This window comes from Clostridium arbusti SL206 (assembly GCF_000246895.1).
Taxonomy (GTDB): Bacteria; Bacillota; Clostridia; order Clostridiales; family Clostridiaceae; genus Clostridium_I; species Clostridium_I arbusti.
Map to the genome: position 1 here is coordinate 57,672 of NZ_BAEV01000002.1, position 46,976 is coordinate 104,647.

Consider the following 46,976-nt stretch of genomic DNA (forward strand, 5'->3'; position numbering starts at 1 on the left):
TCATTATGAAATATCATACTAAAGGGAGATGGTTTTAAGTGAGTGAAATAATTAGCTCTCCTATTTTTTCTGTTATGATCTCATTAATAGCTTTTGAATTAGGTTGTGTTATATACAAGAAGACTAAGTTTCCATTATTTAATCCTATAATTATTGCTATAGTATTGGTAATAATTATAATCAAATTGCTAAATATAAGCGTTGATACATACAATAAAGGTGGAAATTTAATTAGCTTCTTCTTGACTCCAGCTACAGTTATATTAGCCGTACCACTATATAAAAAGTTACAACTTTTAAAGGAAAATGTAGTTCCAATAATAGTAGGAATAACAGCAGGATCTTTAAGTGGAATGTGCTCCATAGTATTATTATGTCACCTATTACTTGTTCCAAAACAATTAACTCTATCTATGATACCAAAATCTGTCACCGTACCAATAGGTATAGCTATTTCAGAACAAATCGGTGGAATTCCTGCAATAACAATGTTTGCTATTATGGTCACTGGAACTATTGGTATTGTAGTATATCCAGTAGTATTTAAGATTTTAAAAATTGAAGATCCCATAGCAAAAGGAGTTGCTATGGGTACAACAGCTCATGCAATTGGAACCTCAAAAGCCATAGAAATGGGTGAAGTAGAAGGTGCTATGAGTAGTTTATCTATGGGTGTTGCAGGTATATTTATTGTAATATTTGCACCTATAGTAACCAAATTATTTAGTATTCTTATAAAGTAAATCCTATAATTAACATTATCTAAAATCTTTAGAACACTTCCCTACTACTGGATATGAATGACTAGTTGAAGGATTGCGACGAGCTTTTGTTTTGTATTTAGGATACCACCGATAAAATCGGTGGCATTTTAAATACAAAACTGGCTTATGTGCATACACAGACACTACTTGCCAATATGGTGTAAATGATGCTAATGATAGAAATTTATTTGATTGATGCTTCATAGATTTCCTTAATTGAGTTCAATATCGTCGCATCAAATTCTTCCTCGGTTTGCCCGGCAGTTAATCCTTGAGATAAAGCTCGTGAGAAACTAGCGATTAATCCATGATTACATGCTAGCTTTTTATTTGCTTCCGCTTGACTATACCCTCCAGACAAAGCTACCACTCTTACAACATGTGGATCATTCATCAAATCACTATAGAAATTATCCTCTGTTGGTATTGAGAGTTTAAGCATCACTTTTGTTTCCTTATCAAGGCTTGATAATTGTTTTGAAATCTCAAGTTTTAGAAACTTTTCTGATTCTTTTTTATCAGTGCTATGAATATCAACCTCTGGTTCAATGATTGGAATTAGACCAGCCTTAGCTATTTGTTTACCAATTTCGAATTGCTGCTCCACCACTTTTTTAATTCCGTAAGGATTGGCTTCTTTAATAACTGAGCGCATTTTTGTTCCAAAAATATTTTTTTCTACAGCTTTCTTTAAAAGGTCCTTCAAACCAGTTATTGGTTTCATAATCTGAACACCATCTTCAAGTTCAGTAAGTCCTTTATCCACCTTTAAAAAAGGTACAATATTCTTTTTCTCCCAAAGATAATCAGCAGTATATTGACCGTCAATGGTACGATACATTGTATTTTCAAATAAAATAGCACCCAAAATGTACTCTGAAGTAAATGCAGAACTCTTTATGATGCGTTTTCTCATTTCATGTACTAAATCAAACATCTCTTCATCATTAGAATAACTGCTTTCTGGAATACCATATTGTAGTAATGCCTTTGGAGTGCTACCACCACTTTGATCTAGTGCGGCAATAAATCCTTTACCTGTATGCATTTGATTCATTTGCTTTTCATTCATTGGATTTCCCTCCTTTTTGTTTGAGATTAAATAATTACATCTCTTGCTTTATTATAGTATATTTTTTATTTAATTATAAGTAACAGATCTTGAGTAAATTATTCTTATATCAAAAGTATTATTTAATCTTTTTTGACTAATATGCCCATTTTTATTGAAGTTTCTTCATCAAATTATATTGAAAAAGTACATAGGTTTACAAAAGTAAAATCTATGTACTTTTTTCATGATCTGGTGACCAATTTTTTTTAATTCTTCCACTTCCTCCACTGTAAGGTTACGACATTTTCCTCTATCTATACCATCAATTTTTATTTTAAATCATCTTTAATCTTCATAGCCTTATTAAAATCATCTTTATATGCTGAAGTTTTAGACCATATCTGTTTATATGGAATTGTTTTAGCTACTTGTGGATAAATTTTATTTACAACTGGAACATTATATATTCCTAAACTTTGAATACCAAATAGGATTACTCCTACTAAAACTATTAATACAATAAATTTACCTATAGATGCTACTATTTTTACAAAAACATAAAATAAAATCAGTGCAATAAAAACTGCTATTACCGTATTGGTATTAATACTCATATTAAATACTCCCTTTTATAATATTATTACAATTAACTGTGTTATAAATTATACCATATCATATCCTTGAAAACTTTTAACTTTTTCTAAACACACCTTTGAAATACTAATTATCAATGATAAGATTATACGATATGCTTATAAGCTGTGAAAATTATAAAAAATCAAATGCCATAGTAAATGTTAATATGATTGAAGATGTGAAATATAATAGTATAATGAATTTTAACAGGAAATTTTGACATGAAACTATATTTTTTTAATATATAATATTTATTAAGATTTCTTGTATAGAAAAGGTGGACTAATTGATGAAAGATATTGAGGAAAATAATATATTGAATAATTCACTGTACAAGTTAGATCCTTATAAAAAATTAACAGAAGAACAAGAAAAACTAAAAGAGTATATATTTAATTTCTGCTATACGCATCGTAAAGATGAACATGCCATTTTTTTAATTAACGGTGCTGCTGGAACTGGAAAAAGCCTATTGTTAAGTTCCATATTCAATAGTTTACAGAACATTTCCAAAAATGATCCCTCAAATGATTTGTATCACACTGATAATTATTTATTGGTAAATCATCCAGAAATGCTGAAACTATATAAAGAAATTGCTAGTGAAACACCTAATTTATTAAAGAAAAATTTTGAACGTCCTACAACCTTTATTAATCGAATGACAAAAAATAATTCAAAGGCTGATATTGTTTTAATTGATGAGGCTCATTTACTTTTGACTAAAAAAGATCCTTATAATAATTTTAAACAAGATAATCAATTAGAGGAAATTATTAAGCGTAGTTACATTGTGATTTTAGTATTCGATGAACAGCAGGTCTTGAAATTTAAGAGTTATTGGAAAAGCAAAAAAATGAAGCAATTTTTAGAGGCTGTACCCAGTGAGAGTTATCAGTTAACTACTCAATTTCGTGTACAAGCTAATCATGATATTTATGAATGGATTGATCGATTCTCCCGTGGAAAGTTAAAACCATTGCCAGAAAAGCAAGCATTTGATTTTAGAATTTTTGCTGATGCCAATGAAATGTATGAATTGATTAAGGAGCAAAATACTAAATACGGTTTATGCAGAATGCTGGCAACCTATGATTTTCCCTATAAGCTTGATGGTGAAGATTATTACGTTACCACTGATACATTTAAATTAAGATGGGATAGAAGCAAACCTCAGGATCAAAAGCCTTGGGCAGAACGGCCAGATACTATCGAAGAAGTTGGATCGGTTTATACCATTCAAGGCTTTGATTTAAACTATGCAGGTATTATTCTAGGACCATCTATCTCATATGATCCTGAAGAAGATGAACTAGTTATTAATCCCAATAGATATGAAGATAATGCTGCCTATATGGGCAGTTCTAAAATAGATTCTTCACCAAATGCTAAGTGCAAAATCATTTTAAACTCTATTAATGTACTAATGACTAGGGCAAGAAAAGGTATGTATATTTACGCAATAGATTCTGAATTGCGTAAAAAGCTATTGTCTTTAATGTAAATTAGAATTTAATAATTATTTAATGATAACCTAAAAGAAAACTGCCCTTATGTAAAGGACAGTTTTCTAGTTATATAAAAATTACTTAGCACTCAATGCCGCCATAGTTATATAGTTATAAGGTTGATTGAAATGAGGTAAGAAGAATATATCCAAAAGTTTCAACTTGTCAATAGTAACTCCTTCTTCGATAGCTAAGGAAAACATATGAATACCCATAGAAATATCATAATATGAAGCCATCTCTGTACCTAATACTCTACGAGATTCCTTATCATAGATAATACGAATTTTTACCTTTGCATTTTCTTCCTTAATAAAAGCTGGTTTTTGTAAATCCTCATATTGTGTATAAACTGGATCAAATCCTGATTTTTTAGCAGCTTTTAAATTCAGACCTGTAGACACCATCTTATATCCAAATATACATATTCCATTTGAACCCTGTACGCCTGCAGACTCAATAGGTGTACCACAAGCATTGTGTCCTGCTACTACACCGCTACGTACTGCATTAGTTGCCAAGGCAATATAATTACTTTCTTTCATCACATTACTATAAACAGTAGCACAATCGCCAATGGCATATACATCTTTAACGCTTGTCTCTTGATTAAGATTTACTTTATAAGCTCCATTTGCAATGGTATCAATTTTATCTTTACCAATCTGGCTATTTGGATAAAAACCAATACAAATAATTACCAAGTCTACGTCATACTCACCTTTATCAGTGACAATACCTGTTACTTTGGTATCACCTTTGATTTCCTTAACCATTTCACCGTAATGTAATTCTACTCCATTGTTTTTTAAAATTTCATCCATATCATGACTGAACCATTCATCATAATAACTTGAAAGGCTAGTATCTGCTACATCAAATAATAGAGGATTTTTATTACGACGTTTAATTGCTTCTGCAATTTCAACACCAATATATCCTGCTCCCACAACTGCCACATTTTTAATAGAATCATCTTGAAGCAATTTATCAATTTTTTGACCATCCTGAAATAATTTTACGTTTTCTACATTTTCTAAATCAACCCCAGGAATTTTAGGAATGATAGGAAGTGAACCAGTTGCTAAAATTAATTTATCATAACTTTCAACTATTTCTGCCCCATTTTTATCTACAGCATAAACTTTTTTCTCTTCAAAATCCACATTTTTTATTTCTGCTTCCATATGTACCACCGCTTTTTTAGAAGCAAATATTTCTGGAGAACAATAAAATAGGCCTGCAGTATCATCTATCTGCTTTCCAACATATAAAGCAGTACCACATCCCAAATAGCTAATATTACTGTTTCTATCAAAAATCACCAATTCATTTCCATTATAGTTATCCAAAATAGTGTTAGCTGCAGCAGTTCCAGCATGATTTGCACCCACCAAGACAATTTTACTCATTTCAATCACTCCTTCTATACCTTATAGTATTATGAATATTAATTATTACATAATAATAATTATAATCTTTATGTTAATAAGATACCACAAAATATATCACTTAATCAACCCCCAAAATAAATTTTATTAAAAGTCAGTATTACCACAGGGTGAAATTATTATTCATCTTAACTGTGATTTTCTTGATACATTTCCCCAAAAATCCACGGTTTGTATCTCATATTTTGATTTTTTTGAACTATTTCTATATATGAATTCTCCTAATAATTTTTCTTTATCTCCACCATACTTTCTCTGAACCCATGGAGAATAAATTACTTTTCCATTACAATACAATTTGTATCCCGCTGCATTGTCAGCTGTTTCCCATTGAATCAAATCTCCATTGCTCACCTTACTAATTTTAGCCCACTTGGGTGCATCAGGTTTTCTATTATAAATTTCATGCTGGTACAAATATCTTTTATAAGCCCTGTGAAAACCATTATTTATATTAATTGGACTATAATAATGACTATATGCAAAAGTTATCATATCATCTACAAACGGGTTTTCAAGTCTCATCTGCTTTATAAATCTCTTTATAGGAGCACTTGACCAATTATTATGATTAAAGGTTTCCACGTTGGACCAAAATAAAAGTCCTTTTTTCGACTTTACCACTTTACTAAGAGCGGCAAACCAGTCTCTTACCTCAGTTATATCAAGTCCACCTCCACCTACCGAATCCTGAGGGCAGAAAATATCTCCCTTTTTTAAATTAGTTAGTTTAAAAAAATGCTTCCAATTATATGCATAAGTCTGCGTGATTGAATATTTTGAGTTCATAAAAGGTGATATCATAATTGGCAGCCTTGAATTATTATTGTCCATATAGTTTAAATTTATATTAACCGCATTGGCCAAAGTTTTAAAATCCTTTTTATATTTAAAATTGAGATTATCAACTTCGTATACCCAGTACCATCCATAAAAAGCATTTTTATATTTTTCATGATATTTTTTATATAATTCCCCTACTATAAGGTTTGATTTTCTCATTTGATTATATAGCCATTCCGGTTTTCTAGGTCCTATTTTCCACCACATAATGTTATAGTCAATTCCCAGGAATACTTTAAATCCAGCTTTTTCACAATTTTTTAAACACATATCTACTATATCCCATGACCCTATTCTGCTTTCATTTTCTATTGAAGTCTTATATACTCTTTTAACTTTTTCATTTTGGACAATGAAAGTATTTATGACAATATATTTCATCTTAACTTCTTTTAAATAGTAAAGTTCCCGCTGCCATTTTAAATCATCCCAGCCCATTACCATGTCTGGTTGAATAAATGTGCCAGATGCCTCTGGAAAATCTCTCCGTTTTATTTGGTAATAATAATTAATTAATTTATAAAAAAACTTATTGATCATATAATACCTCTCACTAGATCTTCAATTATTTATATCCTCTATAAAATGAATATGATTTTTCCTACTCCACTATTAACATTTATAAAAAAATAAAGAAAATTAAAAGGCTTACCTAGACGCTTGAATAACCCTTCTCAATATATTATTAATTTTTAAGTTTGACACAAATATCTATCTACTTTATAATTTAATTACGTAGCCGGAAAAAAATAGTAAAAAAATAAGGAAGCGAAAATTACCATGATAAATATTATTAAAACTGCGATTATAACTATAGCAATATCATTTATATCTGGATTACTGTTAGATTATTATAAAAATTTAGCACCTAGAATATTATGTAATTTAGGAAAAGGTATACCTATGGAGATGAATGGCAAAAAGATTTTTGCATACATTATTACTATTATCAACGTATCAAATAAAACAATTCATGAGTTAACTTTAAACATACAAAGTTCACAATCTAACTTAAAGAGTACAGATGCTAAAATAACAAAAGGTTTAAAATTTGATTCTTCAATAAAGGATAACATTTTAGATTTCTATATACCTTTTTTAAGTAAAAGTGATAAGTTTTCAGCTACATTATATGTGGAAAATCAATATGCAGTACATGATAAGCCTGTTATTGTAATTAGATCACCTGAAAATTTTAAGAGGATAGACTCTGCGGGACAAAATGGTATTCTATCTTTATTGTTTAATATACCAAAAGATATAAAGCAGGTAATCTTGAAGATAATGAAAAAATCCAAAGTAATAGCTCCTAATAAAAAAGATAATTTTACAACAGTTATGAATAAGCCCTCAGATGCTGAGAAAACAATAAATAAAGAAAATAGAAAAGCGCTCCATGAAAATAAGCAATCTAATAAGAATAAAAAGGCAATGATAATTATTGCATCAATTATTTTAGTTATGATTATTGGAGTTTTAGGAAAATCTTATTTCAAAAGAACGTATACTAATGCACAAACTCCTATTGGAAATACTATCGTTCCCCAGCAGTCCAATGATGTAAAAGGATCGGCAGGAAGAACAAGTGAAAATAAAAGTACAAATGCATCAACTAGAGGATCAGCTGAAAATACAGATGCAAATACATCAACTGGAGGATCTACTGAAAATAAAAGTACAAATGCATCAACTGGAGGATCTACTGAAAATAAAAATACAAATGCATTAACTGGAGGATCTACTGAAAATAAAAGTACAAATACATCAACTGGAGAATCTACTGAAAATAAAAGTACAAATGCATCAACTGGAGGATCTACTGAAAATAAAAGTACAAATGCATCAACTGGAGGATCTATTGAAAATACAAGTACAAAATCATCAACTGAAAAATCTACTGGAAATACAGATGTAAAATCATCATCAGGAGAATCTACTGGAAATACAGATGTAAAATCATCAACTGGAGGATCTACTGGAAATACAGGTAACTAACGTATCAATATATTTTTGTAGCAAACATAAACTTCTATTTTCTGTTACGACCTCAGATGTCATAGAAATAAAAAAATGAGATGAGATTTACCAGAAGGTAAATCTCATCTGTTTTAGGTATGTATTTAAAATGATTGCTTAAAAGCTGTTGGACTATCCTGAAAAGTACTACTTTAGCTTTGCCAATGAAATATTTTTTATTACTAGTTTTATATCCAAAAAGTTTTATTGTATATATCTATAACTACAAAAATAGAAATTAGTATTGAGGAATAGCAATAAACATAGTATACTAGTATTAATAGTATGAATAAGGAGGGAATTTCTATGGGAATTATGATTGTCGGAGGAGATAATATTGAAATGATAAATTGCCATTTATGCAACAAAGGTTTTTGTGTTATAAAGCATATAAGCGGAAGAAAAAATAATCATAAATGTATTGATATACCTCAAAATGCTGAGCTTGTAATAGTTTTCATTGATTTTGTGAATCATAGATTATGTGAGCACATAAAAAAAGAATCCAGGAAGCTTGGCATAAAGACAATATATTCAAAACGAGCATGGTCCTCCATTGAAAATTTATTATTAAATATTTAAATTTTCAATTGATAAAAAATATGCCTGTATATTAGAACATACTCGAATTTATATGAAACAATTTCTTAAGTCTTTTAGTTATGGTTTTCTCCTTTTAATTATGCAAATGTATCCAATATATTACCATAAGAGTTCTTTTTTGATGCTTGTACCTGTTTACTAGAAATCTGGTTTATGCCTTCAGCTTGTTTCTGATGAATTACAATTGCATCAACATTTTTATTAAAATAATTACCATTCTTAGTATATGATTTTATAGATGCATCAATATTTTTTATTATCTTATCTTTGTCATATACATTTTGTGTTTGATAATGATAAATCTCCGAACCAAATTCCTCCCCAAAAGTTCTTCCTGTTATACTGTTTCTGCTACATTTTACTTCTATGGCTACATCATATTCATCTATATGAATATCGTATTTCACAGAATTGTATCCAGCATCATTGGGAACTTCTAATCTTTCCATAGGAAATATTGGTTTAATAAGTACATGTTCTTTGTTAGATATTATTTTCGTACTAATCACGACCTTTTTAAATTATTAACCCATCATGCACAATTTCAGAAAATTACAAAATATACTTTATTTCACTTTTAACTTTATCTAATTATTTACCTTTTCCATGACCATTATTATCCTTGTCATTACCTTTATTACTACTATCTTTACCTTTATTACTATTACCGTTGCCTTTATCTACATTATCATTTTTAACTGGCTTCGTAGTATTAACTGTGTTACTTTTATTTATAGTTTGTTTTTTGTCTTTTACAGTACCTTTATCATTTTTATTTACATTATCATTTTTAAGTGATTTTGTGGTATTGACTGTATTACCTTTATCTATAGTTTGTTTTTTACTTTCTACAGTGCCTTTATTGTTTACGACACCTTCGTCTTTATTATTCACAGTATCCTCATTAGTATCATTTATGGTGCTTTTATCACTATTATTTACAGTGCTGTTATCAGTATTATTTACGGTACCTTTATCACTATTATTTGCAGCACCTTTATCAGTATTATTTTGTATGCTTTTCATTATATCTTTAACTGTTGCGTCCTTATATTGGCCTACTGTTGCCTCTTTGTCTACTTTTTGTAACTTTTGAATAAGGTTAAGCTTCCCTGGTGTAATTCCTAAATTTCTTGCTTCAACCCTGCGGGCTAATGCAACGTTATCCTTTAAAACCTCTGCTTTTTCCCCACTACTTGTTAAAGCTTCGTTTACTCCTGTTTCTGCCTCAGTTTCAAGGTTAGTTGCAATATTTTTATCATCTGTTTCAGATGTAAGAAAAATAACTGTTGAACCATCCTTAGCTATGTATCCATTTTTAACAGCAGATGTAATCAATGTATCAACAGCCGTTGTAACATTAGAACCTTTCACATTTATTCCATTTAATATTTTGTTACCGTCATTATTGTATCCCTGAACTTTTACTATTCTCCCAAATGTGTTAATTCCTAATTCCACACTTGGATTAATGTCTAAGCTAAGATATGATACTGGTGTTTGGTAATAACCATATACTCCGCTACCTCCCCCAATAGTTAATATAACTAGCAAACAACAAGTAGCTATTGCTAATCTCTTCTTTATAAGCAATAGCCTCCACTTTATAAATTTATTAGTTTTAGAATTCCGATTCTTTGTCAGTGAATCTTTTAGATACACTTCAGTTTTATTTATTAAGGCGTCTTCAGCTTTAATTTGATTTAACGCAGATTTAAAACGAGTAATCATGTTCCTTACCCCCTAATTTTTTTTTAATAAGTGCCTTTGCTCTGCGTAAGTTAGAGTATATAGTATTTTCATTTTTCTTTAACATCTTTGCGATTTCAGGCACAGTATAATCCTCATAGTAATATAAGTAGATAACATTCTTGTACTTTTCTGGAAGTGATAAAACCACCTGGATAAGTTCATTTTCAGCTTTATCTTCAAATGGTAATTCCATATTTTCAATAGAATCAATATTCTTTTTCCAAAAGCTTTTTAATACATCCTTACACTTATTGATTGTGACTCTTATTATCCATGCTTTTTCATGTTCAGCACTTTCAAAAGTAGTTTTAGTTTTATTTTGCAATAGCTTTAAGAATACTTCCTGAAATACATCATCAACCTCTGTACTGTTATGTAGATATAAAAAACATATTCGATAAACCATATCAGAGTATTTTTTTAGTGCAACTTCAATTTCCTTATTGATATCAAGAGATGTAGGCTTCATTTTTACTCCCTTCTATACTTAATACGATTAGACAATGAAAATCCGTGCAAAAATATTTACAACTTTAAAAAATTATTTTTAATCAAATTACATTTAATACAGTTTAATGATTGAATATCAGGCTTTTATCTTCATAAAATTATGGAAGCTTATTTAGTATGGATTAAAATATATATAATAAACAATAAATAAGAAAAACTGGTTGAATATTTTGATATATTTTCTTGATACTCAATTGCACTAATATAACAGGCAGGTAAGCATTGATATAACTAAATTTGTTTATAAGACTTTTTAAGATAGGAAATCAAGTAACATCAATGATTTTATGGATTATTTCCCCAATTAAAGTTATAATTAAAGTAAGAGATGCACATATTATACAACTAAATATAAATATCAGATGGGGAGGAGAATTTATTATGGATAAGTTTTTAATTAAGAATACTACAAGAGAACAGAGAGAAAAAATTATCAGAGATTCACTTAACTGTGGCGGAGGCGGCTGTGAAAACTGTTCTGCATGCGGCATATACGGATCACAAGATCCTTTTGAAATGTATCAGCCATATATTGACGGTGAAAAAGAAATTTCTGAAATCAATAATGAATTCAGATCTTCTTTCTTTATTCGCTAAACAGCTGCCAATGGGATTACTGTTAACTAATTTGTTAGAGTGTATATAGTAATGACTTAAAGCCCTTGATTTCAAGAGCTTTAAGTTATTTTTCATGTCTATGACTGCCATCTTAATTAGATAAAAAGCATTCCTTGAAATTCTTGATTCAATATTTTCTTTTAATCCATCAGGCCTACTGAATAGGAAACCTGAACAAATAAATCGTTATCCAGGGATATAGCAGCCGTTATCTCCCACTTTGCTAGGAGATGGAGTGCCTTTTTAATAGAAAGCACTTCTTTCTTACCAATGAGTATCTTACTAATTAATATTATTAATATTATTAATATTATTAATATAAAAATTAAATTAATTAATATACAAATTAATAATATTAATTTATATATTGACTTTATTAATTCCCAAGTGTATATTAAAACCATAATAATACATTAGGAAGGTGAATACAATGAAATACAAAGCCCCGGGCAAATGTCCCGTATGTGGTGAAAAACTTTCCATTACCAAACTTAGCTGTCCAAAATGCTCAACTTCTATACAAGGAGACTTCCAACCTTGTGAATTTTGTCGTCTCCCTGAAGAAGATCTTGATTTTATAAAGGTATTTATCAAATGCCGAGGCAGCATTAAAGACGTGGAAAAAGAGCTTGGAATCTCTTATCCTACCGTCCGTGGTAAGTTAGATGTAGTTATAAAAGCTCTAGGACTAGAAATTCCTGCTAAAGATACTGTTAAGGATAAAGATTTAAAAGAAGCAGCCAAAATGGAAATTCTAGACCAATTATCAAAAGGTGAAATCACTGCCAAAGAGGCAACTGAAAAAATTAAAAATCTATAATTAATTTATGGGAGTGTTAAAAATGAGTGAACAACAAAAAATATTGGAAATGATTGAAAAAGGTCAAATCACAGCTGTTGAAGGTATGGACCTTTTAGAAGCCCTCAATACTGATAAGGAAGCTGAAGCAATGGAAACCTCTAAATCTCTGACTGCAAACAAACCAAATTATAAGTTTTTTAAAGTAAAGGTTACCTCTGACAATAATACAGTGAATGTTAAAGTTAATATTCCTATACGCTTGTTAACCACCATTGGTGAAATAGCAAGCAAAATGACTACTATGGTACCAGCGGATGCCCGAAAGGAAATGGAAGGCAAAGGTATTGACATCACAAGCATTGATTTTGCTAAAATTATTGAAGAAATATTAAATGGCACCTTGGATGATCCAAATATTGTCGATGTAGAAGCATGGGATGAAGAACACAAAGCCGTGATCAAGGTAAAAATATATGTGGAATAAAAGCTTTCGTATAATATGGCTGAAATTGCAGATGGGGAAAAATAAGCATCTTCATTTTTCCTTTCCTGTTCCCTTTTATATCTTTCATGAATTGCTCGATTGCAGCTTGGATTTATTGAAATTTGTATGCTTGTTTGTATCAAGAAGGCATAATTCGTCTTCATCCTCCTTCACTGTTTATACTATCAAAGAGCTTGTACAAACCATCATAGATCTGTTTGATTCATTAACAGATTTTGAACCCTATGAACTTGTAGACGTAACCACTGATAAAGTCAACATATCAATAAAAATCAAGTGAAATTTATCCATAGGAGGTAATTATGACAAAAATATCATTGAAATATTTGTCAATTATATTGACCATTTACTTATTATCAATAGTAATTGATACAATTCATATTGAAGGTATCACTCCATTGCTGATTATGGGATTGGTCCTGCTAATTGTCAATTTATTGTTGAAGCCATTTTTGCTATTAATTACACTGCCCTTCAGTATCCTTACCTTAGGGTTATTAACCTTTATAGTAAATGCCTGGACTATTATGATTGCAGATCACTTTGTACCTAGAATCAATATGGGCGGATTTCTCAATTCACTGCTTGCCGCATTCATTATCTTTATCTTGCATCATTTACTGCTAGATACAAATAAACCAAAGCAGAATTAGAAATATCTTCCATTGGGAATGCTGCTAAATGACAACAGCGAGCCAAAAGTGCTCGCTGTTCCCATGTTAATAATAAGTCAGTGTGTTTTATAACTCCTACTTTAAACCATATTGCCTTTTGGATTCTAATTTTCCATCTATAAAGTTAACATTCAAATAATTTTCGTCTTCATTTGTCCATATATAAGTTTCAGTACTGTAATCTTCTTCCTTAGATTTATAGCTTAATTCACCTTCACCAAGTATTGATTTAACTTCATTATAAGTCATATTGGTTTTTAATTTATCATACATACTTTTTGTTACCTTTGCATTTTTTGATTCCAAATCAACTTGCGATTTATCTATTACTTTATTATTTAAGAAACTTATATATATACCTGTTTCATCAGAATTTTCCCACTTATAATCAGCTCTTCTATCACTAAAATTTCCAGAAGACGATTCTTCATCTCCCTCACCAAGTATCTTCTGTACCTGATCATAAGTCATTCCCATTTTTATTTTCATGAATTTTTCCATAGTAAATTTTCTATTTTGAACTTTATCGGTGTTGTCATAATTTTTATTATTATCATAATTATAACTGTTACTAATGTTTGCTGACTTTCCATGAAAAACACCCATATTTGATAAAGCAAAAAACACCGATATACCTATAGGTATTATGGATAAAATAATTCTAAAGTTACTAAAGTTAAAGGATCTTTTCTGTTTCATTCCACAACGAGGACAAATTTTAGCATCTACCGGAATGTCCTTAGTGCAGTAAGGGCATTTTTTAGTTCTATAATTCATTTCTTTTCCCCCTTAAATTAAGTGGTTAATGCATTGGTAATATTATACTAAATTTTTATGTGTTTATAAACACATGATATCAAAGTTAATGTTTCACTTGCAGAACTCTACAAAAGATTATAATATATACTTTAAGGGGGTACTGTATTATGCCAATTTACTCATTAAGTGATGATTTAATCTTTCCTCATCCTTCTCTAGCAAGAGAGGATGGTCTCTTAGCTGTATACGGAGATTTGTCTCCAGAGAGGCTTTTACTTGCCTATTCCACTGGAATATTTCCTTGGTTTTCAGAAGATGAACCAATACTATGGTGGTCTCCTGATCCTAGATTCATTGTCTATCCAAAAGACGTGAAAATTTCTCACTCTATGAAAAAAGTACTTAAAAAGAATACATACACAATTACATTTGACACTTGTTTTAGAGATGTTATATGTAATTGTGCTAATATAAGAAAAGAAAGTGGAACCTGGATTACTGATGAAATGATAGAATCTTACTGTAAACTTCATAAACTTGGTTTTGCACATTCTGTAGAAGCCTGGTATGAAAACAAGTTAGTAGGTGGACTGTATGGAATTATCATGGGAAAATGTTTTTTTGGAGAATCTATGTTTTCCACTATGAGTGATAGTTCTAAAGCAGCTTTTATTACTCTTTGCAAACTATTAGAGGAAAAAAATTTTATTATGATAGACTGCCAAGTTTATACTAAACATCTAGAAAGCTTAGGTGCAATAAACATTCCTAGAAATGAATTTTTGGAACTTGTTGAAAAAGGGATTTCAATATCCCCTTTAAAATTGTATTTTAATAAAAAATGATTCTTTGTTTACTTTGATTTTTTAGCATTCTCTTTATATAATGTATTTAAAAATTCTCATCCATAGATATATTTAAAAAGTTTACTGCTGTATTAGCAAGAAGTGCTGCTCCTATAGGAAGTGATTTTTCATCAATATCGAAATTCGCATTGTGCAGTGAAAAATTTTTTTTATTTGAAAATCCTACCCCTAAAGATATAAATGCTGAGGGAACAATCCGTGAGTAAAATACAAAATCTTCACCTAATAGCGTCTTAGGCACGGACTTTATATTTTCATTACCAACAATTTCTACAGCAGACTCTTTTACAATATTAATCATATTCTCATCATTAATTAAAGGGCTGTCCCCTATTCGAAACTTGAAATTATAAGTTGCTCCATGTGCTAATGTAATACCTTTAATAACATTTTCCATAATATCTTTAGCACTATCATGAATATCTTTATTAAAAAATCTAATCGTTCCAGTTAAAATTACTTTATCAGCTACTACGTTTGCTTTATTACCTCCATTTATTGTTCCTATAGTTATGACAAAAGGTTCCATAGGATTAATTTTAGAAGATGAAATTGTTTGCAATGACAACACCAATTCAGATGCAACTATAATTGCATCTGTGGCTTTATGTGGCAAAGCCCCATGTCCACTTTTGCCAATAATTTCTATTTCAAATCCTCCTGCTGTTGCATAAAACTCTCCTGTTCTTAATCCTATATCTCCTGCTAAGAGATTTGGATCTACATGCAACCCAAATACACCATCCACTTTAGGATTTTCCATAACACCTTCCTCAATCATTTCAGAAGCTCCACCTAATGGACTTTCCTCGCTAGGTTGAAAAATAAACTTAACATTTCCTTTTATTGAATCCCTTATTTTAGACAGTATACCTGCTGCCCCTAATAATACTGCTGTATGTGCATCATGACCACAAGCATGCATAATATTTTTATTTGTTGATTTAAATTTATGATTGTTTCTTTCTTGTATAGGAAGCGCATCCATATCTGCTCTTAATGCAACTGTTTTACCATGAGCTTTTCATCTCAGTAATCCAACGACGCCAGTTTTCCCAACCCTTTCTGTAACATCAATTCCAAGTTCTTCAAGTCTTTCTGCAACAAGCTTTGCCGTTTTAAACTCCTGTATAGCGAGTTCTGGATTTTTATGAATTGTTCTGCGTATACGAACTATATCTGATTCAATTTCATAAGCTAAATCTTTTATTAACATATAATTTTTTCCTCTCCTTTATCTAGTATTCTAAGCAAATTATTTATAATTTTTTATAAAAATTTGATCTTCCTTGTAATTGATTCATGTAATTTTTAATATATTAAATAGAAGCATTTTTAATTTAATGAAAAATTTTTTTAAATTTGATAATAAGACAATTTTAATCTACAATTAGCCGCTAATCATTTATGTAGACTTAGCAGCCAATTGAATCTATAAAATATCAAATTATTTTAATTCACCAGTATAATAAGGATTTAAATCATTAGTATACAAGTCTTCGGCCTTTATCTGTCCTGGCACTTCAAAATTAGTCAATTTATTTTTTTCAGCTGTCTTAACCCAAAACTCAATTTGCTCAGGTTTAATCCATTTTTGATCAGGATATATATTACCAGCCATATTCTTAACATCCATTTTAAGATAGTCAGCTGCAATTTTTAATGATTGTTGATAGTTTTTATTTATATACTGCTGAGCTTTAAGATCAGCCACTATATATGCTTTTACTATATCTGGATATTTCTTTATAAAATCTTCACTAAATGCACGAATAGCAAGTCCACCAATTTCCCCATCACCAGCTGCTTCACCTATTTTATAACTGGTAGTAAGAATTTTAAAGCCACCATCATTTTTAGTTTTCATATTATATGGTGGATGCAGTATAGCTGCATCTATGTTTCCTTGTTTAAGAGCTTGCTCCTGCTGTAGATCATTCATAACAACTATTTGTGTGTTTTTTACATTTACTCCATTTTGACGCAAAAACTCTGCATTTAATAATTCTGCACAACTCCCTTTACCACTCATAGCAATCTTTTTTCCAACTAAATCCTTTGGTGAATTTATTTTTCCGTCATCACGTACAAACCAAGTCATATGAGTCTTATCAAAATCAGGACTGTCAACCATACTATGTAGTACTATTTTCAGTTTTGCTCCTGCTTTTCTGGCTGAAGCAATTGTTGTAACATGTCCTGAAGCAAACAAGTCATTATCACCTTTAATTACTGATTGAGCTAGACTTACATTAGCAGGTAAAACACCAGTATACTCTGGGATTATTCCCACTTCTTTAAAAAATCCCTGCTTATCTGCTATAATAAACTCATTGAAGTCTGTTGGAGTTGCTACCTTTAGATGAAATGGCTTAGTAAGCTTACCTTCAACAAATTTACCTGTATAAGGCTTACTGCTATCAAAAATTTCTGATGCTGATGATGTAGATTTTGACTTTCCACATCCCACTGTTAAAACAAATATCAATACACTTAATGTCAATACTAAAAATTTCTTCATTTTAAACACACTTTCTTTCTCTTTGTAATTATATACTTTTAACATATACCTATAATTTGTTATTCTATACTTTCTTTTAAAATAAACTTTCAATTTTTATTTTATTTCACCATTTTTATAAGGATTTAAGTCGTTGGTATATAAATCAGAAGCCTTTACTTTTCCAGGGGTTTCAAAGCCAGTAAGCTTATTTTTTTCAGCTATTTTAATCCAGAAATCAACTTGTTCTGGAATAACCCATTTTTGATTTTCAGCATATAAACTTCCTGATGTATCTTTAACATCAACTTTAAGAACCTTTGCTGCAATCTGTAATGACTCTTCATAGTGATTATCCACATACTGCTGTGCTTTAACATCTGCAACTATATATGCCTTTACTACATCAGGATATTTTTTTATAAAATCTTCGCTAAATGCACGACATCCAACACCACTAAGTTGTCCATTTCCAGCACCAGCTGCAATTCCATAGCTTGTAGTTAAAATATTCAATCCTCCATTATTTTTAGCTTTCATATTGTACGGAGCATGTACTATAGCCACATCTATGTTACCTTGTCTAAGAGCTTGTTCTTGCTGTTGATCATTCATAACAACTATTTGTGTTTTACTTACGTCTACTCCATTTTGACGTAAGAATTCTGCATTCCATAGTTCTGCACAGCTCCCCTTACTACTCATGGCAATTTTCTTTCCAACTAAATCTTTTGCTGATTTAATATTACTTCCTGCCTTTACAAACCAAGTCATATGAGTTTTATCAAATTCTGGACTATCCACACTCCCTGTAAGCACAACTTTAATTTTTGCTCCTGCAGCACGTATCGCTGCAATAGTTGTTAAGTGTCCTGATCCAAATAAATCATTATCTCCTTTAATTACTGATTGAGCTAAACTTACATTGGCAGGCAAAACACCTGTATATTCTGGAATTATCCCTACTTCCTTAAAAAATCCTTTTTGATCGGCTATAATCCCTTCAGTAAATCCCGTTGGAGTTGGCATTTTAAGATGAAATGGTTTTGTTAATTTACCATTTACAAACTTGCCTGTATAAGGTTTACTGCTATCAAAAGTTTCTGATGTTGATGAGGCTGTATTGGAAGATGATGCTTTCCCGCAACCTGCAAATACTAATAAAGTCATTACCACACTTAATGTTAATACTAATAATTTTTTCATAAAACAATTCTCCTTGTTTAAATCTTTTATTATTTCCATCTGCTTATTCTTTTTTTCAAAAGCTACTATTATGTAGTTCACAATAAGACCTAGTAAGCACATATTCACAATAGAAGCATACATCTTTGGTATTTGATATTTCATCTGAGTATCATATAAAATACTGGTAATAAAGCTAGCGTTGAGGTTTGTCTAAATAGCTGCAATAATGGATCTAAATAAAATTAAAATTTTTTAAAAGATCCTATAATTAATCATAATGGAATTACCAAACCAGGTATTTTATAAAATAAAATAAGCCAAAGATTTTGAATAAAAACTAATTTTTATTCAAAGCCTCTGGCTTTCCAGTCAACTAAGTTAAATAGTATACTACTTATTGAATTCATTATAAAAAACTTCTTGTCATATGTCAACATTTTATTAATATATTGTTAAATTATTAATAATTCGTCATCTAACCCCTTCAATATATTCCATCTTATTTTTAATAAAACTTATCTTTATGTTCTTCATATTTCTCTAAATGATTTTTGTAATACTCAATTTAGGCGAAATTTTATAGTATATTTCATCTAGAAGCTCACTATTATCAATTTTAAACCTATGTTCTTTTTTAGATTAAGTAAACTTGTTATAATATCAAGTTTTATTACAAATATAATAAAGATGAAAATTATATTGGAATTATAAGCATAATCTAACTCAACCTATGCTATGGATGAACCACTTATATATTATAAACTACCATTCATATATTTTATATTGTTTAAATTTTTCCATGAAATATAATATAAGTATAGAGAACGAAAGGAGTGGATTCAATGAAGGTGGAAGTCATTTTAGATGCTAATTCCAAAGAACCCCATATAGTCGTTTATACAGATGAAATAACGGATGAAATACAGCAAATTCTAGACAGCCTTTCTAATAGACCAATAGATAAATTAATCGGTATTAAAGACAAAAAAATATTTTTGTTAAAGCCTGAGGAAATTTATTGCTTTTATAGTGAAAATCAAAAGGTATTTGCTAAAACAGATACCCATTCCCTATGTGTTAAACAAAAACTCTATGAACTTGAAGAAAAACTTAAAGGAACCTCATTCGTAAGGATATCAAATTCTTGTATTGTAAATATATCCAAAATTAACAACCTGGAACTTTCCTATTCTGGAACAATACAAATTAATTTTAAAAACAATGATAAGGAATTTGTATCAAGAAGATATGTATCAAAAATAAAAAAATATTTAGGAATATGAGGTGATATTATGACTATAAAAAAAGCAATCTTAAGAGGACTTTTAGGAATTCCCATAGGGGTATTTATAAGTACTACTATTGGTCTGGTTATTTCACTGATTTATGGAGAACTAGCTGTTATTCCACCCACAAATGAAGCATCAAATCCTTTAACAGCCTATACACTTCAATATTGTGTCAGCATGGTTATTGGATTTGTATTTGCCTTTGGATCAGCCATATTTGAAGTTGACAATTGGAGTATCGCAAAGCAGACAATTATGCATTTTCTTCTTACTTCTATAGTATTTCTTCCCTGTGCTGTACTAGCTAAATGGGTAGCTTCTGATTTATTATCTATAGTCTTCTATTTTTTAATTTTTATTCTTATATATTTTATAATATGGATTATTCAATATTTTATTTGGAAGAATGAAATTGCAAAGTTAAATAAAAAACTAAAGACCAAATAGAAATTAAACTATTACTTTAAATATATTGTGTGTCTCATAATCCATGTCTATGTATTATGAGACAATTTTTCTATACCTCTACTGTAAAATTTTATTTCTTCGTACCCGTATAAATTAAAATAGCATCTCTTAAAAATTCAGCTGCCCCAGGTTGCTCCTTATCATAATAGGCTGTAAATCTCTTATCATTCACATACATTTGGGCAAGTCCTGAATGTGCTTCTTTATTATAGCTTCCCCATGCATAGGTTAGCCATTTACGATGAAGTTCTGCGGTTTTCTGTGCCAGTTCTCCTGCTGGATCCCCTGTAGCAAAAGCTTCTTTTAAATTTTTTATTATACTATCCCCAAGCTTTTGGAACTCATCATATTGCTCTTTTGTCATATTCTTAAATGCAATATTTGACTCATCAACTTTTTTATCTCCATATTTTTCTCTAATTTCTTTACCATATTTTTTCTCATTACGTTCAATCATTTTTTCTTTGAAACCTTCAAATTTTTCTTTATCAGTCATTTTAATACCCTCCTCTGATACTGCTATAGTTTTATCAATATTGGCAATTAAAAGATCTAATTGCTCCCTTTTTGCCAGAAGTTTTTCTCTATGCTCTCTTAAAGCTCTATTTGCATCAAAGGATGGTGAAGTCACAATATTTTTAACATCTGAAAGATTCACTCCAAGCTCCCTATAGAAAAGTATCTGCTGCAGCCTATCTACTTCTTCTTTTCCATAAATACGATACCCTGAAGAATTGATTCTTGCCGGTTTAAGAATTCCAATTTCATCATAATATCGTAATGTCCTTGTGCTTACTCCTGCTATTTTACCAAGTTTTTGTACCGTGTATTCCACCCTTATCACCTCCTGACAACATAAATATACACCTTTACGCAGCGTCAATGTCAATGGATTTTTATTAAAATTTTTATGCTAAATATTTATGGCTGTATTTCCTCTTCATATCAAACAGAAACTTCCAGTTTCTGTTATGGGCCCAAATGTACTAGAGATTACTGGAAGTCAGATCCTTGCTATTATACTCGATTACTCATATCTAAACAAAATACATTACCAGTGGAATTGTAATAAGGCTGAATAAGGTAGTCATAAAGATTGCCTGTGCTGCTGCTTCTGTATCTTTATGATACTGTTCCGTGATAATAGAAACCGTAGACGCAGCCGGTAATGCAGACATTAAAATCAATAAACCTTGTATCATGCTGTTATTTCCAAAGGGAATCAATCTTGTTATAAAAATAGTTATAAATGGAACCAGTAAAAGCCTTACAGAAGTCAGTAGATATATTTTTTTGTTTTGAAACATTTCTTTAACCTTTGATTTCGATAGCGACAATCCTACCACGATCATTGAAAGAGAGGCAGTTAGCCCTCCAATATCCTTTAAAATTGTTAAAATAATTTCTGGTAGCTGCCATTGTGTAAAATAAAATACCAATCCAAACACTACCGCAATATTAATGTTATTGTAAAATAGTTGTCGTCCACTTAATTTATCTACCATTTGTCCACCTGTAAGCAGCTTTACACCCAGGGAAAAAATCAAAAAATTAGATACAACATTTGCAATGGCCATCAAAAATAAGCCGTTGTTCCCATAAATAGACTCAGCAAGTGGGAAACCCATAAATCCGTTATTTGAAAACATGCATACAAAAATCCAGACTCCTGTTTGTACTGATGGAATTTTGCATACTTTTATAACTGCAAAACCAATCAACATACATAGTAGGTGAAATATAATCACAATAACAAATAACTCTACACTATCAGAGAGCAGACTTTTTTGAAAGGGTCGTATCATGGAACAAAATACCGTAGCAGGTAAAGTCACTTTTACTAAAAAATTGGATAAGTCCGGTGCACAATGATTATGTACAATTTCTTTTTTCCCTAGAAAGTACCCAAGAAAAATGAGTACAAATAAAATAACTACATTTTTAAGAACAATATACATATATTGATTCCTTCTTTCGTCAAAATTGAGGATCAAAGCCTCTATCTGATATGATATCATAGGCCCCTTCTTGTAGTGAACTTCATTCTCCAATGTTTGGTATATACTGTAAAGCTCCTTTGCCACTTAATGAATTTAATAGTTGATTGTACATTTTATCTTCATTAAAATTATAAGCATAATTTAACTTAACTTATTATGATATAATGAAATATAATTGAGAAGAAACAGTATTATTAAAGTAATAATTATATACAATTTTAAAAAACTAAACAATAATTTTTATAGAAAGAGTGTATTTATGAAAGATGATATAGAAATTAATAAATATTTAAAAAAGGCAGAAGAAGCTTTTGAAGAGAATAAATTAATTAAATCCTTAGATTTATATAATAAAGTTTATGAACTTTCAAGTGGTAAAAATTTGGATTCAATAATTAATTTAGCTTTAATATATGACTCTTTGGGAAAATCAGAGAAAGCTAAAGAGTATTATAAGAAAGCTTTAAGTATAGATAATTATGATGAAAGAGCTTACTATGGCTTAGCTACAATATATGATGAAGAAGAGAAATATGAAGAAGCTATAAGACTATACAATAAAGCTATCTATATAAATCCAAATTATCATAAAGCTTATTTTTTCTTAGCAAATACTTACGATGTATCTAACAAAAAAGAGTTAGCAATAGAAACTTATGAAAAACTCTTAAGTTTAAATCCTATGGATTTTTTGGCAAATTTAAATCTAGGATGTATTTATGAAGAACAAAATCAAAATGATTTTGCATATAAAATGTTTTCAAAAGCTTTAAAAATAAATCCAAATAATAATCTAGCTTTGTTCAATATGGGAGTAATTTATTATAAGTTTAATATGATAGAAAAAGCCATTAATTTTTATGAGAGGTCAATTAAAAAAGATGGCAGTTATGAATACAGTTATTTGAATTTAGCAGTAATTTATAAATATAAAAATACTAAAAAGGGCATAGAAATTCTATCCAAAGGCATTAATAATTGTAGTGAAGTATATTTTTTATATTATAACAGAAGTTGTTTTTATGCTCTAATTAATGAAGAAAACAAGGCCTGTGAAGATATAATTATGGCCTTAAAATTATATCCACAGTTTTTAAAATATGTTTTAGAAGATGAAGAATTGGAAAAAGTAAGAAACTTAAATTTATTTAAGGAATTTTTGGATAAAATCAAGTTGAATTCAAAGTCTTTACAGAATAGCAATAAACCATCACACAGTAACTGATATAAAGAGTGTGGGTTTAGCCATTCCTTTAGTAAAGAAATTATATAATTTAAATTAGAACAGTGAAGCAAATGGATTTTTCATCCTCACTTCTTACTAAAATCTTTCCATGATGCATCTCTACAATTGACTTGGCAACTGAAAGTCCAATTCCATATCCTCCAGTTTCTCTAGATCTTGAAGAATCCACTCGATAAAATCTATCAAATAGTTTGTCTAAATTTCCTTTATCAATTTTATCTGTAGTATTGTATACTTCTATTTTTACTCTTCTTTTTACAACAGATAAAGAAATTTTGATGGTTCCTTTCTCATTAGAATATTTCATGGCATTGTCAACAAGAGTGGAAACAAGCTGACGTATACTGCCTTCATTACCATGAAGCTTTAATCCATGCTGAATATCCATCATAAACTTTTTATTATTCTTCTCTGCAATGATTTCAAATGGAAATGCTATTTCAATAACTGCATCACTTAAATTAAAATCAGAAAACGGCAGTTTTACATTATCCTCATTCATTTTAGAAAGCATCAAAAGATTTTTTACAAGCTTATCAAGACGATTAATCTGATTACGAATACTTGTAATCCATTCATTCTTACCAGAAGTCATCTCAAGCACATCTGCATTAGCTAAGATAATTGCAAGTGGCGTCTTAATCTCGTGCCCTGCATCTGTAATAAACCGCTTTTGCTTCTCCATGCTTTCAATAATGGGATTAATTGCTTTTTTGGAAAAAACAGATAAAAGTATAAATACAAGCAAAAAGGTAAGTAGTGCAATGGTACAGGAAATCAATAAAAATGAAACAGCCTGCTGAATCTGAATTCTACAATCTACAAATATAAACATGGAACCATATGGTTCATCTACTACAGCATATTTATAAATACCCTCATATCCACTTTTTTTGCTACTACTCTGTACTTTATTCATATATCTTATTGCATTATCCTGAGTAATAGCAGCAACATGAGTTGTATTAGTTTCCATAATACTACCATCTTTATTAATCTTTATTACAAAATATCGTGTTTGAAATTGAGTTTCAGGATTCATTGAAAAACCAAATTTTTGATCACTAATTGACCCTATTCCATTTTCATACTTTGGGAAAACTCCTTGATTTTCTGAAAGTATCTTAATAGCACCATTTACTTTGTGATCCATCTGATAAAGATTAACCATATTAATCGAACTAAGGAGAATAAATACAACCAAAGCCAGTGATCCTATTGTAATCATAATAAATCTTCTCTGTAATTTTTTAATCATTTGCTTCTCTACTCCTTGTTCTATTGATAATATATTATCAATTTTATGTAACTGTTATCTTGTCTCTAATGTATATCCAATACCTCTTATTGCCTTAATTTTCACATTAGCATCTAAAGATTCCAGCTTTTTACGCAAATATGATATGTATACCCATACCACATTCATCTCAGCTTCTGAATCGTATCCCCAAACCCGTTCCATAAACTGTTCCGCAGAAATCAGACGTTTTGGATTATTCATTAACATCTCAAGCATCTGAAATTCCTTATTACCAAGTCTCAGTGAGGATTTTTCATTTGATAGTTCATAATTTTCTTTGTTAAGGTTTATATTGCCCACTTCAATTAAATTTGGTGTAAACTCAGACTTTCGTCTTGTCACAGCACGAATTCTGGCCAGCAGTTCCCCCGTGGCAAAGGGCTTACTTAAGTAATCATCTGCTCCTTTATCCAATCCAACAATTCGATCTTCAATTTCAGTTTTTGCAGTAAGCATTAAAACAGGTACACAAATTCCTTTTTCTCTTAATTTTTCTAACACCTCAAGTCCACTCATCTTAGGCATCATAATATCTAAAATAAGTGCATCATAATTCTCAGAAAGTGCATAGTTAAGTGCCTCTTCCCCATCGTACACAGCATCCACTGAATAATTATTATGTTTTAAAATGACAACTAGGGCATTTGACAATTCTTTTTCATCTTCTGCAAGTAAAATTCTCATCTGTATTTTCTTCACCTCTATATTCTATTTGTGCTATCATATCGCGAATAGTCTGAAAGTTCAAATCCGTTGAAGCAATTTCATCTGAACATCGTTTTAATTCATCAATAATCATCTTATCATTAGGAATATTTTTCTTATATTTTAACTGGTGTTCTAAACTTGCCCAACAGTCCATTGCAATAGTACGTATTTGAAGCTCACAGTACACTTTTTCAATTCGATTTTCTAGATGTATTGGAACTTGTAAAATCATATGATAACTGCGATAGCCATTAGGTTTAGGACTTTTAATATAATCCTTTTCCTTAACAACCTTAATATCCTTCTGGTTTCTCAGCATATTTGCAATCCAATAAATATCATCTACAAATGTACAAATAACACGAATTCCCGCTGCATCATGGATTTGGCTTAGAGCACTTTCCACAGTAACAGGAATATTTTTTCTTTTTAATTTTTCTTTCATACTTTTAGCTGACTTAATTCTTGCTTTATAATGTTCTATAGGATCTTCATACTGATCAATTGATTTATATTTTCGAATAATATTTAATCTTGAAATCACTTCAATAATTGCTCCTTCTAATAGCACATAAGCTTCCTTATAGAATTCCTGTTCTGGAGATGGTGTTTCACATTTAATGTCATAAAACTGCTGCATAAGCTATTCCTCCTCATCTAAATTATCACTCTTATCTCTTACTGTAAATAATTATATACTTGCAACCTTAAATAAGCCTTAAAATGTTAAACAATCAGTTAAAACACTTAAAAGCAATAGGAGATAACTGGCCGTTATCTCCTTGCTATAATACTTCTAATATTTCTATTGTATATTTTTCACTTGGAGCATTAACTTCAACTACCTCTCCAGCTTTTTTCCCTTTCAATGCTTTTCCTAAATCTGATTCTATACTTATAAACATATTTTCTGGATCTGAATCCATAGTAGTTACTAATGTTACAATAGCTTCATCTTCATCTTCTATAAATTTAATTCTAGCTTTTCTATTAATGCCCAATGCTGATTCATCTAAATTTTTATCATCTATTACAGTTGCGGTTGAAATCATAGTCAATAAATATTGAATTCTATTATCATTTTCTCTATAGTTTGCACAAGCTTCTTTATATTCTGCATTTTCTGATCTATCACCATGTGCTGCAGCTACTAATTTTTCCTTTGCTATTTCAGCTCTCCTTACGGTCATTCTATATTCTAATTCCTCTTTTAATTTATTAATATTTTCTTCCGTTAGTGTATTATTCATAAAAAACTAACCTCCATGATTAAAATCTTTATACATTATATTTACACTTAAAATAATTATATACTGTTTTTTAGTTTTTTAAACTAATTTTATAAAGTACACCCTTAAATAATTCTTAAAATAATATAATTAAACTAAATAAATATTCTCATATATATAATTATATTATTTTAAAGTCTTATTACAAATCTTTCTTAACTTTTCTCATGATGATATAATAAAATGTAAAAAATCGATTATATACGTTTCCTTAAACGATTTCAATTACTTATGCATTATATTTACAATTTAGTTACAATTAATTCATGATTTATTCATACATTATAACGATTTCGGTGCTTTCCTGCTTTGAATTTTTGTTGAAAATAGAATATTATAATAATATAAAGATTAATTATATAAGGAGGAAATAATTTATGAAAAAGTTATTTAAAGAGATATTTAATTTAGAGAATTTAAAAAGATCTTTGATAAACAGTGCATTAACTGAATCATACGATCCATCTTATTATTCATTTTTGAGTGGTATTATTAGAGATATGGATGCAAAAAAGGATAGTAAAAAAATACAAAAGGTTGCATAGTTTTTATTTACATTACAATAATACTACTTGGAGAGTAACAAATATGGATAACAAAATAATAAACAAAGACAAGACTCTATGGTTTTTATTTATAAAAATTATGAAGTCTTGTCTTTATTATTTATAAATCATTCATATTATTTCTCCATAATAACAACATTATGGTTCCAATTTGATATCAAAATATTTACATATTTCATCTATCTCTTTTAAAGTATTATCATTTACAGGAATACCATTTCTTATCTTATCCTCATATGACTCTATTTCCTTCTCGCCATGAATATATATTCTCTGCTTTCCCTCTGCTTTTTCAGATGCTCTGATTTCATTCAGGTATTCTGAAAAATTTTTCTCAATTGCTTTTTTATCTCCAAATATACCATAGTCAATTGCAATAAAGGAATGGCATGTACCAGAAATATCCTGTGTATGGACATAGTTTCCAGTTAAACCTCCTGATAAAATTCCTGTAAACAATTCAACTGTAAGTGCAAAACCATAACCTTTATGTCCTCCTGTTATCTCCTTTGATCCTCCCAGAGGTACTATTCCTCCCCCCTTCTTATTAGACAAATTATATAAAACCTCTTTTGCATTGGAGGTATCCTCACCAGCTGAATTAATTGTCCATCCTATTGGAAGTTCCTGATTTTTTTTATTATAAACTTCTACTTTCCCCATGGTTATAATACTTGTTGACATATCCATTAGAAAAGGATATGGGCTGGCTGGCATAGATATGGCAATAGGATTACTACCCATCATAGCTTCTTTTCCAAAAGTCGGCACTGTAATTGCCCCAGAATTGGTCATAGAAATTCCAAGTAAGCCTTCCTTTTCTGCCATTCTTGCATAATATCCTGCTATACCATAATGATTGGAATTATTCACTACAACTATTCCAATCCCCACATTTTTCGCCTTTTCTATTGCCATATTCATGGCTTTTCTTCCGGCTATCTGACCAATACTTTGCCTTGCATCTATAACAGCTGATATTGGTGTCTCTTTAATTATTTTTATTTCAGAATTTATTTCAACCATTCCGCTTTTTATTAATTTATAATATAAAGACAATCTCTGTATTCCGTGAGATTCGATTCCAAACAAATCCGCCAATAGAAGTACATCTGTTATGTATTCACTATCCTCTTTATTAAAACCAAACTTTTCAAATACTGTATTGCATAATTTTTTAAGACCTTCATATCTATAGCTTTTATAACTCATGATTCTCATCCTCCAATTACAATGTTCTTCAATATAAATAAAAAAGACCAGAATTATATCCTAAAATTAGAACATAGTCCTAGCCTCCAGTTTACTGGTCAACTTGAAAAAATTATTATTAATTATTCTTTCATTGTAAATCTTCTATCTGGGAATATGGTATTACACAAGAATGTTTTTGTCAATACTAAGTTTCATGCTTTTTCCGCGCTGTCCCTGTGATGAGAACCTCACCTAATTTTTTACTAATATGATTAACTCCCAATATTGATTTATCTACATTTTTATCATCTATTACAGTTGCTGTTGAAATCATAGTCAATAAATATTGAATTCTATTATCATTTTCTCTATAGTTTACGCAAGCTTCTTTATATAAAAATTACTCAGTACTCAATGCCGACATAGCAAGCATAAACTTCCAGTTTCTGTTATGGTGTCAGTCCTTATGTTGAGGGCTTGCCCGAACTTGTTACTTTCAAAATCAAATCACACAAATTAATATATACCATTGACTTTTGAATAAAAACTTCTTTATCAGAATTACTAATCATCCGCCTATTCCCTATATTACTTGATAATATGATAATAATTTTAAAAAGTTATAAATATCTTAGGAGTAGAAAAGTTTCTAGGATATTTTGTGGATAATAAAATTATAAACTTGCTAAAATGACAGGTATACGTGAGCATCAAGGTAAATCAGGATCAAAATATTCAAGTATTACATCCGCTTCATTATTACACTCTAAATTATTTATACCCACAAGAATTCCTCCAATTATTTTAAAAAACTTTTATTAAGCCACTTAGATTCATCAGAACTTGGTAAAGTTATACTTTTATCTATATCTCCAAAACCTTGTAATATCTTCACCGCATTATTTAATCCTTCTTCATTTACTTTAAGTGACAAATCCCATTGATTAATTTTTTGTCTCCAGGTGGAATCACGCTCCCTGATATAAATATTCTAGCTTCATCCTCATTAAAATCAACATCAATGATAGTATTTGGTTGAATTCCCTTTATCTCAGTTAAAAGATCTTCTAAAAGATTAAGAAATTCTTTTCTATCAAGATAATATCCTGCCTGAATAACTTCATAAGAATCTTCCCAAGAAATAAGTGAATTTTTTTCAGCTTGATAATTATAAATTTCTTTAATTGTATTTCTTGTCTTGTTATATAAATTTATAGCTTCAATAAGCTTTTCATCATCTAACTTAATTCCTGCAAAATCTTCCAAACGTTTTGTAAAGTACTCCACTTCTTTCGTGAAATAAGTTTTTGCTTCATCCCAGTGGAAATTTCGTGGCACACCAAGAATAATTACTTTCTTCTTAAAAAAGAATTCCAAAACCTCTGCTGTACGAAAAGCTTGAAGACAAGTTGCATCAAAAGCTACTAAATCTATATTCTGAATATATGGATCTTTATTCTCTGCAAAAAGTCCAACAGTTTCACGGACAAATACACAATTTTTAGTGGAAATATATCTTGACCCTAACTCAACTAATCTATCATCTCCACCAGCACCAATTCTTATAGGAATAATGCCAAGAGCATATATTACTTCTTCAGGTATATTATACCCTGACCATCCAATCACCTTTGCTCCTTCATCTCTTGCCTTCTTAAGCTCCTTTGGTCTTTCTTCAAGCCTTTTCTTCTTATTTCTAATATTTTAATTGTCATTTTTTTTACTCCTTTTATACGTTTTTTCAGCTATAACTGCCGCCCCAATAGCCCCTACAAGTTGTGGATCTTTTTCTGGTTTAGCTATAGTTATATCCAATACATCCTCCAATGCCTTTCTCATACCTACATTTTTAGCTACTCCTTCTGAAAACATACCACTTATTCTGTTCGCAATGGCATGATGAATACCTATTATTATGTTTTCGCCTTTCTCTCCTCTAGCTAAAAGTGATACTGTTTCAGATTCTGCAAATACTGTACAAGTACTACTTACCGGTAATACCTTTGTAGCTTTAAGTGCCAAAGGTCCTAGCTCTTCTAAACTAACTTTAAAAACATTAGACATTACTTCAAGAAATCGTCCTGTTCCTGCTGCACATTTATCATTCATAGCAAAATCTGTAACATTTCCATTTTCATCAAGTCTCATTGCTTTATAATCTTGTCCACCCATATCTATGATTGTTCTAGTTTTGGGATGAAGATAATGTGCTCCTTTAGCATGACATGTAATTTCAGTTACAGCCTTATCAGCATATGGTGCCGATACTCTTCCATATCCAGTACCAACAATATACTTTAAATCTTCTCTTTTTAAACCTGCGTCTTCTAAAGCAAGTTTAAGTCCATTCAATCCATTTTCTTCTGAATTAATACCTGTAGGAATTATACTTGATCCTCTTATTTCTCCATTTACAATTATTACAGTTTTTGTACCAAGTGATCCTACATCTACTCCAGCAAAAGCAACTACATTTGACATTAAAATCTCTCCTTTTATTATTTATTATTTATTATTTATAATTAAGCTTTAAGCTTTAAATGTTAGCATATTAATAAGAAATGTTGACTTTCCACAACCACTTAAACCAACAATTGTTACAAACTCTCCAGGGCTAATATCAATACTTACCATATTTACTGCTTGTGTTAATTCTCACGTTTTATTATTTTCATAGTTTACAACAAGATCTCTTACTGATAGTTTTGACTTCTGAACTAAACTCTCATCTAAATTATTATTTATTGGAGAACTGTATCTAGTGTCTTTAACTTTTCTATACTGAACCATGCTCTTTCCCCCATTTTATATTCTAGTAACTCATAAATTTTTAAGATTTAAAATTTGTATGTTTTTAATGCTTAAATTCTTATATTTTTTCTATTAAAAAATCGTAAAATAAAATGTATGATATAAAATTTTAATATAAAAAGAGGCTCAATATTTCATACTAAATAAATTAATATGGAATATTGAGCCTCTTATATATTAAGTGAGCTTAAATATAAATATTTAATAGAAAATAGCTATAAAAATATTGGTTATCTAGGTAATATGAGTAGGTTTAGAAACAAAGAAATGCTTATGGGCATAATTACCTGTTTAGAAGATCACAATATTAAAATAAAAAATGAGTTTTTTATAGATATGAGAAATAACTACAAAGATAAAATTATTAAATTATTCTACAAAGAGGATAAACCTACTGCAATTATATGTGAAATGGATTTTGCTGCATTAGAACTCATAAAGATTTTATATGATACTAATATTAAAGTACCAGAAGATGTATCTATTATAGGCACAGAGAATACACAAATTTCATCATTATCCATACCTTCTTTGACTACTGTAGATTTAAATATTGAGTATTCCTGTGAAGTTGTTATAGATTTATTATTAAAGAAAATTAACACTCCCTGTAAACCTCAAGAAAACATTGCAATATATACTTCTTTAATTAAAAGAGATTCTGTAAGAAAAATTTAATTCTATATATTTTTGAGAGGGGCTGCCGCATTAGCATATTTTTTTATGCTAATGCGACAGCCCCTACTAGATTCTATTCCATCACTCTCTGGATATATACTATCTTTTATTTACTAATGAATCAGGAACGCTTTCCTTTCCCTGACCGTAATAATCAAATATTCTAATCGCCTGCTCAATCTGAGCATCAGTCATCATAGCAACATCATTGCTCATAGACTTAGCTATGCAGTAAGTTTGCGCAGCCTCTTCTAAATAAATACAAGAATATAAAGCTTGTTTTAATGAGTTACCTACTGCAATTACACCATGATGTTTTAAAATTACAGCAAGTTTTCCTTTTAGATTTTCAACTGCTTCTATACCCATTTGTTCACTTGCAGCTGATGAAAAAGGGCATACATTAACTGAGCCTTTTGTTGCATTGGCAAGAGTAGTTAAATTGCATTTAAATTCGTCCTGAACTAAGCCTAATGCAGTTGCATAAGGTTGGTGTGTATGAATAACAGCCTTAACCGCTGGCATATTATTGTAGATATATAGAAGTGCCTTTGTATCCACTGATGCCTTTCTATTTCCCTCAATAACTATTCCAGATAAGTCCATTAAAATAATATCATCTATTACTAAGTCCTCATATATCATTCCTGAAGGAGTTACTAAAACTCTGTCTTCATCAACCTTGCAACTTACATTTCCTCCTGAAAGTGCAATTAGTCCATATCTATCAAGCTTCATACCTGCCTTAATGACTTCTTCTTTTTCTTTTTTATACATCTTTCTTTCTCCTTTCCTCATGCATTGCATTATTCTTTTTTATATTTGCTTTCAGAGAATTAGGGTGTACAATTTCCTCGACTTCCAAAAGACTTTTCCCTAAATTTTTATAGTCATTATATGCTTTTAAATCTATCCAGTACCTTCCCTTAAATAACGAAGCCTTATTCACTCTTATATACATTTTTGCTGCCAATTGTTGTTCTTTAATCTTAAAACCTTTTAAATCTTTTCTATAGTAAACATGAGATTTGTGGAAAGCTGAAAAGCTTATTATATTGTTGTCTATTACTATCTTTTCAGGATAACTGACAGCCATAAAATTAGTGATTATTGTGTATGCACATAAAAAACATATAAGCATCCATAGATATTTCATAGATGAGCCTCTGCTTATGTTATAAATTCCAAATACAAATACAATTGCTGCTAGAACTCCAGCATAAAGCACTCTGATTAAAAATATTTTTTTATTAAATAAATATTCTTTACTCATGTTTCCTCCACCATTCCTTAAAAGACTAAAGTATTTATATTATTCAGCCTGATTTAGTTCTATAGCTTCCTTTAATATTCTCCTTCTATTAATTAATGCTAATCCTACAGCAATAACTGCGACTATACCCATTCCAATCCATCCAAAATTATTTAAACGTACAATTACCCAAGTTAAAGGATTTGCGCCATCACAGATACTTGAGATCTGTGTAGCACCTGAAGGCATTGTATATTTAGCATTGATAGCTGCAGTAGTTATTAATGGAGCTAAATTAGTAGAAATCAGTAAACCAGCCGCTAATACAACAACACCGTTTATTAAAGCTCTGAATCCATTACCATTAACTAAAGGTGTAATCAAAACGAACATCCATGGTATAACTGCTAAATCTGCAAATGGAAGAACCTTATTTCCAGGAAGGATCACAGCCATAAATACTGTTAGAGGTACTAATATAAGCGATACAGAAAGTGTTAAAGGGTGTCCTACCCCAATTGCTGAATCAAGACCTATAAACATCTTTCCTCTATTAGAAAACTTCTTATTTATAAATTCAGAAGCAGCATCAGAAATTGGAAGTAAGCCTTCCATTAATAGAGAAGCCATCCTAGGAATAAGAACTAATACAGCTCCCATGGTAATTCCAAGTTTAAGCACATCGCCAAAGCCATAACCTGCTACAATACCTATAATAGCTCCTAAAGCAGTACCTATAATTATTGGTTCTCCAAATACACCAAATCTTTGCTGTACCTTTTCCATGTTAATATCTATATCTCTAACACCAGGGATTAAATCAATAATCTTATTTATTACTATAGCTATTGGTGCATATGCTCCTGTAAATCCATGAGGAAGTGATACGCCTGGTAAGCCTAGAGTTTTCTCAACTCCTGGAGCTGTATAATCACCAATCACCATGATTATTACCATATTTAGAACAGCAGCCACTAAACCCATAGTCTGGCTTCCAGTTACTATAGCGACAAGTGCTCCGGTAAATGCAAAGTGCCAATAATCCCAAATATCAACATCTACTGTCTGTGTTGTATTAGTTACTAACATTACAATGTTTACAAGCAAACAAACTGGTATTATTACCATGCCTACAGTTGATGCAAATGCAACAGCAGCAGCTGCTGGCCATCCAACATCAATTACAGATAATGATAGTCCAAAACGTTTAATCATCTGTTCTACTGCAGGTCCTAAATTAGTCGACAGTGCCCCAATTACCAGATTTAAGCCTATAAATCCAACGCCTACTGTTAATCCAGCTCTTAATGATTTACCTTTTTCTGTTCCTAAAATTATTCCAAAAATACAAATTATAATTGGCATCATGACTACTGCACCTAAGCTCTGTATAAAATTAAAGAAATTTAATATATATGACATAATTTCCACCTCACTTAATTATTTCATGAGCTCCAATATTTCCTTAGTTATTTTATCAACTCCAACTCCTGTCAAGAAACATATACCATTTATAAATGGACATTTAACTCCATTTGGTTTCATAGTTGTTGCAATAACAAAGTCAAAATCAGTTGATTTAGATGGTACCTCAGCTATCTTACACTGATCCACCTTATATTGTCCTTTATAACCGTTATCATCTAATATTTTTTCCACCTTTACTCTTGCTGCTGTAGAAGTACAAACTCCTGCTCCACATGCCAATAATATTCTTTTCATTTAGTATCACTTTCCTTTCTATTTATATATTTTAAATATTGTTCAATCACAATCCAGTAATCGTTTTCAAATTTCTGTCTGCTTATTCTTAGAATTATTTAATTTAGTTGAGGAAATCTCACAATTAAGTTTTTATAATTGTAGATAATTTCCTCAAAGGTTAATAAGCATTATTTCAATTATAAAATACTTTAAAATCTATTCACCTAAAATCTGAACTTTGCAGTGTCTATCTCTTACTCTGTTCTGATCCCAATCAACAAAGTAAATGTAGCCAACTCCACCAATTTGAAGCTTTGAATCCTGAATAATAAATGTTTCACTGGAGCCAATAAAAGTTCCTTTTAAATGAGCTTCTGTATTTAATAATGCTCTGTGGTCGCTGTCTGGAACATATTCTGCACTTAAGGTATCACCAAATGCAGTATGTTCTGGACCTGGATGATAGTATTGACCATCACTTAAGCATCTAGGAAGAATCTTTTCAAATGTATTATTCAGATCAACCTGAAGGTATTCATCTCCAGTATAATTTCTATCATGAGAGTATTCCTCAAAGAATACCGAACATGTTGTATGTGGTGAAACTACTACACATATTCCATTCTTAACGCCACTTTTAGCTACAATTTCTCTTATTTTATTTGTAATTTCAAAATATGAAACTCTGTTTCCATTTGATCTTAAAATTAATTCATCATTATAAACTACCATGTCAATTCTCCTTTATATTATATTATTTTTTATTTTTAGCTTGAGCAATTGCCTGTATCATTTCTTCTAATCTTTTTGATTTATCTGGAGCATTAAGTATTCCACTTGTTGCACCAGTTCCATCAGCACCATTAATTATTGTCTGGTAAACATCCTCACCAGAACTTATTCCAGCCGCCTGCATAACTAAAACGTTTTCATTAATTTCTTTTATCTTAGTTGTAGTCTCAGTTATATAGTCATAACTGCTAGTCTTTCCGGTTCCAATTAAATCAGTAGGTTCACATAATAATATATCAGGATCTAACTTAGCAATAGCTATAGCTTCTTCTAAAGAATCTGCACAAACGACAGTAATAATTTCCAGTTCTTTTGCTCTTTTAATGGTCTTTACTAAATCAGTTAATTTGAGAGAATGCTCTGCATGATTTAAAAACACTGCTTCAATGCCAGCTGCCTTTAATGATTCAGGTAACGCATACCCCATTCCACGTCCTGGAACTAATGAATCCATATGCTGAGCTGTTACTTTAAGGTTCTTTGTATTTGCCCTGATGTTAGCTAAATCTGCAAAAGGTGCAGTAAAGAATATCTCTATGCCGTACTTCTCAGCAAGATTGTCTGCAACCAGTGCAAGTTGTAAACTTTCTTCTCCATATAAATATGATTTTGGATTAACTATAAAAAATGGTATCCCTATTTTTCTCATTTTCTCACCTCCTTATTTGAATTTTTTTGTCTGAAATACACCATAATAATGTTCTAAGCATTCTTTCATACCTTCCATTTGTGCATCCCGTAATTCATAATAATCCTTGGATTTAGTACTTTGTGATTTATTAAATGCAGCAATCACTAAATCAGTATAAATATTTATCTTACTTATTCCTTCAGTAGCACATCTTCCAAGATTATCATCTCCTGATGATGAACCTCCGTGAAGTACCAACGGGGTATTTACAGCATTTCTAATTTCTTTTAATCTATCAAAATCTATAACAGGCTTTCCTTTGTAAACTCCATGAGCAGTTCCTATAGACACTGCCAGAGAGTCTACATTTGTAAGTTCAACAAATTTCTTTGCTTCTTCAACAGTAGTATAAATACTTTCGCTGTTATCATTACTTCTATGATCCTCGCCATTACCAACATGACCAATTTCAGCTTCTACTACTACTCCTTTTAGATGAGCATACTCAACAATTTCTCTTGTCTTTTTAACATTATCCTCAAAGGAATCCATAGAAGCATCTATCATTATTGATTTAAATCCTTCATTTATAGCTCTGATTATTAATTCTTTAGTAGTACCGTGATCAAGATGTAATACTGCTGGAATCTTAGTCTTTTCGCCATAGTATTTACCTAAATATAATGCCTCATCAAAGGATAAGAAGTTCTTATGGGCTTCTGCATATGCTAAAATAACTGGTAGATTTAATTTTTCTGCAACTTCTATATAGGCTTTAATAGAATTTTGATCTACAAAATCTGGTGATGGTATGGCAAAATTATTTTTTCTTGCTACCTTAAATAATTCTTTTGATGAAACTAACATAAAATCATCTCCTAAAAAAATTAATTATTAATCAATATTAGCTTTTTTCATTATGTTCTTAAACTCATAAATATTTTTACAAGCTATAACATTTTTTAATAATACTTCATCTTGAAATAATGCAATAAGCTTCTGAAGCATTTCAATTTGCTGCTCTGATTTTAATAATCCAAGCATAAAAATGGTATTTACCTCTATTCCATGCTTATCATCTACCATGTCTTTAAAAATTACTGGTTCTTTTAAAGACATAAATCCAATCTGAGGCTTAATTATATGAATTCCATCGGTATGAGGAATAGCTACACCTATTCCATTTATGTTTAAACCAGTTGGGTAACCTTTCTCTCTATCAATAACAGCCTGGAAAAATGTGTCCTTCACAAGACCTTTTGTTAAAAATTCATCTGCTAATTTTTTTAGGGCATCTTCCTTGTTATTGTAGGATTGATTAAAAAAAGCAATTTCTTCACTAAAAAACATATTTAAATACCTCCAATCTTTTATTGTATCCTTCTTTCAAATACTTCTATAATCTTTGCTACATCTTTACTGTTTTCTGCTTTATTTAGAGCTTCTTTAAATTCGTAAATCTGAAGCAAATTAACTAAGTTAAATAATGCTTTTAAATGCTTTTCATTATCTACAGCATTTATAACACATAAATATTTAATAGGGTCATAAATTCCAGCATTAAACACCACAGGATTTTTCAATCTAATTAAATTAAAACCTAATCTCCTACTCCCTTCATCAATAACTGAATGAGGGATTGCAAATCCTTCTGAAATTACAAAATATGGACCATTTTGTTCAACATTTTTAATCATGGATTTTATATAATTATTATTTATATATCCTTTTTCTAATAAATTCTCTGAAGCCTTCTCTATTGCCTGCTGCCATGTATCTGCTTCCACATCTACCTGGATAAACTCTTCTGTTAATAAATTTGAAAGACTCAAAACTACCTTATTCTTTTTTGCAAAATAATTATTCAAGCTTTCTTTAAATACATCAAGTAACTCATCATCATTTTTTACTATAGGCTTTATCTTACTAATAATATCTGAATATTCATTTTTATCAAATTTCACAGAGTTAATACAGCCATAATCATCAATCATTTTTCTCATTCTGAGAAAATCGCTGTCAGTAAATTGAGGAGAAATCTTAATATATGGAACATCAACATCCTCTAAGTCAACAGTAGAAATAATAAAGTTTACTTCACTGCTTAGTAAATCTCCTAATCTGTGCTTAGGTATAACATTTATTATATTGAAATCAAACCTTTTAAGTAATTTTGATTTCAATAGCTGACTTGTTCCGATACCACTATTACATATTAAAATTACATTACACATAGTTGTTTGTATCTTCATCTTTTCAAGGGAAGCACATATATATACAACGATATATGAAATTTCTTCATCAGTAATTATTCTATCTACATATTGTTCTATAATTTCTATGTTTTCAGTAACACCTTTTTTAATATCATCATATTTTTCTAGAATAACATTAATCTCATCATATTCAGCGGAATTAATAAATCCGTCATTAAATATCCTTTCTAAATGATTAGATAAACTTTGAAAAAGTTCGTAGTCTCTATATAATGGACGATTTAAAGACTTAGATACATTCATGATAAATAATCTGGTTATAGTTTGTATCTTCACTATTTCCTTACTACCATCAATACAGTTGTTTTTTTTCAAATATGTTAAATTTACAGAAAAATTTTTCAGATATTCCAATTCATTTTCATTGTATACAAGGTTAAAATGCTGACAAACAAGTTTAAATAACCTCTCAATTAATTTTTTATTAGCATCTATACTCTTTTGCTCATAGTTTTTAAGATGTTTACCTGATTTCATTCTAAAAATTGCCATTCCAAAATAGTTTACTAGCATATTAAACGAGCATTCTGTTAAATGCAATTCTGAATAGCCTTCAACTTCGGATGTCAAGTTTTGCAGAATTATATTTTTTTCTCTAGCATTAGCTTTTGTTTCTTCGCCATTTAAATTTTCTGTTCCTTCTTGATGGGAAAACAAACTGTATAAATATCCATACTTCAGCAAAATACTTACAAATAAATTTCTTACATTTATTTCAGGACCATTAATACAAATCCCCATGTTTAATTGTGTATTTGTTGAAAGACCAAAATCATTTAAATAATCATTTAGATATTTTAAATCACCTATGACTGTTGAACGAGATACATACATAAATTCAGCTATATTTGATAAAGTGACGTGTTCAGAAGTAAATATAAGTAAAAGAGCTTCTATAACTAACCGTTCCTCTTTTGATAATTTATAATCATAAAAACTAAGTGTATTAAGTATCTCATATATAGCTTTATTGGTTTTTTTTATAGAGAACTTGTTATCCACTATTTCAAATGAAGCAATCTCTTTAGACTCAAAATATTCATTGATTTCATGGATATCTGCCTGTACTGTTTTTATGCTAACACTTAAGAGTTGTGCTAGTCCCTTAATATCAAACTTATTTGGTCTTTTATATATGATTCTTATAATTTCACAAGTTCTTTTGTACATATCTAACACCTACTTGTTATTACTTATATCTGATAATATTATATTGTCAGTATTTTTCCAATATTAGTATTTTTCTAAATTCGAAAAATTAAAACGTTTCCATGAATAAGAGACAATTTGTTCTAATTTTTATTATAATTTAGTACTATTCAAGTCAAGCATGAATAATATGCTCCGTTAGAGCACTTGATACGTTAAAAGTGAGCCACCCTCACGCTCAATGCTGTCAATTTAGTATTCCATAAATTACAAATAACGTTTGTGATTAGTTTTATACCTCACTCTAATAACAGAATCTTTACGTGAAGAATGCCTTCCTATCCTTATTGGAATAGCATTTTGAGAGGTCTGTTCCATTATTTTCTTAAACATCTTATTACTACACATGACCCTTCAATTGGTATATCAATATATAAATTTACTAAAACAGTATATAATGGTATAATATTACTAAACTACACTTTGTCTCAGTAAAAAATGTTAAATTCCATATTAGGTTAGTTAAGCTAATGAATAGAATTATAGTAATAAAAATTTAAATAGAAGGTGTTTATTATGGGTGAGAGCAAAGAACGGATTGAATACCTTATTTCAGCACTTAAAACTATGCAGGCAATGGCAGGGTTATATGTCACTGATGATGAAGAAGAACTTTTAAGGCAATATTTGAAAGGCAATTTATCTGAAGAAGAATTAGATGAAATAATAAAAAAGCAATTAAATAATACAAAAAATAATAATGATTAAATTTGAAAATGACTATTTCGCTGGTTTTCTAATGCTACTTTGCACTTGGTGATACTTATGCTGGTATTAGGCCTAAATGGTTGTTTAATATTTAGCCTTTTAGCAACATTAGTTTGACTATCCTTATGTTCCAACATGTCCCATATTATCTCTCGTTGTCTGTCACTCCAATCTTCTTTTATAACACTAATTAATGACAATATTGTATTAATCATTAATGTAGTTGACTGATTGTCACCATCGACTTCTATTCTGATATCGGCTGGGTTAGTTTGCTTTCTTTTCTCATTTTGTTTTAAATATTCTATTGCAGCCCTCGCCTTATAATATCCTGGACCATCAGCTCCTAATGGCATCTCCTTATTAATATGTGTGGTTATATCACTAACACCTATACCAAATCTTATTTTTACAGGATACATTTTCCTTTCAATCTCTGAAATAATATTCATTACATTGGCTCCACTGTATAATAATCCCTGAAATTCATCTCCTAAGGTTATCATAAATTTTGATGAAATATCATTTACATAAGACTCATTAATCTCATTTAAAACTTTTCTCAATTTTTCTTGTACATAATACCTATCTACTATTTTTTTTGATTCCTTTATATCCCCTATTATAGCTATATATGGAGTGGTAAAAAAGAAAAAGAACATATTTAACACCTCCAATTCTTCATTACTTTTATTATATAGCCCCTAAAACGAATAATGTTTGATTATAGCTATATAGATATATAATTTAACATTATTTAATGTTCTATATTTGCATAATATCACAAATTATTGTATCATTATATATTCCAAAACATGATGTTCTTATAAACAGAGTTCTTTAGGGTAAATCGTTATCCAGGGACGTATCAGCCGTTATCTCCCACTTTGGTCGCTTTCACAGAGTGCGATGGAAGTATTACGGATGGTAGTCATCGGATAAAAATATGAATTCTTTTAAAGCATTAGAAAAAGCTATAAATTTTGAAGTTAATAGACAAATAACTGCAATAGAAGCAGGAAAAAAGCTTTCTCAAGATACAAGAAGATGGGATGATGCAAGTAATGTTACTGTAGTCATGAGAAGTAAAAAATGTGCAAATGACTATAGATATTTTCCAGATGGAGACCTTGTTACATTAAATATAGATGATAAGTGGATTGAAGAAATAAGAGAAACTATACCTGAACTTCCATATGAAAAGGAACAAAGATTTGTAGAACAATTTAAGATTCCTAAGTATGATGCAGGAGTATTAACTCTTACAATGTCAATGGCAGATTTCTTTGAAAAAACAGCAGAAATTAGTGGTGATGCTAAGTCTGCATCAAATTGGCTAATGGGAGATATTTCAAAGATAATGAAAGAAAATGCTGTTTGGGTTGAAGATTTAAAATTTACCCCAGAACAATTAGCGGAACTTATAAGTCTTATTAATGCTGGTACAATTTCAAATGCTATTGCTAAAAAAGTCATAGTAGATATGTTTAACACAGGTAAATCACCTAAAACAATAGTAAATGAAAAAGGGTTAATACAAAATAGTGATACGGATGCTATACTACAGGTCGTTAAGAAAGTATTAGATAGTAATGCTAAATCTATTGAAGATTATAAAAACGGTAAAACTAAAGTACTTGGTTTCCTTGTAGGTATGGTAATGAAAGAAACAAAAGGAAAAGCTAATCCTCAAATTGTAAATAAACTAATAAATGAAGAAATAAAAAAATATTAAAGGTTTTCCGGACTATCCTGAAAACTATTTATAGCAACTATAAGAAAGAATATAGTAAATAAACATGCTGCTTCTGTCAACTAGAAGTTTAGCATTAGCAAGATCAATTACGAGTTGAAGACGTGTAAATGGATTCTTTATAAAATATAAATAATAATAAAAATGTAATACAAAGTTTTTGTGATGAAATTTTGCTCATAAAACTTTTGTATTACATTTTATATTTTTATAGTGGTATTACCATGTATAATCTAATTAGATAGTAAATTTTAGAAAATTTCGATTTCGCATTGTGAAAAATACATAGTAATTATTTATTAACAAAAATGAGAGCACGGTGAACCCCGTATATTTTAAGGGGTTAGTATGTTTTCTATTTATAAGTAAAAGTAAAATTTGGCGCATGAAATAAATTACCAATAGTTAGATAAATCTTTGAAACGACACAGACAATATGATTTCTCTTGAACCCACAACCAATGGTTTTGTTTAAAGTCATATAATAACTTTCTATAATTTGCTGTAACTGTTGGTATTACTAGATTTATCAACTATTATCTTCTGCCAAAAACTAAAGGTTTCTTAAACTTATGTGGGGAAATTTAATAAATATTTGAAGACAACTTACAACACTATTTGCTTATATTTTTTCATTATCATTGATTAAATTTGTATATACGCCTCTTTATCTTGTTGATGTTATGTCTTATTTTGTTCAACATCATTTTTGCTTAAAGTATTATCAAATAAACTTATCTGAGCATGGGCAATATATTGACACCATAATTCAAACTATAATATGTTTCACGTTGTATTCTTTAGCACCATTCAATACCTTATTTTACCATTTTGTTATAATTTCTTTGTAACCTTCGTATAGAATCTTTCTAACTTTATAAATATATTTATATTCTATAGGTTTAGTATACTTCTTAGTACTCTTTATTATAGGATGAGATAAATCACATTCTAACCTTTTATTATGAATTTCCTTACATAATAAAAATAAATTAGGGTATTGTTTTTCTAACCTTGTTCCTTTATTATTTGTAATACTACCAATTTTTCCCAATGTATATGATCCTAATGTGCTATCATGTAAATATAATTTATTTAATAAAAAATCATTAAATGCATCTATGATGTTTACAAATGCTGACATATCATTTTGGACATATGCATAAGCCCTCACCATCTTATTTTCTGCTATATCATGTTGTTTATCAAAAATTCTTTTCCAATCAATACTGGGTAATTTTTTATTACAAATAAAATTTAATAAATCTCCTATCAAGCTTGGCCTAGTTGCAGACCTGCTAATTATACCAATAAATTTTAATGCCTTTTGTACTATATAATTAATATCATTATATGGTGGATTAATATTGCAGTTGTTTTTTATGATTTCATGTAAGGCTGATAAAGAAATATCAACACATTTATCTTTAAGAAGAATTTTATTAAGTTCAATATATGATGGTTCTCCAATTAGCTCTATATCAATAAATTTAATAATTGTTTTCTTAACCCACCAATCCTTTTCTTCATTTAATATTTGTTTGATTTCTTTATACTTTATTAAACTATTTTGAAGTAAATATGAAATTATTACCTTTCTATAAGCTGGATTTAATTGCTTTTTATTTCTTTGTCTCCATCTTTTCTTTATAAATTTTGTTAATTTTTGTTTATTTTGTTCCGATAAATTATTATTTATTGCATCAATTAAACTTGCATTTATAATTTGATAAATTTCTGGTTTTTCAAATTCTCCTATTAGACGTTCTATAATTTTATTTGATATTTTAATATCATAGCTTCTAAAATAATCCGATATTGATTCAAATAATTGTGGATTATTTTCTAATACATCTAATAATCTATTTGATAATTTAGAATTTGGTTTAACATTATATAAGTACATCTTAAATTTAGTTAAATCAGTTACTTTATTATTTTTACATACTTTTATTAGATTTTTTTCAATTAGTTTATAATCACTACTAATTTTCAATTTTAATATTTCTTCATCCAATGAACTAATATTTTTAATTTCATCTGCGATTTCCCCAATTTTATGCAACTCAATTTTTGATGATTGTGGAAATAGTCCTACTTGTTTACAGTTATAATCTAATCTGGCTAACATACGTTTTAAAGATAATTCATCTCTAGCTAAAAGTTTAATATCATCAACATATCTAAAATATTTTACCTCATTACTTTTATTCAACTTTTCATAGCTTTCATCAAAATATGATAATATTACTTCTGACAGTATACCTGAAGACATAGGTCCTTGAGGTATACCATGGCTTTTATATATATTACGATTAGTAGACCATATACTTAATATACTTAATAACTTATCTATAAATTCCTTATCCAAACCATACTTTTTTAATAGTATACTTAAAACCTTATGGTCTATACTGTCATAACAAGCAGTAAGATCAAAAGAGGCAATGTACTGGTACCCATTTTTATAAATTCTTTTTAATGATTTATTAAAATTTGCATATCCAAAATTCCACTTTCTATAAAAAAATACACTTCGTTTACCCGCATATAAATTACCAAATATAGTCTTATTATATCTATGCTTCGTTTTTTGTGAATAATATTCTGCAATAACATTTATAAATGCTTGAAAAACAATTTGATCTTCAACTGTAAGCAATGTATATGGTCTTGTAATACAAATTGACTTTGGTAGCAATACTTTTGATGGTATATTAGGAGTATATATATTTTTTTTTAGTCTATCATGTAAGTCATTAATATTTTCTTCAAATGAGATTGCATATGCAGTATATGAATCTCTAAAATAATTTTTATATTTAGCTGATGGATTTGAATTAATCCACCTCCATGCCCTAACTAAATTCTCTTTAGAATATACTTTTTTATAATCATCTGACAAATTTGTTCACCAACCAATTCTTTTGTACTTACAAAAACTACTTTTTGTCTATCTACAAATTTAACGTGTATATTTTCAATGTTAATTATAAAAGTCACATTATTTATCTTATCTCTTTTTATGCTTGTGATTTTACAAAATGTCATCTTTCATTAATTCTATTATAGATTTTTAAATTTCTGCATATTATTCTATACTTATTACAATTCATATATTTGTTTTTTTTCATCTTCCTTTGGTAATATAAATATCTTTTTTAAATCATAATTTGTACGACTTTTTACTTCTGCTTGTAGTCCAGTTAATTTGCCTGAATTATTAAATTCAGCAATAACTCTTTTGCCCCATTTAAAATTATAAATTTCTCCATGTCCATTAGGTATTGAGTATATCGACTTAGCTATAACTTCTTCTTCTGGTATTACAAGCTCAAATTCAGATAATTTATATGGAAATTTACTAGATTTAATTTTCATATCAAAATCTACATCAAAGTATGAAATTCTGCCATTTAAGTCTTTTGATTCTATATAATATCCAGTTTCATCTATCATTACTTTATGTTCTGAACCATTTTGAAATTTTTTGTGATACAGAGTTCCCTTCTTTACTGGTATTTGCTTACCATTTTCATATTTTATTGTAAAATTTGAATTAATATAATTCTTTATTTTTTGTTTGTTATCTTTACTAACAATATCATATATTTCATCTATCTTTTTTAATCTATCTTTTTCAGATAATATTTTATTGAATTTAAAGTTTTTTCTCATCTCATCACTTAAACATTCTACAAAGTATTCAACAGCCTCATCATCTGCATTTATATTCTCAAATCCAATTCTATTAATTTTATTTTTTAGTGGCTCTAATTCAGAATAAAAAATACTATTTATAATAATATTATAATTTTCTTGACGTGCTAAAAAACTTTCAGTTGCTATTCCATATTTGTTCCCATAATGTTGAAAAAACTTTTCTATTGCATTATCTATACAGTTGTAAATATCATTAGTTAATTCACTATTATCTTCTTTCAATAATATCTATAACAGCTTTTTAATTAAGTCATATGCTCCATTTATACCTAAGCTCATTTAATATTTCTAGATAACATATCACGTTCCCCTTATTACTATAGAAAATTT

51 protein-coding genes and 3 pseudogenes are annotated in these 46,976 nt (G+C 29.5%); 16 read left to right on the top strand and 38 right to left on the bottom strand.

What is annotated here, in order from left to right; genetic code table 11:
- Nucleotides 1-38 precede the first annotated feature (38 nt).
- Nucleotides 39-743 carry an LrgB family protein gene (locus tag RH99_RS00775; protein WP_010233070.1) on the top strand — a complete coding sequence of 235 codons (705 nt, stop codon included), beginning with the start codon at nucleotides 39-41 and terminating at the stop codon, nucleotides 741-743.
- Between the two features lie 205 nt (nucleotides 744-948).
- Here the strand turns inward: RH99_RS00775 and RH99_RS00780 are convergent, their stop codons facing one another.
- Both RH99_RS00780 and RH99_RS00785 read right to left on the bottom strand, forming a co-directional pair.
- Entirely contained in the window at nucleotides 949-1,836 is an 888-nt protein-coding gene (locus RH99_RS00780) for a fructose bisphosphate aldolase (RefSeq protein WP_010233072.1), read from the bottom strand.
- Nucleotides 1,837-2,147: 311 nt separating this feature from the next.
- Nucleotides 2,148-2,432: a hypothetical protein gene (locus RH99_RS00785; protein WP_010233075.1), complete on the bottom strand. Its 285-nt coding sequence runs from the start codon at nucleotides 2,430-2,432 to the stop codon at nucleotides 2,148-2,150.
- Nucleotides 2,433-2,743: 311 nt separating this feature from the next.
- On the opposite strand from RH99_RS00785, the gene RH99_RS00790 reads away from it, so the two are divergent.
- Nucleotides 2,744-3,958, top strand: a complete 1,215-nt coding sequence (locus RH99_RS00790) for a DUF2075 domain-containing protein (RefSeq protein WP_010233078.1) — start codon at nucleotides 2,744-2,746, stop codon at nucleotides 3,956-3,958.
- 81 nt (nucleotides 3,959-4,039) lie between these two features.
- On the opposite strand, the gene nox is transcribed toward RH99_RS00790, so the two are convergent.
- Entirely contained in the window at nucleotides 4,040-5,374 is a 1,335-nt protein-coding gene (nox, locus tag RH99_RS00795; RefSeq protein WP_010233081.1) for a H2O-forming NADH oxidase, read from the bottom strand.
- A gap of 162 nt (nucleotides 5,375-5,536) precedes the next feature.
- Entirely contained in the window at nucleotides 5,537-6,796 is a 1,260-nt protein-coding gene (locus RH99_RS00800) for a DUF4434 domain-containing protein (RefSeq protein WP_010233084.1), read from the bottom strand.
- A gap of 240 nt (nucleotides 6,797-7,036) precedes the next feature.
- Between RH99_RS00800 and RH99_RS00805 the strand changes: the two genes are divergently transcribed.
- Both RH99_RS00805 and RH99_RS00810 read left to right on the top strand, forming a co-directional pair.
- Nucleotides 7,037-8,251, top strand: a complete 1,215-nt coding sequence (locus RH99_RS00805) for a membrane protein (RefSeq protein ID WP_010233087.1) — start codon at nucleotides 7,037-7,039, stop codon at nucleotides 8,249-8,251.
- Between the two features lie 327 nt (nucleotides 8,252-8,578).
- Nucleotides 8,579-8,854, top strand: a complete 276-nt coding sequence (locus tag RH99_RS00810) for a DUF2325 domain-containing protein (protein WP_010233089.1) — start codon at nucleotides 8,579-8,581, stop codon at nucleotides 8,852-8,854.
- Between the two features lie 98 nt (nucleotides 8,855-8,952).
- Here RH99_RS00810 and RH99_RS00815 read toward each other — a convergent pair whose 3' ends face one another.
- From RH99_RS00815 to RH99_RS00825, 3 genes are all read right to left on the bottom strand, one after another.
- Nucleotides 8,953-9,384 carry a PD-(D/E)XK nuclease domain-containing protein gene (locus RH99_RS00815; RefSeq protein WP_010233091.1) on the bottom strand — a complete coding sequence of 144 codons (432 nt, stop codon included), beginning with the start codon at nucleotides 9,382-9,384 and terminating at the stop codon, nucleotides 8,953-8,955.
- Nucleotides 9,385-9,466: 82 nt separating this feature from the next.
- The gene (locus RH99_RS00820; RefSeq protein WP_010233093.1) at nucleotides 9,467-10,606 is read right to left on the bottom strand and encodes an anti-sigma-I factor RsgI family protein; all 1,140 of its coding nucleotides are present in this window, start codon (nucleotides 10,604-10,606) and stop codon (nucleotides 9,467-9,469) included.
- Nucleotides 10,590-11,096, bottom strand: a complete 507-nt coding sequence (locus RH99_RS00825) for an RNA polymerase sigma factor (protein ID WP_010233096.1) — start codon at nucleotides 11,094-11,096, stop codon at nucleotides 10,590-10,592. Before RH99_RS00825 ends, RH99_RS00820 begins: the two co-directional genes overlap by 17 nt.
- A gap of 422 nt (nucleotides 11,097-11,518) precedes the next feature.
- On the opposite strand from RH99_RS00825, the gene RH99_RS00830 reads away from it, so the two are divergent.
- The 4 genes from RH99_RS00830 (at nucleotide 11,519) to RH99_RS00845 (ending at nucleotide 13,715) form a co-directional block, all read left to right on the top strand.
- On the top strand, nucleotides 11,519-11,734 hold the full coding sequence (locus RH99_RS00830) for a hypothetical protein (protein WP_026038352.1): 216 nt from the start codon (nucleotides 11,519-11,521) through the stop codon (nucleotides 11,732-11,734).
- Between the two features lie 451 nt (nucleotides 11,735-12,185).
- A complete protein-coding gene (locus RH99_RS00835) occupies nucleotides 12,186-12,575 on the top strand; it encodes a DUF2089 domain-containing protein (protein ID WP_010233100.1) in 390 nt (129 codons plus the stop codon).
- Nucleotides 12,576-12,597: 22 nt separating this feature from the next.
- Nucleotides 12,598-13,041, top strand: a complete 444-nt coding sequence (locus RH99_RS00840; protein WP_010233102.1) for an SHOCT-like domain-containing protein — start codon at nucleotides 12,598-12,600, stop codon at nucleotides 13,039-13,041.
- Nucleotides 13,042-13,364: 323 nt separating this feature from the next.
- Complete coding sequence (locus RH99_RS00845; protein ID WP_010233104.1) at nucleotides 13,365-13,715, top strand: phage holin family protein; 351 nt, start codon at nucleotides 13,365-13,367, stop codon at nucleotides 13,713-13,715.
- Nucleotides 13,716-13,811: 96 nt separating this feature from the next.
- Here the strand turns inward: RH99_RS00845 and RH99_RS00850 are convergent, their stop codons facing one another.
- Complete coding sequence (locus RH99_RS00850) at nucleotides 13,812-14,513, bottom strand: DUF3862 domain-containing protein (protein WP_010233106.1); 702 nt, start codon at nucleotides 14,511-14,513, stop codon at nucleotides 13,812-13,814.
- A 149-nt stretch (nucleotides 14,514-14,662) separates the two neighbouring features.
- Between RH99_RS00850 and aat the strand changes: the two genes are divergently transcribed.
- Nucleotides 14,663-15,340 (top strand): leucyl/phenylalanyl-tRNA--protein transferase, encoded by a 678-nt coding sequence (aat, locus tag RH99_RS00855; RefSeq protein WP_010233109.1) that lies wholly within the window; start codon nucleotides 14,663-14,665, stop codon nucleotides 15,338-15,340.
- 46 nt (nucleotides 15,341-15,386) lie between these two features.
- Here the strand turns inward: aat and RH99_RS00860 are convergent.
- The 4 genes and pseudogenes from RH99_RS00860 to RH99_RS00870 form a co-directional block, all read right to left on the bottom strand.
- Nucleotides 15,387-16,367: pseudogene (locus RH99_RS00860) on the bottom strand (M20 metallopeptidase family protein); the annotation flags it as partial.
- An 18-nt stretch (nucleotides 16,368-16,385) separates the two neighbouring features.
- A complete protein-coding gene (locus tag RH99_RS19545) occupies nucleotides 16,386-16,577 on the bottom strand; it encodes a hypothetical protein (protein WP_243441428.1) in 192 nt (63 codons plus the stop codon).
- A gap of 231 nt (nucleotides 16,578-16,808) precedes the next feature.
- Nucleotides 16,809-17,882, bottom strand: coding sequence for an ABC transporter substrate-binding protein (locus tag RH99_RS00865; RefSeq protein ID WP_026038353.1), 1,074 nt, complete (start codon nucleotides 17,880-17,882; stop codon nucleotides 16,809-16,811).
- A 96-nt stretch (nucleotides 17,883-17,978) separates the two neighbouring features.
- Nucleotides 17,979-19,067, bottom strand: a complete 1,089-nt coding sequence (locus tag RH99_RS00870) for an ABC transporter substrate-binding protein (protein ID WP_026038354.1) — start codon at nucleotides 19,065-19,067, stop codon at nucleotides 17,979-17,981.
- Between the two features lie 824 nt (nucleotides 19,068-19,891).
- On the opposite strand from RH99_RS00870, the gene RH99_RS00875 reads away from it, so the two are divergent.
- Both RH99_RS00875 and RH99_RS00880 read left to right on the top strand, forming a co-directional pair.
- Nucleotides 19,892-20,332, top strand: a complete 441-nt coding sequence (locus tag RH99_RS00875) for a LytTR family DNA-binding domain-containing protein (protein ID WP_010233115.1) — start codon at nucleotides 19,892-19,894, stop codon at nucleotides 20,330-20,332.
- Nucleotides 20,333-20,341: 9 nt separating this feature from the next.
- The gene (locus RH99_RS00880; RefSeq protein ID WP_010233117.1) at nucleotides 20,342-20,785 is read left to right on the top strand and encodes a DUF3021 domain-containing protein; all 444 of its coding nucleotides are present in this window, start codon (nucleotides 20,342-20,344) and stop codon (nucleotides 20,783-20,785) included.
- A 91-nt stretch (nucleotides 20,786-20,876) separates the two neighbouring features.
- Here the strand turns inward: RH99_RS00880 and RH99_RS00885 are convergent, their stop codons facing one another.
- Both RH99_RS00885 and RH99_RS00890 read right to left on the bottom strand, forming a co-directional pair.
- Nucleotides 20,877-21,641, bottom strand: coding sequence for a MerR family transcriptional regulator (locus RH99_RS00885; RefSeq protein ID WP_010233119.1), 765 nt, complete (start codon nucleotides 21,639-21,641; stop codon nucleotides 20,877-20,879).
- A gap of 202 nt (nucleotides 21,642-21,843) precedes the next feature.
- Complete coding sequence (locus RH99_RS00890) at nucleotides 21,844-22,764, bottom strand: AEC family transporter (RefSeq protein ID WP_010233121.1); 921 nt, start codon at nucleotides 22,762-22,764, stop codon at nucleotides 21,844-21,846.
- A gap of 301 nt (nucleotides 22,765-23,065) precedes the next feature.
- On the opposite strand from RH99_RS00890, the gene RH99_RS00895 reads away from it, so the two are divergent.
- Nucleotides 23,066-24,031, top strand: coding sequence for a tetratricopeptide repeat protein (locus RH99_RS00895; protein ID WP_010233122.1), 966 nt, complete (start codon nucleotides 23,066-23,068; stop codon nucleotides 24,029-24,031).
- Nucleotides 24,032-24,080: 49 nt separating this feature from the next.
- Here RH99_RS00895 and RH99_RS00900 read toward each other — a convergent pair whose 3' ends face one another.
- From RH99_RS00900 to RH99_RS00915, 4 genes are all read right to left on the bottom strand, one after another.
- Complete coding sequence (locus RH99_RS00900) at nucleotides 24,081-25,310, bottom strand: sensor histidine kinase (RefSeq protein WP_010233125.1); 1,230 nt, start codon at nucleotides 25,308-25,310, stop codon at nucleotides 24,081-24,083.
- A gap of 54 nt (nucleotides 25,311-25,364) precedes the next feature.
- Nucleotides 25,365-26,036: a response regulator transcription factor gene (locus RH99_RS00905; protein WP_010233127.1), complete on the bottom strand. Its 672-nt coding sequence runs from the start codon at nucleotides 26,034-26,036 to the stop codon at nucleotides 25,365-25,367.
- Entirely contained in the window at nucleotides 26,011-26,700 is a 690-nt protein-coding gene (locus RH99_RS00910) for a GTP pyrophosphokinase (RefSeq protein WP_010233129.1), read from the bottom strand. The genes RH99_RS00905 and RH99_RS00910 overlap by 26 nt, the downstream gene beginning before the upstream one ends.
- A gap of 145 nt (nucleotides 26,701-26,845) precedes the next feature.
- The gene (locus RH99_RS00915) at nucleotides 26,846-27,310 is read right to left on the bottom strand and encodes a GreA/GreB family elongation factor (protein WP_010233131.1); all 465 of its coding nucleotides are present in this window, start codon (nucleotides 27,308-27,310) and stop codon (nucleotides 26,846-26,848) included.
- 416 nt (nucleotides 27,311-27,726) lie between these two features.
- Between RH99_RS00915 and RH99_RS19105 the strand changes: the two genes are divergently transcribed.
- Nucleotides 27,727-27,894, top strand: coding sequence for a hypothetical protein (locus RH99_RS19105; RefSeq protein ID WP_158511919.1), 168 nt, complete (start codon nucleotides 27,727-27,729; stop codon nucleotides 27,892-27,894).
- A gap of 159 nt (nucleotides 27,895-28,053) precedes the next feature.
- Here RH99_RS19105 and RH99_RS00920 read toward each other — a convergent pair whose 3' ends face one another.
- The 7 genes and pseudogenes from RH99_RS00920 to RH99_RS19850 form a co-directional block, all read right to left on the bottom strand.
- On the bottom strand, nucleotides 28,054-29,127 hold the full coding sequence (locus RH99_RS00920; protein WP_010233133.1) for an Ldh family oxidoreductase: 1,074 nt from the start codon (nucleotides 29,125-29,127) through the stop codon (nucleotides 28,054-28,056).
- Nucleotides 29,128-29,380: 253 nt separating this feature from the next.
- Nucleotides 29,381-29,503 (bottom strand): annotated as a pseudogene (locus RH99_RS18835) (transcription elongation factor GreA); the annotation flags it as partial.
- A gap of 405 nt (nucleotides 29,504-29,908) precedes the next feature.
- Complete coding sequence (locus RH99_RS19845; protein ID WP_279372949.1) at nucleotides 29,909-30,043, bottom strand: hypothetical protein; 135 nt, start codon at nucleotides 30,041-30,043, stop codon at nucleotides 29,909-29,911.
- The gene (locus RH99_RS00925) at nucleotides 30,028-30,738 is read right to left on the bottom strand and encodes a 2-hydroxyacyl-CoA dehydratase family protein (RefSeq protein ID WP_010233134.1); all 711 of its coding nucleotides are present in this window, start codon (nucleotides 30,736-30,738) and stop codon (nucleotides 30,028-30,030) included. Before RH99_RS00925 ends, RH99_RS19845 begins: the two co-directional genes overlap by 16 nt.
- Nucleotides 30,739-30,813: 75 nt before the next feature.
- A complete protein-coding gene (locus RH99_RS00930) occupies nucleotides 30,814-31,590 on the bottom strand; it encodes an acyl-CoA dehydratase activase (protein ID WP_010233136.1) in 777 nt (258 codons plus the stop codon).
- A gap of 48 nt (nucleotides 31,591-31,638) precedes the next feature.
- The gene (locus tag RH99_RS18410; protein ID WP_081504352.1) at nucleotides 31,639-31,743 is read right to left on the bottom strand and encodes an ATP-binding cassette domain-containing protein; all 105 of its coding nucleotides are present in this window, start codon (nucleotides 31,741-31,743) and stop codon (nucleotides 31,639-31,641) included.
- A 21-nt stretch (nucleotides 31,744-31,764) separates the two neighbouring features.
- A complete protein-coding gene (locus tag RH99_RS19850) occupies nucleotides 31,765-31,899 on the bottom strand; it encodes a hypothetical protein (protein WP_279372950.1) in 135 nt (44 codons plus the stop codon).
- A gap of 225 nt (nucleotides 31,900-32,124) precedes the next feature.
- Here RH99_RS19850 and RH99_RS00935 point away from each other — a divergent pair, with 225 nt between their 5' ends.
- Nucleotides 32,125-32,598, top strand: a complete 474-nt coding sequence (locus RH99_RS00935) for a substrate-binding domain-containing protein (RefSeq protein WP_279372951.1) — start codon at nucleotides 32,125-32,127, stop codon at nucleotides 32,596-32,598.
- A gap of 99 nt (nucleotides 32,599-32,697) precedes the next feature.
- On the opposite strand, the gene RH99_RS00940 is transcribed toward RH99_RS00935, so the two are convergent.
- The 9 genes from RH99_RS00940 to RH99_RS00980 form a co-directional block, all read right to left on the bottom strand.
- A complete protein-coding gene (locus RH99_RS00940; protein WP_010233144.1) occupies nucleotides 32,698-33,375 on the bottom strand; it encodes a class II aldolase/adducin family protein in 678 nt (225 codons plus the stop codon).
- The gene (locus tag RH99_RS18160) at nucleotides 33,368-33,871 is read right to left on the bottom strand and encodes a hypothetical protein (RefSeq protein ID WP_010233145.1); all 504 of its coding nucleotides are present in this window, start codon (nucleotides 33,869-33,871) and stop codon (nucleotides 33,368-33,370) included. The genes RH99_RS00940 and RH99_RS18160 overlap by 8 nt, the downstream gene beginning before the upstream one ends.
- A gap of 39 nt (nucleotides 33,872-33,910) precedes the next feature.
- Nucleotides 33,911-35,272, bottom strand: a complete 1,362-nt coding sequence (locus RH99_RS00950) for a PTS galactitol transporter subunit IIC (RefSeq protein ID WP_010233146.1) — start codon at nucleotides 35,270-35,272, stop codon at nucleotides 33,911-33,913.
- An 18-nt stretch (nucleotides 35,273-35,290) separates the two neighbouring features.
- On the bottom strand, nucleotides 35,291-35,572 hold the full coding sequence (locus RH99_RS00955; protein WP_010233147.1) for a PTS sugar transporter subunit IIB: 282 nt from the start codon (nucleotides 35,570-35,572) through the stop codon (nucleotides 35,291-35,293).
- Nucleotides 35,573-35,770: 198 nt separating this feature from the next.
- Complete coding sequence (locus tag RH99_RS00960; RefSeq protein ID WP_010233148.1) at nucleotides 35,771-36,286, bottom strand: YjbQ family protein; 516 nt, start codon at nucleotides 36,284-36,286, stop codon at nucleotides 35,771-35,773.
- Nucleotides 36,287-36,308: 22 nt separating this feature from the next.
- On the bottom strand, nucleotides 36,309-36,995 hold the full coding sequence (locus RH99_RS00965) for a triose-phosphate isomerase (protein WP_010233149.1): 687 nt from the start codon (nucleotides 36,993-36,995) through the stop codon (nucleotides 36,309-36,311).
- A 12-nt stretch (nucleotides 36,996-37,007) separates the two neighbouring features.
- The gene (locus tag RH99_RS00970) at nucleotides 37,008-37,844 is read right to left on the bottom strand and encodes a class II fructose-bisphosphate aldolase (protein ID WP_010233151.1); all 837 of its coding nucleotides are present in this window, start codon (nucleotides 37,842-37,844) and stop codon (nucleotides 37,008-37,010) included.
- 27 nt (nucleotides 37,845-37,871) lie between these two features.
- Nucleotides 37,872-38,327: a PTS sugar transporter subunit IIA gene (locus tag RH99_RS00975; protein ID WP_010233154.1), complete on the bottom strand. Its 456-nt coding sequence runs from the start codon at nucleotides 38,325-38,327 to the stop codon at nucleotides 37,872-37,874.
- A gap of 20 nt (nucleotides 38,328-38,347) precedes the next feature.
- Nucleotides 38,348-40,423, bottom strand: coding sequence for a BglG family transcription antiterminator (locus tag RH99_RS00980; protein ID WP_010233158.1), 2,076 nt, complete (start codon nucleotides 40,421-40,423; stop codon nucleotides 38,348-38,350).
- Between the two features lie 555 nt (nucleotides 40,424-40,978).
- Here RH99_RS00980 and RH99_RS00985 point away from each other — a divergent pair.
- Entirely contained in the window at nucleotides 40,979-41,170 is a 192-nt protein-coding gene (locus RH99_RS00985; protein ID WP_010233161.1) for an antitoxin VbhA family protein, read from the top strand.
- Here the strand turns inward: RH99_RS00985 and RH99_RS00990 are convergent.
- On the bottom strand, nucleotides 41,167-41,832 hold the full coding sequence (locus tag RH99_RS00990; RefSeq protein WP_010233164.1) for a SatD family protein: 666 nt from the start codon (nucleotides 41,830-41,832) through the stop codon (nucleotides 41,167-41,169). The two genes, RH99_RS00985 and RH99_RS00990, sit on opposite strands and share 4 nt — an antisense overlap.
- A 278-nt stretch (nucleotides 41,833-42,110) precedes the next feature.
- Between RH99_RS00990 and RH99_RS00995 the strand changes: the two are divergent.
- Nucleotides 42,111-42,905: pseudogene (locus RH99_RS00995) on the top strand (Asp-tRNA(Asn)/Glu-tRNA(Gln) amidotransferase subunit GatB); the annotation flags it as partial.
- Between the two features lie 841 nt (nucleotides 42,906-43,746).
- Here RH99_RS00995 and RH99_RS01000 read toward each other — a convergent pair.
- The 3 genes from RH99_RS01000 to RH99_RS01010 are packed head-to-tail and all read right to left on the bottom strand — an operon-like array spanning nucleotide 43,747 to nucleotide 46,868.
- Nucleotides 43,747-45,828 (bottom strand): RNA-directed DNA polymerase, encoded by a 2,082-nt coding sequence (locus RH99_RS01000; RefSeq protein WP_010233168.1) that lies wholly within the window; start codon nucleotides 45,826-45,828, stop codon nucleotides 43,747-43,749.
- Nucleotides 45,786-45,974 carry a hypothetical protein gene (locus tag RH99_RS19110; protein WP_010233170.1) on the bottom strand — a complete coding sequence of 63 codons (189 nt, stop codon included), beginning with the start codon at nucleotides 45,972-45,974 and terminating at the stop codon, nucleotides 45,786-45,788. The genes RH99_RS01000 and RH99_RS19110 overlap by 43 nt, the downstream gene beginning before the upstream one ends.
- 54 nt (nucleotides 45,975-46,028) lie before the next feature.
- A complete protein-coding gene (locus RH99_RS01010) occupies nucleotides 46,029-46,868 on the bottom strand; it encodes a hypothetical protein (RefSeq protein ID WP_010233171.1) in 840 nt (279 codons plus the stop codon).
- Nucleotides 46,869-46,976 lie beyond the last annotated feature (108 nt).

What these genes read in the sequence shown, in the direction of transcription:
- RH99_RS00780 (WP_010233072.1), bottom strand. Translation starts at nt 1,836, where the DNA reads ATGAATGAAAAGCAAATGAATCAAATGCATACAGGTAAAGGATTTATT.
- RH99_RS00785 (WP_010233075.1), bottom strand. Translation starts at nt 2,432, where the DNA reads ATGAGTATTAATACCAATACGGTAATAGCAGTTTTTATTGCACTGATT.
- RH99_RS00790 (WP_010233078.1), top strand. Translation starts at nt 2,744, where the DNA reads ATGAAAGATATTGAGGAAAATAATATATTGAATAATTCACTGTACAAG.
- nox (WP_010233081.1), bottom strand. Translation starts at nt 5,374, where the DNA reads ATGAGTAAAATTGTCTTGGTGGGTGCAAATCATGCTGGAACTGCTGCA.
- RH99_RS00800 (WP_010233084.1), bottom strand. Translation starts at nt 6,796, where the DNA reads ATGATCAATAAGTTTTTTTATAAATTAATTAATTATTATTACCAAATA.
- RH99_RS00805 (WP_010233087.1), top strand. Translation starts at nt 7,037, where the DNA reads ATGATAAATATTATTAAAACTGCGATTATAACTATAGCAATATCATTT.
- RH99_RS00810 (WP_010233089.1), top strand. Translation starts at nt 8,579, where the DNA reads ATGGGAATTATGATTGTCGGAGGAGATAATATTGAAATGATAAATTGC.
- RH99_RS00820 (WP_010233093.1), bottom strand. Translation starts at nt 10,606, where the DNA reads ATGATTACTCGTTTTAAATCTGCGTTAAATCAAATTAAAGCTGAAGAC.
- RH99_RS00825 (WP_010233096.1), bottom strand. Translation starts at nt 11,096, where the DNA reads ATGAAGCCTACATCTCTTGATATCAATAAGGAAATTGAAGTTGCACTA.
- RH99_RS00830 (WP_026038352.1), top strand. Translation starts at nt 11,519, where the DNA reads ATGGATAAGTTTTTAATTAAGAATACTACAAGAGAACAGAGAGAAAAA.
- RH99_RS00835 (WP_010233100.1), top strand. Translation starts at nt 12,186, where the DNA reads ATGAAATACAAAGCCCCGGGCAAATGTCCCGTATGTGGTGAAAAACTT.
- RH99_RS00840 (WP_010233102.1), top strand. Translation starts at nt 12,598, where the DNA reads ATGAGTGAACAACAAAAAATATTGGAAATGATTGAAAAAGGTCAAATC.
- RH99_RS00845 (WP_010233104.1), top strand. Translation starts at nt 13,365, where the DNA reads ATGACAAAAATATCATTGAAATATTTGTCAATTATATTGACCATTTAC.
- RH99_RS00850 (WP_010233106.1), bottom strand. Translation starts at nt 14,513, where the DNA reads ATGAATTATAGAACTAAAAAATGCCCTTACTGCACTAAGGACATTCCG.
- aat (WP_010233109.1), top strand. Translation starts at nt 14,663, where the DNA reads ATGCCAATTTACTCATTAAGTGATGATTTAATCTTTCCTCATCCTTCT.
- RH99_RS19545 (WP_243441428.1), bottom strand. Translation starts at nt 16,577, where the DNA reads ATGTTAATAAAAGATTTAGCTTATGAAATTGAATCAGATATAGTTCGT.
- RH99_RS00865 (WP_026038353.1), bottom strand. Translation starts at nt 17,882, where the DNA reads ATGAAGAAATTTTTAGTATTGACATTAAGTGTATTGATATTTGTTTTA.
- RH99_RS00870 (WP_026038354.1), bottom strand. Translation starts at nt 19,067, where the DNA reads ATGAAAAAATTATTAGTATTAACATTAAGTGTGGTAATGACTTTATTA.
- RH99_RS00875 (WP_010233115.1), top strand. Translation starts at nt 19,892, where the DNA reads ATGAAGGTGGAAGTCATTTTAGATGCTAATTCCAAAGAACCCCATATA.
- RH99_RS00880 (WP_010233117.1), top strand. Translation starts at nt 20,342, where the DNA reads ATGACTATAAAAAAAGCAATCTTAAGAGGACTTTTAGGAATTCCCATA.
- RH99_RS00890 (WP_010233121.1), bottom strand. Translation starts at nt 22,764, where the DNA reads ATGTATATTGTTCTTAAAAATGTAGTTATTTTATTTGTACTCATTTTT.
- RH99_RS00895 (WP_010233122.1), top strand. Translation starts at nt 23,066, where the DNA reads ATGAAAGATGATATAGAAATTAATAAATATTTAAAAAAGGCAGAAGAA.
- RH99_RS00900 (WP_010233125.1), bottom strand. Translation starts at nt 25,310, where the DNA reads ATGATTAAAAAATTACAGAGAAGATTTATTATGATTACAATAGGATCA.
- RH99_RS00905 (WP_010233127.1), bottom strand. Translation starts at nt 26,036, where the DNA reads ATGAGAATTTTACTTGCAGAAGATGAAAAAGAATTGTCAAATGCCCTA.
- RH99_RS00910 (WP_010233129.1), bottom strand. Translation starts at nt 26,700, where the DNA reads ATGCAGCAGTTTTATGACATTAAATGTGAAACACCATCTCCAGAACAG.
- RH99_RS00915 (WP_010233131.1), bottom strand. Translation starts at nt 27,310, where the DNA reads ATGAATAATACACTAACGGAAGAAAATATTAATAAATTAAAAGAGGAA.
- RH99_RS19105 (WP_158511919.1), top strand. Translation starts at nt 27,727, where the DNA reads ATGAAAAAGTTATTTAAAGAGATATTTAATTTAGAGAATTTAAAAAGA.
- RH99_RS00920 (WP_010233133.1), bottom strand. Translation starts at nt 29,127, where the DNA reads ATGAGTTATAAAAGCTATAGATATGAAGGTCTTAAAAAATTATGCAAT.
- RH99_RS00930 (WP_010233136.1), bottom strand. Translation starts at nt 31,590, where the DNA reads ATGTCAAATGTAGTTGCTTTTGCTGGAGTAGATGTAGGATCACTTGGT.
- RH99_RS18410 (WP_081504352.1), bottom strand. Translation starts at nt 31,743, where the DNA reads ATGGTAAGTATTGATATTAGCCCTGGAGAGTTTGTAACAATTGTTGGT.
- RH99_RS19850 (WP_279372950.1), bottom strand. Translation starts at nt 31,899, where the DNA reads ATGGTTCAGTATAGAAAAGTTAAAGACACTAGATACAGTTCTCCAATA.
- RH99_RS00940 (WP_010233144.1), bottom strand. Translation starts at nt 33,375, where the DNA reads ATGTATAAAAAAGAAAAAGAAGAAGTCATTAAGGCAGGTATGAAGCTT.
- RH99_RS18160 (WP_010233145.1), bottom strand. Translation starts at nt 33,871, where the DNA reads ATGAGTAAAGAATATTTATTTAATAAAAAAATATTTTTAATCAGAGTG.
- RH99_RS00950 (WP_010233146.1), bottom strand. Translation starts at nt 35,272, where the DNA reads ATGTCATATATATTAAATTTCTTTAATTTTATACAGAGCTTAGGTGCA.
- RH99_RS00955 (WP_010233147.1), bottom strand. Translation starts at nt 35,572, where the DNA reads ATGAAAAGAATATTATTGGCATGTGGAGCAGGAGTTTGTACTTCTACA.
- RH99_RS00960 (WP_010233148.1), bottom strand. Translation starts at nt 36,286, where the DNA reads ATGGTAGTTTATAATGATGAATTAATTTTAAGATCAAATGGAAACAGA.
- RH99_RS00965 (WP_010233149.1), bottom strand. Translation starts at nt 36,995, where the DNA reads ATGAGAAAAATAGGGATACCATTTTTTATAGTTAATCCAAAATCATAT.
- RH99_RS00970 (WP_010233151.1), bottom strand. Translation starts at nt 37,844, where the DNA reads ATGTTAGTTTCATCAAAAGAATTATTTAAGGTAGCAAGAAAAAATAAT.
- RH99_RS00975 (WP_010233154.1), bottom strand. Translation starts at nt 38,327, where the DNA reads ATGTTTTTTAGTGAAGAAATTGCTTTTTTTAATCAATCCTACAATAAC.
- RH99_RS00980 (WP_010233158.1), bottom strand. Translation starts at nt 40,423, where the DNA reads ATGTACAAAAGAACTTGTGAAATTATAAGAATCATATATAAAAGACCA.
- RH99_RS00985 (WP_010233161.1), top strand. Translation starts at nt 40,979, where the DNA reads ATGGGTGAGAGCAAAGAACGGATTGAATACCTTATTTCAGCACTTAAA.
- RH99_RS00990 (WP_010233164.1), bottom strand. Translation starts at nt 41,832, where the DNA reads ATGTTCTTTTTCTTTTTTACCACTCCATATATAGCTATAATAGGGGAT.
- RH99_RS19110 (WP_010233170.1), bottom strand. Translation starts at nt 45,974, where the DNA reads ATGACATTTTGTAAAATCACAAGCATAAAAAGAGATAAGATAAATAAT.